The sequence below is a fragment of the Sphingomonas fucosidasi genome, assembly GCF_036663855.1.
Lineage (GTDB): Bacteria > Pseudomonadota > Alphaproteobacteria > Sphingomonadales > Sphingomonadaceae > Sphingomonas > Sphingomonas faeni_B.
Genome location: NZ_JAXOJR010000001.1, coordinates 1 through 57,671 on the forward strand (window position 1 = coordinate 1; position 57,671 = coordinate 57,671).

Here is a 57,671-nt window from a genome sequence, read left to right on the forward strand (position 1 = left end):
GCAGAACTCGAAAAGCAACGGTCGGGTTTAAACCTGACCGTTGCTTCACCCGCGCTCCTGCGCGACAACAACGGTCGGTCTCTGGTCGCAGCTGGATGAAAGGCGGGGGTCACGTCACGGGATGCGTCCCAATTGTTCTGGTGTCTGTGTAATAACCTTCTGATGTCAGCGACGAACGAGGCTTGCCGTTCGACGCGCTGATCGGGATCGCAAGCAAAACCCGTTTGGACCGGTCAGAACGATGCCGGCCGCTGACTTTGGCAAGATTAACAAGTATTCGAAGCTGGGGAGCGCAAACCGGCAACGAATGTCAGTTTGTGGGTCGCCCCGCGCTGGAAGCTGCCTAGCGGAAGCCGACCAAGTCCGGTCCGTTTCTATAAGCACCGTAATCGACGTCATCGAAAGCCATTGGACGACTAGACGGAATGAGCAAGTCGGCTGCAATGTGGGAGGAGAAGTAGCAGCTTACCTGACGGGTTTCTCCTCAAGGACGCCTTCGCATTCTGGCCGGCTTCGTCGAATGCGGAGACGGTCAAACCATCCACGCGTCCGCCGCGGCCAAAGCTGACGAGATTATGGCGGCAAGTTTCCTCGCGCGATTACGGATGGACGGGCCTTGGAAGATAGTCCGCCGCACAGCCATTCCGGCTTCTTGACAATGACCGCGGACGACGAGCTGAAGGTTAGCGTCGGCAGCTGCCGAATGACCCTTACCCTCGCTAGTCACCCCGTCTGTTTTCAGGAGTGGTACGCCGGCCGTACTGATCACCGATGCCGGACTTATGCCGTGACTGCGCTTTTTCCCGTCATTCCTCGGAATTTGTCTCGGGAGCACCGAATGCTTTATCAAGGCCGAGCCGACAGGCGCGGGCGTTGCGTTCGATATGCGCGGCGAAGTAGCGGACATGCGCCATGCGCTGAGGATCGACCGAGAGATCGCCGCTGCCGAGCGCAGTCACTTCGCTGCAGACGCGCTTGAGGTCTCGGGTCAGATCGAGCACCATGAACGCCAGGTTCTCAAGCGTCAGGTATCCCGCAAGTAGGGTCGGCGGATCGTCTTCCTCGCTCAGGTCTTTCGCATCTGCCATGGCTGCGCCGCCCAGCCGGAATTCGGCAAATGGCAGCAGAACGCGCTCTGGCGGCTGGTCTTCTCCCACATCGACTCTCGCAGTCAGCAGATGCAGGCTCGCGCTCGTGCGTGAGACCACGCTGAGCTTTTCCGTGAAGGTGCCGGACACGGTCACCCCACGCACCTCTGGGGGAGACGGAATGGATGGAAGCCGTCGGCCTACGATCGACGGGGCCGTCGCGGTCTTCGGAGCATTCGATCGCCGGGTCACCATCGCGCGCCTCCCGCGACCGCTGTCTGTCTGAAAATGTCGACCGGGAATGCGACCACGTCCTCCCCCTCGTCGAACTCAAGTCTGTGGTCCTCGTCCTGCTCGGACTGTATCGCGGACAGCGGCTCCATGACGAAATGCTCCCACTCGTCCACGACGTGCCCGCGGTGTAGCGCGGAGTGCGGTTCGAACATCGTAGTCGACATGCCCATGGTGAACACGCGTTCCGATATCGCTTCGGACCTGAACTTGGTGTGGAGAAGACCAAGAGCAGAGCTCAATCCACTCCGGGTCTGCGCCAGACTGCTCTCCGCCGACGTCGCTCTTGAAGCGCCCTCGGCCGATATGCGGTAGGCCGCTTCGCGACCGTTCACGGTCTCCTGCTCCACCCAGCCCATGTCGAGCAGAAGCGTCATCAGTCTGGTCATGTTGGCGGCCTTGAGCCCGAGTTTGTCCATCAGCTGCGCGCGCTCGACCCAGCTACCCTTCCTGTGATCCAGCGCATTTAGAATCGGAAGCACGTGCTTACGTCGCAGCAGGTCCTCGGGCAAAGCGAGCTCGGAGACCGCGAGGGACTCGTGGAGGAGATCCGCTAGGACCTCGAGCTTGGAAGCGAGCGATGCGAACCGGTCCGCGTAGAACGCTTCAACTCTGTTCAGCAGTTCGACCCATTCCTTCAGATCGGGATCCCGACGCCGCCGGTCCAAGGCTTTCCAAGTCCATGCGCGAAGCACGTCGCACACCTGTCCCGCGACAGCGTCGCTCTTTGTCTCCAACACCGGAACAAGCAGCTCCCAGGCCTGGGAGGCCGCCATATCGGCTTGTCTTATCGATGCGAATGTCGGTTGCGTTACCATGCGGTTCCCGGCGTTTTCCAGAGATAGACAATTTAGGATCGTTTATTATTCTGTCCAGAGTTAAACTTTCTTGAACGAAATCGGATGCGCCTTGGCGATCTCGTTAACGACCAGCTTTCCCACATCCGCATGGTCGAGCTTGCCGCCCGGTGGCAGCACGTACGCGCTGCCGGACGTCAGGACCTCCTCGGGCACGACCTGCTGCACGACGAAGGTGCTGCCGGCGGACTTGATCGAAAGACGACGGGCCTTCTCGCGATGGGCTTCAATCGTCTTCCTGTCCCCATACGAAGGTACGACCACCAGATCGACGTCGAGTTCGATGTATAGATCGGAAATCTGGGCTTCGCAAAAGTCTCTGCAGATGCCGAATGCGATGAGGACGTCGTCGTTCACGAGCACGGCGACCTGATCGGACGGCGTCAGTTCCTCCACTCCCAAGGTCGTGCTCTCCAACGGCAGCGACTTGTCGTGATAGAACCGGTGCCTGCCCGAACCGGAGAGCACGTGCATCCGGTTGCGGACCTGCCTTCCATCGACCTCGTGCCAGCTTCCGGCAGCAATGATCGCCGGCCTGACCTCCAAGGGAGAGGCCTTCGACTTCGCCAGCAGTGCTCCCGCCAGCTTTGCTCGCCGCTCCTTTGGCATCGTCAGCTCCGGCCACAACGCAAGCACGACCCCAGGCTCGTAGACCGCCGCGATCTGCGCATCGATCGCGCCGTCCTCGTCTAAGCACGGCGCCTCGCTAGCCACGAACTTCTCGAAGCTGCGGTCGGGGATCAGCGTCAGGTCCTGGAAGACCGCGGAGACGACCTTCGCTTCGGCCGTGCGGAACTGCAGCGACAGGTCGCGATGCCAATGCAGTACCACCTCGAAGCCTTCGCTCGTCACCCGCGGCAGCAGACGATGCCGGACCAAACCCCGTCGCCGATAGGTCGTCGTCGAGACCCCGGCGGGATCCTCGGGCGGCTTCGCCAACGGACGAGGGATCACATGCGTCTCGTGTTCTGTGCACAAGAAGTCCGTGTTCACGTCGTCTGGTTTCCCGCGCCTTTCGCGATGCTGGTAGAGGTGCCGATCGAGCGCTCTGACCTGCGCGGCCGCCGCCTCCACCACGTCTCGCTGCAGCCAAGCGAGCGATCCTTCGTCGATAAGCGCTTCGGCCTCTTCCGTAAACTCGCGTAGCAGCCGCTCAGGTATCTCCTTGTACCGGCGCTCGATTGCTGTGGACGCTTCCTTGAAAAGTCGGTCGAGCTCGACCAGCGAAAGGCGGATGGTGTCGAGCGTCGCAGCGGACCTTTCGGCATGCTCTGCGGCAAGCGCCGCCGCTTTCCGTTCCCATTCCTCCCGAGTCATACGACCGTCGTTCTCGCTTCATCTCTGTATTTAGGGCGCTATGATGCGGCCGCTGTAACCGCGAATGCTAGCGGGCTTTTATATCGATGTCCCCGGCAAAGCGTCGTCATGCAGCTCAACATCGTACCATCCGACCCTTCGCGAGAGAGCGAGGCGTTCTGGAGCACGATGTCCCAATGTGCGGTCAATCCACGACTGAAGCCGGCGGTGAGCCGCGTCTCCTATACCTCTGGCCTACTGATCCTTGCAGCCGCCTTCGAACGTCGACTGGTTGCCCAGATCAGTAGAGGAGTCGTAAACTCAGCCGCGCCGATTGCTAGGCGGGCCTGAATGAAACGGACGATTAGCCACATTAACGGATGTCCACTTTAGAGGTGCCCGGGAGGGCCGCGGAGTGTCTGGAATTGGGTCAGGACGACCGACAGGTTCGACGGTAATCCCGTGGGGGATGACTGACCGTTTCTGACGCGCGATGCTAACACGAACCTCGGAAACCTTGCGTTATGGACGTCAGTTATTCGCGGACTAACTGCGAGACACTTATGCGCCTGATTGCGATCGAAGAACACATTCTCCCGCTGAACGTCCGGGAGGCTTGGGCGTCTGCCCCGCCGCCCTACGACCCGGTATCTGCCATCGCGGACGGGGGCGAAACTGGCGATCGCCTAGCCGATCTCGGCGAAGGTCGTTTGGCGCTAATGGACGAGCAGGGCGTGGATATACAGGTGCTCTCCCTCACCACGCCAGGACTTCACAATCTAGAACCCGGGCCGGCCGTAGAGGCGGCCCGCCGCGTCAACGATTTGATTGCGGAGACGTGCGCCCGGCATCCCAGCCGCTTCCAGGGTTTCGCGGCCTTGCCGACCTCTGATCCGGAGACTGCGCCGCGTGAGCTTGAGCGTGCCGTTCGCGATCTCGGTCTGAAAGGTGCACTGCTGTGCGGGCGCACGCGCGACCGACATCTCGACCATCCCGCCCTCAGGCCCATGTTGGCCAAGGCGGCGGAGCTTGGCGTCCCTCTCTTTATTCATCCCCAGACCCCGTCGCCGGCGGTCCGTGAGGTCAGCTACTCCGGGATCAGTGAGCGGGCGGATATCGCTCTCGCCGCCTTCGGCCTAGGTTGGCATTACGAGGCTGGACTAGAATGGGTGCGGCTCGCGGCGGCAGGGATTTTCGACGAGTTTCCCGGCCTTCAGATCATCCTCGGTCACTGGGGCGAGGTGGTACTGTTTTATCTTGAGCGCACCGCGGCCGTCCTGAGCCGCGCCCTTGAGCTCGACCGGACACTCGGCGAGTACGCGCGTCGCAACCTCTACGTGACGGGTAGCGGCATGTGGAGCGAGCCGTACCTGCGTCGTTGCTTGGAGATCGTTGGGCCTGATCGCCTGCTCTTCTCGACCGACTTTCCCTACCAGTATCGTCCAGGCGGCGAACCGCGGCGGTTCATCGACACTGTTGACCTCGACGACGCGTCGCGGCGCGGGCTCGCTGGTGCAAACTGGGAACGACTGACTGGGGCGGCAAGCAACTAGGTCAGACAGCACCCATCCGACGATGCATGACGTCGGCAAGCCAAGCTGAACGAGCGGCGGGTTTAAGGAAGCTGCTAGGACAGGGTGAGCGACCGCATCTGGGTCTACCAGGAAGCCGTGGGGCAAGGCGCGTTCGCCCACTTCTCGCCGTTCGCTGAGCTTCTGCGCTTCCGGATAGCGGTCAGTCATTCCAGGTCCGAATTACCAGCGGCAGCGTCTCGTCGCAGAAAGTTACCAACTTCTGCTCCCCCCAAACCATCGATGTCGAGGGCCTAGCGATCGCCGATCGTTGCGTCGGAAGCGCGCCGTCGCCGCTCTACTCTAGAAGCGGCGAGGTTCGTGCCCGATGGCGTCGCAAGTGCCACGAAAGCCATAATTGCTCATGCCTTGGACCGTGATGCGACCGCTACGCCGATCGATCACAATCTTTGGCTTATTCAAACCGTTCAGGCGATAGCTAGCCCGGATCGTATCCGGGCTTACGGACACGTCGTACAAGTCCCACCATCCCTGATCCCCACGAGAATTGATTGGCGGGATCAGCGATTTGGGCAGTCGTATACGTCCACCACCGGCCCAAGTCTGCACCGTGAGCGAGGCGTCGAAGACCTCTTTTCTGGTTTCGGTGTAGTTGCCAGACTCGTATCGATCACGATCACGGTTCCAATTCCACGTGGTACCGCTGGCGAAACCGGTCTTCGATCCGTCTCCAAAACAAACGAGACCTAGCTCCACGTTTCTTCCATCAACGACCGGGCCAACCGACGGATAGCCGGCTTGTCCGCTACCGGCACCCGTTGGCGCGCGTCCATATGCAGGATCCGGTTCATAGTCAGGGCGCGGCCGTGACGCAGGCTGACGACCGTAGTTGGGGTCAGGACGAAGATTTGCGGGTTTTCGGCAGTCGGGCGCCGTGGTTGGTTGAATGGAATTGTAGCGGCCTTCCATCGTGGCGATGCTGACACACTGGCGCCGGTCGGCGTTCCACCAATAGGTATAGGCGCGATCGTCACCTTGCTCGCCGCGGATGTTAACATAGCCGCGCCGTTGCAGTTCCATCTCGCCCTGACCGGCACGGGCACCAACCATGTCTTCAAGACCGGTAGATTGCGCCTGGGCAACCGCCGGAAGTGCGGATCCTAAGAGAAATATAGCCGTAATCTTCAACAGACCTGCTGGACAACGCATCGCGACTCTCCTGTTCGGGCGGAATCAGCTCTTCATTACCATAGCGAGTTTATAAATTAGGAACGATGGCGTCCATAGCCGTCGACAGCCTTCAGGCTCTGGTCACCACCGGGAATTGGGTAAATCAAGATCGTCCGTCCGGCCAAAGTGGCGCACGGCCGGCGATGGTTTGCAGCACACCCTGCCGCGTCCGTTACATTCTATCTTTACCAACCATTAAGGCCTGACTTTGAAGGAAGCGAGCCGTTGCGATCGAAGTTGGAATCGAACATGATGCAGCATGGATTTCATGAAGTGGCTCAGTTCGCTCGACGAACTCCTCTACGAGGTCATGAGCTGGCTAATCTTCTTCCCGTTGACGCTATGGCGTGCGGTCTTCCAACCCATCGCCGTGATGGAGCAGGTCGAACGAGAAGCGGCACTTCCGGATGATCAGCAATATGCTGCCCTAGTTCGGCCGCCGCTTTTCCTAGCACTGGCGTTGTTGCTAGCGCATACAGTCAGCGCAGCACTTGGGCAGACCGACGAAATCATCGCTAACACCCATGGGCTTGCCGGACTTGTAAACGATAATACGACGGCGCTGGCCTTCCGGGCTGTAATATTTGCGGCATTTCCTCTTTTTCTTGCCGCTCGAATTGTGCGTTGCCGCGGGGCCAAGTTAGACCGCGCCTCCCTGCGACAGCCCTTCTATGTGCAATGTTATCCGGCCGCGGTATTCGCGCTCGGGATAAGCCTCAGCGCCGTCCTGATTGATGATAATAACGATCTGATGCCTAAGATTGGCCACTGGTTGATGGGTCTTAGCACTTTGAACTACTGGCTCGTGGTGACCGGTAGGTTCGCGAAGGTGCTTGGAACTGGCTATCTGCGTGCCACAGGTAACGTGGCTATCGGAATGTTTGAGGGTGCATTATTTCTCGTTGGCGTGGGTTTCCTATTCACGAGATAGTCTTGCACTGTGAGGCGCCTTATCAGGCGACGTGCGAGAGCAGATAGCCCACGCCTGCGTGCAGGCGGCATACGGCTTGCTACCGCAGGCTGCCAACCGAAGGTCGCCAGCCCGCTTTCTTTCCCCTTTCAAGCCGTCGAGGCAATGGATCGTCCGCCAAGCGCTACCGCTCAGCCCGATGAACGAATGGCTGAAGTTGGGCGACGGGGAAGGGCACCTGAATGCCCGGATGTGGGTCTGCCCGGAAGCCGTAGCGCGAGGCGCGTTCAAAGACACAATCTCTGACGTCTAGGGTGACGTTTTGAGCGCCCACTGACTGCGATGGTAAGCGCGAGTTTTCCCGTCTCTCCGTCTTAGACAGGCCATATCCGGAGAGAGGAGCCGGAGAAAGATTTTGCGAAAGGGGGTGCCTGCCTGGGACGGATCTCGGTGCGAGCGCCCTGGCGGCTATACCGCTACAGGTTCGATACCGGCATAGCCCTGATAGCCCTGGCCGTCGTTCAATCGGAACCATCCAACGACACAGTTGCGTCCAACATGAATTCAGACGCTAAACTGGCATCCAGCAATCAAAAGTCTGACACGTTCTTCTTGTTTTCGGCGAGATCCGGCTATAGCTTAAATCTTTCCGGACGGGTGTGCGCCGTAATAACGTCAGCGCACGTACAGGGGTGTCCCGATCTGATCTCGCCGTCCGTCTTCGTAGCTGTTTTGCAAACGCTATTCGCAGCGTTGCTGAGCTTAAGCTCGTTCGGAGATCCTGGCTCGACTCACGGGCGCGGGCAGGGTTTGGCCGTCCGCGAGGCTGCAGCGCGGCCTTTCACGCTCAGTGACCGCGCGATCGCCCTCAACGAAGAAGCCGATCGCCCTGACCCCCGGCAGAGCGGTGGTAACGCATTACCGCCCGCCGAGCTGGCGCGTGCCGCAAATCCAACACCGTCGCGCCTTTCCCCCATTCAGCTCGCTGTACTAGCCTTCGCTGAACGTTCGGTCCGCGCTCACCCCGCTACAGGCCCTCCCACAACCTGAAGATGCCTTGCCGCGCCTGAAGCGCGCGGCCGGATAGTGTGCCTGTGCCGGCGCACTTGTCTCTTCACGACTACGAACGAGGGTCGAAAATGCTCAATTTCTCCCGTCTGAAGGCGGGGGCGGTCCTGTGCGTGTGCCTTATTGGCATCATGCTCGGGATCCCCAGCCTTATTCCAACTGGTCATCTGCCAGCCTGGTATCCGCAATCCCATGTGAATCTCGGGCTTGATCTCAATGGTGGGAGTTATCTACTCCTCGAAGGTGATACCGCTGATTTGGCGAAGACGCGGATCGAGGCGATGCGTGACAGCGTATCGGGCGCAATGCGCAACGGAACGCCGCGTATTGAAATCGGCGACATTTCGACGCGTGGGGGCCAACTCACCTTCGCTGTCAGCAAGCCATCTCAGATTGCCCTCGCTCGCCAGCGTCTGTCGACGATTACCGGCTTTGCGGTTGGAATAACCGGTCAAAGTCAGTGGGACGTCAATGTGCTCGGCACAAACCGCTTCTCGCTCAAGCCGACCGAGGCCGGACTAACCCAGGCCATCGACACGGCCATGAAGGATGCGACCGAAGTCGTTCGTCGCCGCATCGATGAATTAGGGACCAAGGAACCGACGATCGTCCGCCAAGGCGCGACACGAATTGTCGTTCAGGTTCCGGGTTTGGAGGACCCACCGGCGCTAAAGAAGCTTGTCGGGACAACTGCCAAGCTTGAGTTCAAGCTGGTCGACCAAACTGCGAACCCCGCTGATCTCGCTAAGGGCATCGCCCCGGTTGGTAGCCAGGTTCTGCCATATCCCGACAATCCGCAAGGTGTGCCCTTTGTAGCGTTGAAGCGCCCGGTGGTGATCTCAGGCGAGCAGGTTGCGGATGCGAGACAGGAGTTCGATCCACAGACCAATGCCCCCAACATTGCGATCACGTTCGACGCGGAGGGAGGCCGGCGATTTGCGAAGGTGACATCCGAAAACGTCAACAAGCCGTTCGCGATCATCCTCGATAACAAGGTAATCTCGGTTGCCAACATCAACGAGCCGATTCTTGGTGGCCGGGCATCGATCGCGGGCAACTACACGGTTCAGACTGCAAACGACCTCGCGATCGCGCTGCGATCTGGCAAACTTGCAGTGAACTTGAAGATCGTCGCTGAAAGCACTGTTAGTCCCGACCTTGGACATGACTCGGTCCGTGCAGGCGTAATCGCAAGCGTTGTTGCGGCGGTTGCCGTAATCCTGTTTATGCTCGCTACGTACGGTCGGTTTGGTTTGTATGCGAACATTGCCGTAGTCATCAACGTCTTCGTTATCCTGGCGGTAATGGCATTTCTAAGAGCGACGCTGACCTTGCCCGGCATCGCTGGCTTTGTGCTGACGATCGGCACTGCGGTTGATGCAAACGTGCTGATCAACGAACGCATTCGTGAAGAGCGGCGACGCGGGCGTAGCGTAATCCAGTCGGTCGAGCTGGGCTACAAGGAGGCAAGCCGGACCATCTTCGAGGCGAACGTGACGCATGCCATTACCGGCGTGATCATGCTGCTACTCGGCTCGGGTCCGGTGAAGGGCTTCGCGGTCGTGCTGCTGATCGGCATCTGCTCGTCGGTGTTCACTGCCGTCACGTTCACGCGGATGATGGTCGCGCTGTGGCTGCGGAAGAACCGCCCCACCACAATCAATATCTGAGGCGGGAGAATATCATGCGCCTACTGAAACTTGTACCTGACAACACCAACCTGAAGTTCGTCTCGCTCCGTAAATGGGCGTTCGGATTAACGCTCATGCTGTCGCTTATCGCTGTCGGCCTCGTCACCTTTCGGGGCCTTAACATGGGCGTCGATTTCGTCGGGGGCGTCCTGATGGAGCAGAACTTCAAGACTGCACCATCGATCGAGGCCGTCCGTTCCGAAGTCGACAGCCTTGGGGTTGGCGAAGCATCGATCCAGTCGTTCAGTGATCCCAAAACGCTTTCGATCCGTCTGCCGCTACCGAATAGCGGCGAGGAGGAAGCGACAAACCGGCTCGTAAAGAAGGTGTCAGACGATCTGGCGATCAAATTTCCTGGTGCGACATTCTCCAAATATGACACGATTACAGGCAAGGTTTCCGATGAGTTGATTACCCGAGGTGTTCTGGCCGTTGGTCTTGCGATCCTAGGCATCGCGCTGTTCACGGTGGTGCGGTTCGAGTGGCAATTCGGTGTCTCGACCGTCGTCGCGATCGTCCACGATCTATTGATGACGCTCGGCTTCTTCGCGCTCATGCGGAATGATTTCGAGGTCGACCTCAACATCGTCGCGGCGGTGCTGACGATCATCTCGTACTCGATCAACGACAAGATCGTGATCGACGATCGTATCCGAGAAAACATGCGCCGCTATCGGAAGATGGACATGCGCGATATCATCGACCTGTCCGTGAACGAAACTCTACCTCGTACCGTAATGACCTCTGTGACCATACTGCTTGCCCTGTTCGCGATGCTGATTTTGGGCGGCCATGTGCTGCGCGGCTTCACCGCCGCGATGATCTTGGGGATCGTCGTGGGAACGTATTCGTCCATCTACGTGTCGTCATCGCTGCTGATCACGCTGGGGCTGCGGGCCGATCCCGTACCACGCAAGGGTGGCGTGCAGGATGGCGCCGAGCGGGTTGGTCCAAAGGTCGAGCACTAAATCGACTGGTTGCATCAATAATCTAGGCAATGTGAAGCCCGAGAATCCTTCGGACTTGTCCGATAGAGGATTCTCGGGCCGGTGCGGCCCACAAGACGGCTCCGATAGGCGATCTGTGTTCCAGCCGCGCAGATCGCCTTTCCCATATTACCATCCTGATGGGAAAGGCTGGTTGGCCGGAACCGCCCAAACTTAGTCATTCCCGAGCTATCCCCGTGCCCCCGGAAGACGACGTTACGGCTCTTATGATTTTGTAGCGGGCGGATTTGCCGCAATGCACTCAGTTGAGAGCGACTGTAGCTCGGCGGCCGGAGGTTGAGCCTTCAACTCATCGACGGACTTTGTGGCAAGTAATCGATCCGTGACGCACGCGCAGATCGGGGTCACATCAATCTGGGCTGCTGCCGCGTTCTTTGCCGAGGCCCGGCACTGTTCAATTGAGCGGCTGCGAAAGGAACTCCGGAACGCCATGTCGTAGGCGGCTAGGTACTCCTTGCTGGGCCCGCTTTGATCAGCCGATGCCGAGATAAGGATGAGAACGATCATGAACATCCTCCCTTTTATCACGAGATCGAATGTCGGCTATCGCAATCGCGCTGCAAAAAGCAGCCTGTCCGCTTTCCTTCCCCATCACGACATTCGCGAGCGGATAGCCGGGCTCAAAATAGGTCATTCGCAAAGATGAACCAGCGTCCAAAGTTGGTAAGCGGGGGAAGGAGCGTGAGCGTCCGCTTCTGGGTCCGGCCTGCCCAACAGCTTCCGATCAACTCAAGTCATTCCCTGACGCGCGCGCAAATCGCCGCTGCTGCCAGAATCGACCAATCCCGCTTCATAGAGCGACCCGGCTGCTGTGCGCCCTCAAGATGGCCGTTCAGTGTTCAGCGCGATAGCTAGAAATGCCAGTCCGGATCGAGCGGCATGGCGATAGCTCATCCCGCCCGGTTGACGGCTACCCGCGTCGCTATGGCGCGCAGGCAGCTATATGCGGGCGAGACGTCGACGCAGATCGGAAAGGCGCGGATCATTCTTTAAAGCAGGGAACTCCGACAACCGCTCGATCACCTGTCCCGTTCCCCAAGGCCACAATGCCGTGTCCTCCGGAAGAATCGCGAAGAACAGCGCGAGATGCTCCTCGGGGAATTTGCAGATTTGATCGTCCTTGGTCCGGCGAACGTACGGCATCGCATTGATCGGCTCCGCCGTGGTTTCCAGCACGGACAGGACCGCTGCGGTCGTCTCGGGCATGCGATCGCCCGCGCGCAACGCGATCTCTGCGAGCGCGGTCGAAGCCGCGGGGCTCCTGACTGCGAGCTGGCGCGGCCATACCCAGTGCAGGAACTCGACCGTCTGAGTGGCGCTACCCTCATCTTCCTCGGCCCAAGCGGCGATGAGGCGGAGGATCCCCAGTCGATTGGGCTCGCTGGTCGTTATCAGCGTCTCGCGCAGATCGTCCGAGGCCAGCAAGCGATTGCCCTCTGCATCCTTGCGGAACCAGCTCGCAAGAATGAGCGACTGCAGATTGTCGTGCCGACGCGCGGTAGATTGCTGGTCAGCGAACAGCGCCAGCATGACCGGTTTGATGCGTAGCAAGAGTTCATTGGGCGGGAAGTTAGACTGCCGCAAAAAGCCGGCGATCGCCGCATCGCCCGCATCGGTCGCGGTCCCCTGTTCGATAAGAGGGACGAGATGCTTCACCGTCCAATCGGGCTCGTGCAGGTAAAACCAGTTGGTCCGCATCGCCAACTGCGCGGCGGCATGGGCCTGGGGTTCGGGCGGCAGCGCGAGCAGCTTCTGCGCGCGCTGCCGCAACGATTCCGTGAGACCCTCGGTCCCTTCCTCCCAACCCAGTTCGTCGAACAGTTGGTCGGCCAGGCGCCCGGCAGGAGCGTTAATCGCTTCGCTGATCCAGTCATGCCGTCCCTGAACGACGATCGCGGAGTTGGCGGCTGCGGGATGGTTGGCAATGGCGCCAGCGAAAAGCGTCCACGTCGCTAGGTAGAGGTCGCGATCTGCGCTCCAGACCGGCTTGGCATGACCGGTAAACCACTGCACCGCGGCACGCAGGTTCGCGACCAGCACGGGCTCAGGCAGCGCGCCGATACACCGGGCGAGATAGCAGCGGAAGCGAGGGGAGTCATTGCCTCTGGCTTCGGACCAGAGGAAGTCATTCCAAGCCCAGACCCATTCTTCGCCCTTCGCTGCGGCCCGGCGCAGGGCGGCGAGCGCCTTCACCGGCCGCGTCTCGACCAGCCCGCGGAACGGACGCGATTCCATCAGGAAGTCGCGGCCGCGGCCTGAGGCGGCCTGTGCGTCGGGAAGCAGCGCGTCCAGCGATGTTCCGAGCAGCGCCGAATGGCTTTTGTCCGTTCCGACCCAGCCACCACGCGATGGACTTCGGTCGAGCTGCTCGGCGGCGATCTGCGCATCCCAGTCCGGATTCCGATTCTTGAGCCGGGCAATTTCCGCGTCCAGATCGAAGCTGGGGACCAGCTCGCTGCGCTTCATCCAGAACAGCCGCCGCATAATGCCATCGACACGATAGGGCTCGAATTGCTTGGGATCGACGCCCTCCCAGGGTTGGGGTCCGGCAAGGATCATCGCTTCGATGCGCTGCTTTGCCTCTTCCGGGAGCTCCACCCATCGCGCACCGATTGCCGTCAGCAAATCGCGTTCCAGCCGGGACTCCCAGGCGTCTTCATCGAGCGACAGAACGATGGCTGCCGCCGCCTCGGGGCTGGTGAGACCGGGCGTGCTCGCCGCCCACAGACGCAGATTGCGAAACGGGACACCTAACTCGCCCCGCAAGGTCGCGGCCTCCGCCACGGCAAGGTCCGGGCTGATCCGATGGAGACGCTGAACCAGATTCTTCAGATGTGCCATCAACGAAGAGATATCGGGCGAACTCGCCGTAAATTCGTTGGGACCACGTTCGAACGGATTGAGAGGGTCGAGATGGGTCAGCGCAAAGCCGCCGACCGTTTCCTCGAGCCGCGTCGCAAGCACAAGGTTGCGGCGCGTTCCGTCGATATAGTCGAGGAGATGTTCGTCGGGCACTTCAAGATCGGAACTCTGACCCTCATAGCTGACATCGGCATCGACAAGGTGAAGCTCGTCGGTGCGCCCCGAGATCGGCGCGGTCATCGGGCGCCGAACCGTCAGGCGGGGCCGTTCAACGTCGACCAACTGGATCACGCTGAGGCGCGACCAGCCCTGGACTCCAATCAACTGCTCGAGTTCGTAGCGGTCCCTAGCGTCTTCGCCCGGCTCGTCGAGCGCTGCGAAGATGAGGCGCCAGGCCGCACGGATGTCGGGTGCGACGCCGTCCTTATTCAGCGACTGGCGCACCGGAAACCTGATATCCGAATGCAACGCGTTCTGGCCCGACGCCCACCAGATCGCGATCGGATCCGCAGCAACCTTGCCGATCCACCCTGCGAGCCGTGAAAGCCTAACGGGCAGGGGCGCGGCCGTGACGGCGCCTGGACCACGCAGGGAGCGCCGGAGCTGGTTTCGCCCGCCGGGATGCTCGCCCGGCGCAGCCTCGAACGCTGACCAGCTCTCGACCGGAACTGCTGTCTGGCTGTGACGCTGATCTTCCCCTTCGCGGCTCGGCGGGGTCTCGCCATCGAGACCATAGCTGACGAAGGGGTCGAAGCGGTCAGGCTTGGGATCACGCCAGCTTTTGGCGCGGCGCCGGTCGAACCGGACATAGGGGTCGAAAGCGCAGAGCCATTCCGCCGGCGGCGCGGGATCATGTTCCGCAAATATCGTCGCGCCAATTGGAGAGCTCACCAGATGCGCGACCTGACCGCGCTCGTATGGATGGAGATCGCGGGGCCCGCGCAATGCCATCCCGGCGATACGCTTGCGCCAGCTATCCGGTTCGCGAGCGCGTTCGGCCCAGGCTGCAAGGGTCTCCCATAGTGTTCCGAAACCATTGAAGGGTATCGCGGTGACGCCCTTGTGGCGCCATAGACCTGTCGCGTAAGACGCCTCGCCCTCCTGAAAGGCGTAGAGCTGACCAGGCGCAATGCTCGGCTGCAACGCCTCGAGCAGATACTGGATAGGCGGATCGTCCGCCGAATAGCCGACGAAGACGATGCGATAGCGGTTCATCAGCGCGCGCATGAATGTGGTGGCCCAGCCATCTGCCAGATAGGCACGCCCGAAATCAGCCGACGACAGGACGAACTCAGGTCCCTCCTGGACGGTATAGTCGTGCGATACCTTGCCGTGGAGATGGATGATCCCGCGTAGCACACCTGCCCGCGCGGGATCAGGAAGTTCGGGCGGGGCAATCGCAGCAAGGGTCGGGTCGACCTGCTCGAAGACGCGGTCGAAGTTGGTGGTGACGAGGCGCACCAACCCATCTGGCCCACGCGACAGGTCAACGAGCGAGGCATGCGGTCCAAGCCCGGCATTGGGCTTGGGCCGTAATGCAGCCGCGACCGCGCGGCGCACATCGGCAACGGGAAATTCCTGCTCCAGCAGTGCGAAGATGCGATCGGCGGGCGGAATGCCCCCGACACCAGGAATCGGAACGATTTTTTCCGAGAGCTCAAGTAATTGGCGGGCAGGCGAATGCCGCGACGAGCCCAGTGACGTGACGACGCGGTCAGCGAGTTCCCGAAAGCTCGGACCGCCCGCCTCGGCTCGCGAGACGCCTGCCCCGCAAAAGAAGATAACCTGGCCTTCGTCCCTCGCGTCGAGCAAATCGTCGGGAAGATCGGGGCCTTCAGCAATAAATCTCATGACATGACCTTTAGCCTTCCCGAGCGCCGATCGCGAATTGCTTTTGGCCTGGCCCTATCTTCAGTCTTCCGTCGAGATAGGTTCCACCGAGTTCAAGGTTACAGCATTGCTTCGAGCTAAGGCTAGGGGCGTCGGCTATTCTAGCTCTCGACGCTAAATGCGGACAGTCCCCCAACCGGCCCAGTTTCGGTTGTTTTTCGATGGCGGCCGGGCGACCGCTGAAAGTCGGCTTCTGACGAGAGCTGCCGTTCGGCATGTTGGGTGCGAACGGCGGCAAAGTCCCACTTTTGACAATTTCCGCCATCGCTGTTCGAGGCGTCGGGCAAACATGAATGGGTGTCCGAAGTTGGGGGGCGCGAAACGACCGCTGAATGTCGTGTTGTGGGTCGTTTAAACTATGCCCTCGTGTACGCCGAACTCAAGACGGTCTGCGCCGAGGTGAAAGCGACATCAGGATAGCGGCAGTTGTCGAGCGGTAACAGCTTTCCCTGTCCGCTCGCCATGTCGCGCAGATATTGCATGCCCTGCCACGCCGGGAATAACGCCTCCCGCTGCGGCGCAACGACGCGGGAAAGCCCAATAAGTGCACTAAGGGCGGAGACGCCACCCGCCCGCAGTAGTCCGAAACGCTGCCCCGTGACCCCGGTCATGATTGCGGTAAGATCGCGTGGGCTCACGCTGTCCCCAGCGATCCGCAAGAGCCGCGGTGACGCGTCGTCCATCGCCGCTGCGGCGGTGAAGACGGCAACGTCGTCCTTGATGGTAAAATCATACGCCTGTTCCGCGCTGCCCCAATGCAGGATTCGGCGGATCCGCGGCAGCACGATCGGCGCCTGCCCGGCGAGCAGGTCGGCGAAGGCACCGTTGAGGATCGAAGTTGCACGGATCGGCGCGGCATCGATCCGCGCCATGAACGCGCGCCGTAGATCAAGATTGCGGTTGCGCCCCGGCGTCGTTCTAGTGAAATCGAGCGAATAGTCGGACGGGATGAAGCGCGGCACTCCGCTGGCAACCGCTGCGTCAAGCAACCGGGTCTGCAGCCCGAGCACGACCTCCGCCAGCCCGTTGACCGCCGACACCACACACGCCGCTCCGGCACACGCTGCGGCGAGACGCGGGGGGTCGGCGAAATCGACGGCGACGACTGTGACGCCGGGCGGAAGCGTATCGTGCCGCGCTCCCGTCCGGACCAACGCGCGGACCGTCGCGCCGCGCGCGGCCAGCGCGTGCGCGATCCGGCCGCCGAGATCGCCCGTCGCTCCGGCCAGAACGATGGGCGCCGTCGCGTCGGTCAAACCGCGACCTCGGCTTCGTCGGTGCCATCCCAATAATGCACCCGCACCGCGTTGACCTCGATCATCACGAGGCCCGGCGTATCAACGCCTTGCGGAAACCAGCGCTCGAGATCGGGCGTCCAGTGTTCGGCAAACGCCTGCTTGTCGCGCACGATCTTGCCTGCGCCCTCGACTGCGACGAACAGCGGAGGCTTGCCCAGCAGCCCGCTGCTTCCCTGGAACGACAAGGCGACATGCGGGTCGCTCAGGATGTCGGAAACGGTGCGCGCATCGTCATAGCTGAAGTAGTAGCTATCGCCTTGCCATTCGACTTCGCCGTTGTTGCTCATCGGACGGGTCGCGAGCTGGCCGCCTTCGGTCCGCGTCGTCAGCATCGCAAAGTCGATCTTGCCCATCGCCTTGGCGAGATCCTGCAAAGTCATGTCAGTCATCAGGTCTTCCTTTCAGGTCGCGGAACGTGTTGCCCACGCGGACAACGTTAGAAGCCTCGGATGGAGCCGGCGTAGCTCAGTAACGTTGGCCGCGAAGCCTTCGCGCGCGATCCATTCGAACATCAGGCGGAAATCTTCAGGCAGACGGTCGCGGAGGACGCCGGGAATGGTGAACAGCGCAACCGGTCGATGCCCCGTCGTGCGTAGCGTCCGGACCGCCTCGGCCCGACTCACGCTGTCGCCCGCGATCTCGACTGCCTGCCCGATATAGGCGTCGGGCCGCTCGAACGCCTCTGCGGCGAACCAGCCGACGTCGCGCGCTGACGCGAGTTGCATCGCCTGGCCGTCGGCAAGATAGGTTTTCATCATCGACAGCATCGTGGTGCGAAACGCGAAGCTCGTGAAGTTCTCCATGAACGCTGCGGGCCGCAACGAGGTCGCGGGCAGGCCGAGCGTGGCGATATGCGCTTCGATCGCGCGCTTGCTCTCGAAATGTGGGACGCCGCTGTCCCGGTCGACGCCCGCAGCCGAGCATTGAATAAAGTGGCGGACGCCCGCTTCGGCTGCCAGCGTCGCGAGCTGCATGCCCTGCCGCGCCTCGCCTTCAGGGCCTTGTCCCATCGGCGTCTGCACCGATAGCACGCCGTGCGCACCGTCAAGCGCCGTACGCAGGGAGTCTGCATCGTTCAGGTCCCCCTGGACCAGCTTGCCGATGGCGATCCCGCAAGAACCCAACCAGCGCTGGTCGCTCGACTTCGTATCGGACTCGTTGGCCTGCGGCCGGCGGTTCCGCATGCTCAACGTCATCGACGACTACAGCCGGGAATGCCTGGGATGCATCGTCGACACCTCGCTGTCGGGTCGGCGGGTCGTTCGCGAGCTGAGCGCCATCGCCGAGCGTCGCGGGCTACCGTGCATGGTGGTCAGCGACAATCCTGTCCTGAGCGAAGCCGAAGGGGGCACCGAGCTGACCAGTCATGCCGTCCTCGCCTGGTGTCAGGACACCGGGGTCGAGTGGCACTACATCGCCCCGGGGAAGCCGCAGCAGAATGGCTTTGTGGAATCGTTCAATGGTCGCTTGCGCGACGAGTGTCTGAACGAACACCTGTTCCCCTCGCTGGCTGCGGCGAGACGGATCATCGAGGCATGGCGGACGGACTACAACACCGTGCGTCCGCACAGCAGTCTTGGCGGGATGGCTCCCGCCGAGTTTACGAACCGCCCCCGCCAGGGGCATATGGAAACCGAAGCTAAGTTATCAGCGGCCTGAAAACGGGGAGCAGGTCAAAGGCTCCCCAGTTCTGCCGAGCCACTCTGTTCGCAGTAGTTGCTACGAACCACTGCTCACGACTGCAGATAACGATCCGTCCGGATTGCGCCCCTCACGAATAAGTACAGCATCCTGTTGCACTTGTTGGATATCTTGCGGACTGCCTTCTCTAGCCGGCGGAAGCGCAACCTCGGCAATTCCCCCGACGTTAGCCGAACCATGGAGCGCACCTGCTATCTCGCGATCAAATTCGCCTGCTTCGATAGCCGCTCGCATGTTCACCAGGTAATCGGCAAAGCGGTTAGCGGGAATGAAGTTCGTCGTTTGACCACCGATCGTCAGCGTCGCACCATTTCGCGTCGTGGGCGTGAAGGCAACATGCTCGCCGTCACGGACGAACCATGTTCCTGAGTGAACACCGTCGGTCGCCCATGCCTTTTCGGCCAGATGTAAATCCTGCAAAACCTCGTCGCGGTCGGAAATTGGGTCAGCGGATGGCGACGAGACGACATCCTTCAAAGCAGACTTGGCCGCGTTAACAATGTTTTCTAGTGCCATTTCACTTCTCCAATACTGCTCCGGGACGTTATGAACGCAACGGTCTAATTCGCAGATTGGGCGCAGGTTCACTGGATCAAATCGCCAGCGCCTTTTTCGTACAAATTTCAGAAATTGCGTCGTTTCCACAGCGATAGAATGACCGCATTCGTGATGCAAATATCCTTCTAACGAATCGCGACGCTGCAAAAGCAGTTAAAAAGGCTGATTAAACCTCCGGGTTGAAAAGCTAGGATCACACTAGCGTTCTTTTTATGTTCCGCTATGATCCGGGTATGGAACACGCACTCGAGTCGATGCGCGACGGCGCACAGCCCCTCAGTCAGACTCACACTCTGATTGCCGAGATCTTGCCAGAGCTTCGGCCTTGCGAGATGCAGAACATCTTTTTCCAATGCTTCGAAGACGGTCCTGAGACCCTCCTGGCGCCGATTGAAGCAGAGTTCGCGCGGCGTGGGCTGTCGCCGTACGGCAAGTTCTCGACCGATTGCTTCTGATGGCTAGCGTTATTTCGCCGGAGCGGGTTGCGGCCATTATTGAGGACGCGCCTGCATGGGCTTTGATCGGCCTTACCGCCCCGCGCGATGGACTGAGAGCAGACGCACGCTTGGAAGTGGCAAGGCATGTCTACGGCACTCTATATCAGCCTGTAGACGCTGAAACGGCGCAGATGGCTTTGCCCTGGTGATCCTGTGGGCAACACGCGGTTTGGGACGCTGGGGGATTTCACGAAGCACGAAGCTAATGTGGGGTGCGTATGCTCCAAATGCGGGCGTAAGGGCGTCGTGCACCGCCTGGTTCTAGCGAGGTGGTGTTACCTCAAACGCAAGAACATGTCGGTCGAATGCCTCTCCGGATATCTGCGATGTTCGGCTTGCGGCAGTAGGCCAAACAGGATCGCACCGACGCCACTACCGCCGTCCTTTCCCGGTTACGGTCGGGACGAACGCCAATGGAAGCGCTTCGAGCGGAAGCTGAGAGGGTAAGGTGGCCTTCTTGTAGGGGCGGTCGTCATCACCGACTATGCCGCTGATGCCGGGGCGACCGTTCACATGGTCCAGCATCACAGACGAGCGCCGGGGAACACACTACAAGCTAGGCAGGTTCGCAGACAGGCCCCCATCGACGAGCCAACGGCCATCGATCTCGACCGGCGGAAACGCAACCGGTAGCGCAGCGCTGGCACGGATATGTTCGGGTCCGACCTGCATCGCGGCGCTGTCGAACAAGACGTCGTCGCCGGTTTCGAGGTCGACCGCGGTCGCGGTGTAGCGGCATGGGCCGGCGTTAAGGCGATCAAAGTCGACCAGCGTTTCCAGCGTGGTAGCGAGCTGGCTGGTTTCGAAGATCGACGGCTGGTTGTCGGTCCACGGTGTCAAGGCGGAGAGCATGGGGCCGAAGATGCCGGGCCGACCGAGCGTTGCGGCCCAGCCTACCGCACTCGTCCGTCGGCTGGTTTCGAGTACGCTCAGCAGCGGGGGCGTCATGGCACCGGATGGGGCGGGTCGCCAGAACGTTCGCAGTGTCTCGATCCGGCAATCAGGAGCGGACCCGGCGATCAACGCGCCATTGATCGCACCGATCGATGCGCCGATAATCCAGTCAAGTTGGAGGCCGTGCTCGTGCAGCGCTTCGTAGACGCCGGCTTCGAATCCGCCGAGTGCGTTGCCTCCGCTGAGGACGAGCACAACGTCGAAGTCGCGCGCGGCTCCTGCCCGCTCCGCGTCCGGTGTCACCGGCCAGTTTCCTTCGGCCGGCTGCGGGCAACCGCGATCCCGGCACCGACGAGCCCAAGCAACAGAAGGGCGGGGTGGAATTTCTGCGCCTGCAACACGGTGCTCGATTTGCGTGCGTGGACGTCCTGGCTTCCGCGCAATGCATCGACGCGCGGCTCATAGAGGTTGTCGTGGCGGGTCGGGTCGCCAGGATCTTCCGGCTTCTGCTGTGCGACCGTGCCGACCAGTTCCATGATCCTGTCGCTCAACCGCGGTGCGGCGCGCGCGAGGAGTGACGACAGCAGGCCCCCGCCGCCCGCATACAGCGTGCGCCGCGGGGTCCCGCACACGAACAGCACCGCGTCGGCGACGACTGAGGGCGCATAAAGTGGCGGTGGCAGACGTGGTGGATGATCCATGAAGTTGCGCGCATGCTCTGGGAATGGCGTGTCGATCGCGGCGGGCTTGATCAGCGTAACCGAAATGCCGGCCTTCTCCTGCTCGAGCTCCATCCGTAGCGTATCGGTCAGCGCCTGAACCGCGTGCTTCGTTGCGCAATACGGCCCCTGTTCGACGATCGCGCGGTCGCTGAGGATCGAGCCGACGTTGATTATGGCCCCGCCGCGTTGGCGCAGATGCCGCGCGGCGACCAGCGACCCGTGCAGAACGCCGAAATAATTGACGTCGAAAACACGGCGGTGATCGGCGACCGGTACCTGCTCAAGCGTACCGTACGTGCCCGTGCCCGCATTGTTGACCCAGCTGTCGAACCGACCGAACGACTCGACTGCAACAGCGGCAACACGCTCGACCGCCGCCATGTCGCTTACGTCCGCCACGCAGATCGCGATGCGTCTGCCGTCGGCCGACAGGCGATCGCGGAGCGCCTCCAGTGCTGCCTCGTTACGCGCGGTCGCGACGACGGCCGCGCCGCGGCGCACGGCTTCCTCGACTATGGCGAGACCGTTGCCGCTGGTGGCGCCGGTGACGACGATGACCTGATCGCGCAGGGATTTCAATGTGATGGCCATGTCGATCAGCGTCCCAGTGGTGAGGTTGCGTAGTCGGCGAGCAAGGCCGCCACGTCGTCGTAGATCGCGATCGCGCCTGCCGACTGAAGTTGCTCGTCCTTGAACTTGCCCGATCGGACCGCGACCGCGGCGATCCCGCACTTGGCCGCAGCCTCGATGTCATAGGGCGTATCGCCGATGACAATCACCTCGCCGGGATCGATTCCCGGCAGCTTCTTGAGCGCGGTCGCGAAGATGTCGGGTGCGGGCTTGGTCTTCTCGACGTCGTCGCTGCTCGTCGTCGCGGTGATCAGGGCGCGGGCGTCGAGCAGGTCTATGTAATGGTCGAGTTCTGCCTCGGAGGCGGAAGAGGCCAGTACGACCTGCTGCCCGAGACCATGTGCGTGGGCCAGCAGGTCGTGCGCTTGCGCGAACGGCTTGGCTGTATCTAGGTACTTCGCCTTGAAGATCGCGCCGTGTGTGTCGCCGAGCTTTTCCTGCTGATCCTCGTCCGCGTCGGGCATCAGCGCCGGCACGAGCATGTCGGTCCCCTTGCCGATCTGGTCGTGGATCACTTGGCGGTCGAACAACGCGCCGACGGTGGCGAACGCCTCCTCCCAGGCGAGGACGTGCATGTCGTTGGTGTCGACCAGCGTACCGTCGATATCGAAGAGAATGGCTTTGATCTGCATAATGATACCCCGGAACTGATCTCGTGCATACGCGCGTCAGAGCACTCACGTGCCGGCAAAACCGCCATATTCCAGTGATCCGCGCAGGTGCGATGGGGCCCCAACGGATCATCGTTCGGTTCGGCACCGTCGACGTGTGAGATTACGGTGTGATCGTCGACCAATCGACGCATATTTAGCGATCGGGGCATAGCCCGACGCGAGAATCCTAATATCATGATCGCGGATTAGAGGTGACAACTCGATCCAATACGGTGTGTTGTTGCCTTCAAACACGGCGGCTCTCTCTGGAGTTACATTAACAGGCATCAATACAAAATATAAGCGCTCCGGGACCGCGCTTCCGTAGGAACGATGTTGTTCCCCGGATCGCTATGCTCCCACTAACAGCGAAAGTTCGGGCTGAGGAAATCGGGCGGTATGATGGCTGCGAGAAGCTCTAAACTGTCATCAAGGCGGTGCTGCGTCCGTAACTTCCGTTCCCATCCGGTCCGGTCCAATTGAACGGATGGGTTGGGTATTCCGTCACATTCAAAAGGACATACTGATGAGTGACAAGGTTCAGGCCCCCGTACCCGGCAATCCCGCGACCAAGGGCGCCCCGGACGGCGTATCGGACTCGCCGCGCGGCAACGGTGGCACCGAGATCCACGGTCGCAGCGAGGGAGGCGAAAGTGGCGGTGGGGCTTATCCCAATCCCCATGCCGGCAAGACCGAGACGAACACAGGCTTTATGGCGCACGGTGGCCAGACCAACATTGCCTATCACGGCGGTGGGCAGACGGGCGAAGACGGTGGAAATGCCGGTAACGGCGTTGCAGGCTCGGGCGGCGGTGACGGCACCACTATCGCTGCGGACCCGGATGCGGACCGCGTACCCCACGAAATCGCAGCCGAAGGTAGCAGGATCAACGTTGTCGAGACGTCAGGCATCGCCGAAGCCGAGGCTAGTGGGAAGGTCGGTACCGATGCCGATTACGAGGAGGAGGAGAAGCAGCCCGGGGCCGGCTGAGGTTGGCCAATCGCGCACTCCTTGGTCAAGTTTTCAACCAAACGCCGCGCATCCCGCTCGGTGAACCATAAGGACGTTCTCATGTCTGCACCCGAAGATCTTCAGGAAATCTACACCGACGAGCTGAAGGACCTATGGTCCGCAAACGACCAGATGAAGAAGGTTTTGAAGAAGATCACGACCAAGGCGAGCGACGCATTGCTGAAGGAGATGCTGACCAAGTCGCAGGCGGATATCGAGAAGCATACCGACCTGCTCAAGGACCTGATCGCGTCGAACGACGAGAAGGTTTCGAAGGAGCATTGCAAGGGCATGGAGGGCCTCGTCGCCGAAGTAACCAAGCATGTCCTCGAAGAGGGACCTGAGAAGGGTCCGCTGCTCGATGTCATGATCATCGCGCAATATCAGCGGATGACGCATTACGGCATCGCCGGTTTCGGTACGGCCGCTGCCTATGCCAAGGCGCTTGGCCTCAAGGATGATACCAAGGCGCTGACCGCTGCCACCAAGGACATATATGGCGGCGACGAATATATGACGAAGCTTGCCGAGACGACTGTAAACATTGACGCCGAAGACGAATGATCGTGGTTGCCCGCTGGCACAATGTCGGCGGGCAATGATCGCGTCTTACGCCGTCAGCTGATTGAGATCTCACCTTATCGGTGAGTTCCGCTCGCATCGCGAAATGCGTTGATCTCTCATGCTCGTAAGCCTCTTCGAACCACTATGCGTGCCTTCCTGTGACGAAGTCTCGTTCCTTTCTGGATAGACCGTCATGACATCTGCATTGCCCGATCCCTACATCCTCATTCTCACCGGCTTTGGCCTGCTTACCGCGCTGGTTGTCTGGTTACCGCTGGCGCTTCGTAAGCTACCGCTGTCGTTGCCGATCGTTTGTATCGCGCTTGGCGCTGCGCTGTTCTCGTTGCCGCAGGTCACGCTCAGGCCGCTGCCACTTCTTTACCCCGAGATCACTGAACGCTTCACCGAGTTTGTCGTGATCATCGCGCTGATGGGGGCTGGCCTGAAGATCGACCGGGTGTTCAGGTGGCGGGAATGGGCGGTTACCTGGCGGCTGTTGGCGATCACGATGCCGCTGGGCATTCTAGCTATCACGGCGGTGACGGCATGGGGAATGGGACTGCCATGGGCGATCGCATTGCTGCTTGCTGCCAGCCTGGCCCCCACGGATCCTGTCCTGGCAGCCGACATTCAGGTCGGGCCGCCCAAGAGCGAAGACGAAGACGAGGTACGGTTTGGGCTGACGTCCGAAGCCGGCCTCAATGATGGCTTCGCGTTTCCGTTCGTCCATCTTGCCATCATGCTGGCAGCCGCAGCCGGGAGCAGCAAGCCGTGGCTGGGTGAGTGGCTGACGTACCGATGCTTATGGGAGGTTGGCGCCGGCGTCGGCGCCGGCTGGCTGATTGGCCGCGCCTTTGGCTGGCTGACCTTCCACGTACCCGCACAAACCAAGCTAGCGCAGACCGGTGACGGCCTGATCGCGCTGGCTGCGACCTGCATCTCCTACGGCTTTACCGAGATCATCCACTGCTACGGCTTCCTTGCCGTGTTCGTCACGGCACTGACGTTTAGAGGGGCGCATCGAACGCACGACTTTCATCACGACATGCACGACGTCACCGAGCAGATCGAACGGCTCGCAATGATGGTGTTGCTGCTGCTGTTTGGCGGCGCGTTGGTCAGCGGGCTCCTGAATTCGGTATCGTTGACGGACGCGCTGATTGCGCTGGTGATCCTGCTGATCATTCGCCCAATTTCCGGCCTGATCGGCTTGGTCGGCCACCGGGCTGACCGCTCGGAAAAACTGACACTCGCCTTCTTCGGCATCCGCGGCGTCGGATCGATCTATTATCTCGCCTATGGTTTGAACCACATTCACGTCGATGCGGCCGAACGCCTGTGGGGCCTTCTCGGACTGGTCGTGCTGTTTTCGATCGTTCTGCACGGCTTCACCGTGACGCCAATCATGCGTTTGCTCGATCAGCAACACGGGCGAGATCCAGACAAGGATGCGCGCCCCGCCGTGGGAGCTTGAGGCAACTCTGAATCAGAGATCGTATCAAAATTGGTGTGTAGCGCGAGAACGGCGATCGCATGCCAGATGCAAGAGACGCGTAAAAGGACGAGGCATGACCGAGACGAACAAGAGGGATGCGAGAGGGCACGACGCTGGCAGTCCCTGGGCTATCCCTGCAAAAGGCTGGAAGGACATTGCTCTGCGAGCATGGAAGGAAGCAGGCCAGGATAACATCAGCCTGGTAGCCTCCGGCGTGGCTTTCTGCGGCGTCCTCGCCATGGTGCCTATGCTGGGTGCCGTGGTGCTGAGCTATGGGCTCGTCACTACGCCCGCTACGGTGATGAAGAACGTCCAGTCGCTGACCTCAGTCATGCCGACGGATGCGGCCAAGCTCATCGGCGAGCAACTGGCCAACGTTGTGACGACATCGGACGGTAAGAAGGGGTTCGGCCTTCTGCTTGCGCTCGGCATCGCGTTGTACGGCGCGATGAAAGGCGCAACCGCGCTCATTACCTCGTTGAATATCGCGTATGACGAAGAGGAAACGCGGAGCTTTGTTCGCCTGAACCTCATCGCGTTAGCCATCACCGCCGGGGCAGTTCTCATCGCCATCGTTGCTATTATCGCGATCGCGGCAATGGGCAGTCTGGACACGCTGTTCCCCGCGGCCCCTGCCATCGTTCTCACAGCGGGCAAAATCGTTTCCTACGTGATCATGGCCGGCATGGGAGCGGCAGCAGCGGCAACGCTCTACCGCTATGCGCCCAATCGCGATGAGGCGAAGTGGACGTGGTTGACGCCTGGATCGGTCCTGACGACCGTGTTGTGGCTGCTCGTTACCCTTGGCTTCGGGTTCTACGTGGCAAACTTTGGCAGCTACGACGCGACCTACGGCTCGTTGGGAGCCGCGATCGTATTGCTGACCTGGCTCTACTTGTCCGCCTACATTCTACTGCTCGGCGCCGAGTTCAATTGCGAGCTGGAGCGACAGACCACACAAGACACGACCAAGGGGCCTATTAAATCGCTCGGCGATCGCGGAGCGTACGCAGCCGACACGGTAGCTTCCGGACCAGAGATAGCGCCGCAGCCAGGACCACGACCGCAGCCCTCAAATGGTGACCAGGCTGTATCCCGAGCCGCACCGTCTACGCCTTCACCTTTGCGTGAGTACGCTGCCGGTCGCATGGTCGTGCGTGCAGCACGCGTAACCGGCCTGGGTAAAGTCGGCATGGTACCTTCCGTCATCGTTACTGGCGGGCTTGTTCTCCTCCGACGCCGTGACAAGGCACTTATGGGGGCAGGACTGCTTGTTATCGGGGGAGGGCTTAGTTGGCTATCCGGCCGACCCATTGGCTCAGGTACGCCCGAACTTCCTGACTAATATTGCGCAGACAGCGCCTGCCTGCTGATCCAAGGTCCTAACTCGATCGAAGGTGACCGGACCTATAGGTCCCAGCGTCAGTTGGTACCCGTCACAACAAGGAAGCCGACATGAATCTCAATGACCTGCTGCCTGATGGTGGCATTGATGCACTCGCCGCCCAGCTAGGCATACCGCGTGACCAAGCCCAGCGCGGCGCAGAAGCGCTGCTGCCGTCGGTTCTGGGCGGCATGGGAAATAACGCGACGCAGTTAGACGCCCATGTGAACACGCTGGGCGGCGCAGACCTTGCTTCGAACGTGTTGGGCAACGAGCCGACGCAGATCAATCGCGGTAATCAGATCCTCGGCGGTATCTTCGGGTCGAAGGACGGCAGTCGTGAGGTCGCCGACAACGCGGCGCAAAGCAGCGGCCTAGCGCCTGAGCTTCTGAAGCAGATGCTGCCGATCCTGGTCATGCTGGTAGCAGGCCATCTGACAGGGCGCTCAGCCGGGCAGCAAGGTGGCCTTGGCGGGATCCTGGGATCTGTACTCGGCAGCCTGGGTGGCGCTGGAGTCGCGGGCGCCGCGCCCGGCGGCGGTCTTGGCGGCGGACTGGGGGGCATTCTTGGTTCGGTCTTCGGCGAGCGGCGATAGAGCCGTCCGGACATAAGACCGTCCTGCTCGATCAAACCTGCGGATTTGAGGTCCAGGAAAATCTCGTCGCCATGGGTCTACGGCATGACAATACCATCGACGGCATGACTAGGGAGCGCATGTGATGCGGAGACGAGGAAACAAGCGAGCCGGTCCTGTGGCTATTGTCATCTTCGTGATGATCGGGGCGCTCGTCGTCACGATATGTTGGCTCGCGGCGCAAGGCTTTCAGAAGGAGCCGAATGGACCACCGCGTGGTAGTCAAACGCTGCCCGCGCAAGCAGCGCAGCGGACCGTGACTGCGACGCCTCCGAACGCTAGTCCAGCTCGCTAAATTGAGGACGGTTAAGCCAGCAATCTAAGGCCGGAGGGGACCGCATAGGATGCGGTCCCCTCTGAATCGGGCGCGTTAGTTGCGCAGGCTATCTGGAACGATACCGCCGTTATCGGCAAGCTTCTGCATCACAGCCTTATGAAGGGCGATGTTCTGCTCGGCCGAGCCGTCGGCTGCTGCATGGACGTTCAGTTCGCTAGCGAGTTCCTTGCGAGCCGTCAGACTGGAATCCAGGTCCAGCAGCTTCAGAAGATCGACGATCGAGCTCTGGTAGTTGCCCCCGCCATCCTTCATTGATGCCATCTCGCTGAGGACCGCACCGACATCGACGGACTGCTGAGCCGCTGCGGGGGCGGGCTGGGCGGTAGCGGTCGGCGCGGCCCGTGGCGCAGCTTGAGGCGCAGCGGCAGGAGCTTGAGCCGGTGCCGTGGCTGGTGCGGCTTTGTGGTGGAAAACCTTGTTCATGATCGTGCTGAAGATGCTCATAGCCGTGTCCCGATAAGGCCGGCAGCTGTGCCGGCAGACAGGTAGAACGAACTTGCCTCACGATTGGTCCGGGGTTCGTTGCTGGTGCGGAACGGTCCTCGCGAAGCACGCGTTGAGCAGACAGCGGTAATATGCGAGCAGATGGAGAGTATGATGAACTTTAAAGCCCTGACACTGGTATCGGCAGCGGCCCTGTCATTGGCCGCATGCGGAAAGAAGGCCGACGATACGACCGCCGTCGATAACAGCACCTACGCCAATACGTCCGTCACGGACGTGAACGCAGCTGGTTCCAATGATGCGATGGCAGTACCCGCCTCAGGTGGACAGGCCTTCGTCAACATGGCGGCTGCAAGCGATGCGTTCGAGATCGAGACCTCGAAGCTCGCTATAACCAACGGCGCATCTGCTGCGGTAAAGAAGTTCGCTGGCCAGATGATCACCGCCCATGAGGGTTCGACTGCGAAGCTGAAGGCGCTGACGGCAACGCTGTCGCCAGCGTTGACGCCCAACCCGGCGCTGAGTGCTGAGCAGCAGCAGAAGCTTGCCGATCTGAAGACCAAGCAGGGCACTGATTTTGACACCGCTTACGCAGCGGCCCAGGTCGCCGGGCATCAGCAGACGCTCGATACGCTCAAGGGATATGCTGCCACCGGCGACGTGCCGCAGTTGAAGACTTTCGCGTCGGGATTGGCACCTACCGTTGCAGCGCATCTGAACATGGCGAAATCGCTCAAGTCGTGAAATCTGGCCTTAGGCAATAATCTTCTGATCCGAGAGGCGCACCGTTGCGTGCACCTCTCGGTTTGCGATCGGACAGTTTCAGTCGAACCAGAACACCACGTGATCTCGAGCTTGGTGGGTTTCAGTTTCCGAAGTGTCGGTTGAAGGCTTTGTATGAACCTTTCTCAGACCAAGGCCCACCGTAACGCTGCTGCCCAAGAATGTTCGGAAGCCGAGCGGTCCACCCTTCCGCTTGTACGACAGCGTCATCTGCGATCGGCAAAGGCGTGGGATGCGATGGCCAGTCAGGGCGAACTGACTGAGCGTCTGGCGCAGGCGAATGCCGAGAACCGGGTCAAACAACCCTATCAGCAACGGTCGTCGGCTGAGAGTACGTAGGCGAAGTTTGTCGTCTCGTCACTGGCGCGGCTCCCGCACGCGCAACGTCAAAAGATATAAGGAACAACCTCACAATCTGCGGCATGATCAGTAGTAACGAGTCGCCCTAGCGTCGCGTTAGAGAATATTATGATATCTGAAATAATGGAGAGAAAATGACAGCAGTCTGATACACCATACTTGACTAATTGCTGTCAAAACTGACCAAATGCTATGCTGACGGTCTGCCGTGCAAATACAGGCGTGCATTAGTTCAGGCGCTCTATAGGTTATACTTAAAGTGGCTGAGCCCGAATGACGTCTGCGAGCGCGGCATGTGGGATCCGGTTGCCCACGGTCGGCGAGCAGGCGAGTAGGCCGTTGGGGCAGTAGCGGTCGTCGTCCCAGCCGGGATGGTCGAGGATCGGGTAGAGACATGTCCCCTCGACCGGCACGCCGAGCGATTGCGCGATCTTCACCTCGCGCAGGATCATGCGGAGCCACGCCGGGCGGGCGCTGCCCTCGATCCCGGTCTCGGCGATGAAGATCGGGCGGCCGTAGCGGGCGTAGGCGTCGGCGAGGATCGCGTGGAGGGGGCGGCTGAGTGGGTGGTCGTAGGCTAGTGGGGGACCGCCGTGGATCCATTGGTTGTTGTGGTAGAAATTGACGCCGACGATATCGAGCAATGCCGGGCGGCCGCCGATCTGCGGCCACGCCGTTCCGGCTATCATGTCCCAGGCCTGGTATTGCGCGAGGCGGTGGCCTTCGGCGGCGGGGGCGTCGTTGGGGCGGGCGGGGTCGGTGATGACGTTAATGACCGGGTCGGCATGGACGAACCTTGCGGCGGGATCGATCGCCAGGATCGCTTCCATCGCGGCGATCGAGGCACGGGCGAGTTGGACTTTGAGTTCATAGCCGCGGTTGTGGGCGAACGGGTTGAGATAGGCTGCATCGCCACCGCCCCAGGCGAAGAATGAGATTTCGTTGACCGGGGCATAGAAGCGGGTTTCGCCGGGCCCCGCGGGACCGATATGACGCGCGGCGGCGGCGGCGAAGGCGGCGAAGCGGGTGACGAACGTGGGTGCCCAAATGTCGATGTCGTCGGGCAAGCCATAATGGAGCAGGTCCCAGATGACTTCGGTGCCAATCGTCTCGGCGGCTTCTAGCTGGCGATCAAGGCTGGACCAGTCGTAGCGGCCGGGTTCACGTTCGATCAAATGCCAGCGCAGGCCATCGCGGACCGTCAGGATGCCGAGTTTGGCGAGTTCCCTGTAATCGTGCGTGGCGAGGGTGTCGTGATGGCTGGCGGCGATGACGTCGACGCGCTTCCGGTCATGCGCGCGGCGGTGGGTGGAGGATTCGAAGCCGCCTTGCAGTACGCTTCGGAAGAGTCCGGTTGGGCGGGGCAGGGGCGGCCGGTTCGACAGGACTTCGGCGAACAGGGCTTCCCAGCGGGGGACGACGGCGGCGATGGCGTAGTGAGTGTCGACCTTGGCGCGGAGGGCGGTACCGAGACGGGTCCGGAGTGTCGGGTCTTCGAGCAGTTTGGTGATCGCGGCGGCGACTGCTGGTGGATCTTCATGCGGGACGAACAGGCCGCTGACCCCGTCGACGATCTGTTGTTCGGAGCCGTTGTCTCGCGTTGCTATGACGGGGAGGCGTGCGGCGCCGGCTTCGGCAATGACGTGCGGCATGCCTTCGCCGCGCGAGAGCCAGACGAAGATGTCGAGTGCGGCAAGCAGGTCGGGTACGTCGTCGCGGTCGCCGAGGAAGGTGAGGGCGGTGTCGAGGCCGAGCGCGTGCGCGCGATTGCGGAGTGCTGCGGCGTATTCGGGGATGAAGGCGTCCGGTCCGCCGATGACGACGAGGCGCGCGCGTGGGTGGCTGGCGTGGATAAGTGCGGCGGCTTCAATGAAGTCCTCGACGCGTTTCTTCGGGTCGAGACGGCCTAGCCAACCGATCAGCGGTACGTCTTCGGTGATGCCGAGTGTCGTACGCACGGGCACGCGGCGCGCGGGATCGAAGGCGCGCGTGTCGACCATCGATGGGATCTCGATCGCGCGGTGTTCGCGGCCGGGCATGCGGCCGGCGGCGGCGTCGCGGATCGAGGCGCAGACGCCGACATAGCGCGCGGTGAAATGCTTGGGGCCGGCGAGCGCTTCGGAGACGAGGCCGCCATGCTCGATCAGCGGCGGCCGGAGGTGCATGCGTTCGAGCGCGGGATAGATGTCCGCGACGTTCTGGCACGAGACGACGACGTCGTACGCGGGCAGCTTGCTCGCGAGGTAGGCGACGGTCTCGTCGAAACCGAGCGCGTAGGGCGTGCGGTCGACGGGGACGCCGATCGCTTCCAATTGCGCGTGAGTCTGCTCGGGCATGCCGTCTTTTCGGAAGCAGGCGACGACCTCGATCCGGTAGCGCGTCGGGTCGAGCGCTTGGGCGAGCAGCCGCACCTCGGTTTCCTCGCCGCCGACGACGAGCCAGGCGAAGACGAACAGGATGCGGATCGGTCGGGCGTCAGCGGTAAGTGCGGTGCTCAATCGCCGACCTTGAAGACGATCTGGAGGAATTCGGGCCGCTCGCCGACCAGCTTTGCGATGAACTTGGGGGCGTCGTCATAGGGCACGACGTGCGTGATCAGCTGCGCCCGGATCTCCGGGCCGCGGGCGAGCAGCAGCTTCACCGTCTCGTTGGCGAGGCGGCGGCGGTCCCATTGGAAGCCGAGCCCACGGGGGACGCGGTTGATCTGCGCGCAACGGAGGTTGAGTCCGTTGTGGTGGAATTCCTCGCCGAGCCGGAGCCGGTCCGCGCCGCCCTGGTAGAAGGCGAGGTCGATCACCGTGCCCTGCGGCCTCAGCGCGCGCATCGCGGCGTGGAGGCTCGCGGCGTCGGCGCGGGTCTGGAACACGACGTCCGCGCCGCGATCGTCGTCGCCGTGGAGCCAGCGAGCCTTGGCGTACGCCCACGCCTGGTCCTCGGTCATCGCGGTGATGCCGAGACATTCGGCACGCAGGCGGCGGAAGGGGGAGGGGTCGGCGATCACGACTTCGCTCGCGCCGGCGGCTTGCGCGAACAGGGCCGTCAGCATGCCGACGATGCCCGCGCCGATCACCAGTGCGGGGCGGCCGCGGATGCCGTCACCGAGGTTGACGACGTTGGGTCCCAGCAGCTCCGCGTCCGCGTGGAGAATGCCGTTGGCGGCGATCGGACCCATCTGGCCGATATAGATGCCGAGGATCGGATCGAGCTCAAGCGGGAGTTTGGTCAGCAGGTCGTTGAACGGGTCCGCGGTGTGGCCGGTCTTGTGGCCGAAGACGGTTCCGACGACGTCGCCGTTGGTGAAATCGTCGACCCGGCTGTCGCTGACGCGCGCGCATTCCATGTAGCCGAGGAACGGCACGGGATAGTGTGCGCTCGGTTCGCCGGGGACGAACACGCCGCGCCCTGCGTCCCACCGCGAGTGGAGATACGGGTTGCTGTTCTTGACGAAGGTGAGTTCGGTTCCGGCGGAGAAGCCGGTATAGAGCAGGTCGAGGCGGACCTGGCCGTCACCCGGAGGCGCTTCGTCATAGCCGAAGAAATAGGCCTGGCCGGGACGTTCGACGCCGAGCGAACGGACGTGGCGCCACTCAGACATGGACAACCTCCCGATCGCGGACGTCGACCGCGCGGCCTTCGATGGCGGAACGTTCGATCGCCAGCGCGAGGCGGAGCGTTTCGAGGGCGGCGGGGTAGGGGCAACGGATACGGTTCTCAGCCCCGCGGACCGCGTCGATAAAGTCGCGATCCTCCAGCACGACCGGATCGCTGCCGGTGCCGCGCACCGGCCGTCCACGGCCGATATCGATCATGACATCGCGGTCGGTGAGTTCAATGGCAAGTCCTTCGCCGAACAGGTGCAGGCCGACGCGGTGGTTCCAGTTCAGGAGGCAGGTCGAGGCGAAATTGGCGATCGCACCGCTCGCGAAGGTGAGCATCGCGGTGCTGGTAGTGGCGACGTCGAGGCCGGGGAAGGCCGCGCGGTCGATATGGCCCGACTGGCCGTAGACGCGGACTACATCGCCGACGAGATAGCGCGCGAGATCGACGAGATGCGTCGTCTGTTCGAGCATCTGGCCGCCCGATGCGTCCTTCTTCCACCACCAGCGCGGCGGCGGGGTGGAATCGAGCCAATAGCCGGACAGGAGGCGGGCGGGGGTTGCCGAGAGGAGCGCCTTCACCTCGTCCACGGTGTCGAGATAGCGCCAGTGATAGCCAACCGCAGTGACAAGGCCGAGCCGATCAACCGACGCCGCGACGTCCTCCGCGGTGCCGAGATCAAGCGCGACGGGCTTTTCGACGAAGAACGGCAGCTTGTGGTCGATCGCGAGGCGTTCGGGTTCGCCGTGCGCAAATGGCGGCACGCAGATGTAGAGCGCGTCGAGTTCCACCGCGGCCAGCATCGCGGAGGCATCGTCGAACGCGCGCGCGCCGAAGCGGGCGGCGGCCTCGGTCGCGCGGGCCATGTCGACGTCGGCGACCGCGACGATCGCGACGTCGTCGAACTGCTCCAGCACGCCGAAGTGGCGGTTGGCGATGCCGCCTGCGCCGATGAACCCGATCCGTGTCCGCTCCACGCCGTCTCCCTTTGTGTGTTTGGTCTGGTCTTGCACGGCGTCGTAGACCGCGCGCGTGTCGGCGATCATGCGATCGGCCGAGAAGAGGTCTTGCTGACGTTCGATTGACGCGCTGGCCATCGCCTTGAGGCTCTCGCGGTCGGCTAACAAAGTGATGACCGCATCGGCGAAACTCGCCGGGTCCGCGGCGGTCAGGCGACCGGAGACGCCGTCGTCGATCGCTTCGGCATTGCCGGGTGCGACGGTGGCGACGACGGGGAGCCCGGCGGCCATTGCTTCGAGCGCGACCAGCGGCAGGCCCTCGAACGCGGACGGCAGGACGAGCAGGTCGGCGAGCGTCATCAGGTCGGCGACGTCGCTACGAGTCCCGAGCATGCGGACCGTGCCGGCGAGGCCCTTGGCAGCGATCGCGCGCGCGGTCCGGGTGAGGAGGGGACCCTCGCCGGCGAGCAGCACGATCACGTCCGGGTGCGCGGCGCGGATTGCGGGCAGCGCGTCGAGCAGGAGCGCGTGACCCTTTTGTTCGGCAAGGCGCGCCACCATCAGCAATACCGGCACGTCACCGACGCCCCATTCGCCGCGTAGCGCCGCTCGCGACCGTGACGGCCGGTGCGGGCCGACGCCGTTGTGGATCGTCTCGACCAGCGCAGGATCGACGCCGGCCGCGCGGTAGCTGTCGCCGACGGCATCGGAAACGCAGATCAGCCGTGCGAGCGCCGCTGCTGTATCGCGGTGCTCGTCGCACTGCGCCGCATCGGTCAGCAGATAAGGAAGATGCTCGGTGCGGACAACGGGCACGCCCGCAGCCTGCGCGGCACGGACCGCGGCATGGCCTTCCCAGCCGATCCCGGCATGGACATGGACGATATCCGGTGCCGACCGCTTCATCCAGCGCGTCAACGCGTCGTCGTCGTCGTCGTCGAGCATCTTGACCCCAAAGCCCTTGGCGGCGGCGCGTTCGAGCAATCCGGTAGCAGGACGTCCCGCAAAGACGATTTCGTCGCCGGCAAGGCCTTCCGCGAGCATCATCATGTGCGCACCGACGCCCGACGGGGCCAGGCTGTCAGTCAGCAGGCAGATACGGGTCATTCTGCTGCCGATAAAATAGGGGCCTGCGACGTGGCTGGTTCCATAGTAATCTTCGCGGCCATCCGGCGATAGGTGGCGAGCGCTTGTCCCACGACCTGGTCCATATTGTAATAGCGATAGGTCGCGAGCCGGCCGACGAAGGTCACGCCTTCCTCCGCATCGGCGAGCGCTTCGTAGCGTTTGAACAGCGCCTGGTTTTCGGGACGGGGGATCGGGTAATACGGGTCACCCTCCGCGCTCGGGAATTCGTAGCTGATGCTCGTCTTTGTGTGGAGCTGGCCGGTCAGATGCTTGTACTCCGTAATGCGCGTTTGCGGCACGGTTTCGTCGGGATAGTTGACGACCGCGACCGGCTGGTACTGCGCAACGTCGTGCGTCTCGTGTCGGAACTGGAGGCTGCGATAGGGCAGCTTGCCGAAGCGGAAGTCGAAATATTCGTCGATCGGGCCGGTGAAGACGATGTGGTCGACGTCGACGCGATCGATAACGTCGCGGTATTCGACGCCGAGATCCAGCGTGATGCCGGGATGATCGAGCATCGTCTCGAACATCCGGGTGTAGCCATTGGCGGGCATCGCCTGGAACTTATCGGCGAAATAGCGGTCATCGGTCGAGGTGCGGGTCGGCACGCGCGCGGTGACGGCGCGGTCGAGCTCGGACGGGTCGAGGCCCCATTGCTTCCGTGTGTAGCCGCGGAAGAACGTCTCGTAGAGCTCGCGGCCGACTGCGGCGACGACGACGTCTTCGGAGGTGCGGATGTCCTCGACCGATTCCGCGCGGCTGGCGAGGAAGGCGGCGGCTTCCGCGTCGTTCTCGAGCGACAGGCCGTAGAGTTCGTTCAATGTGGTGCGGTTGATCGGCATCGGCACAAGCTTGTCGACGACGCTGGCGAGGACGCGATGTTCGTACGGGCGCCACTCGGTGAAGCGCGAGAGGTAGTCGAATACGTCGGCGGAATTTGTGTGGAAGATGTGCGGGCCGTAGCGGTGGACCAGCACGCCCGCCGCGTCGTGTTCGTCATACGCGTTGCCGCCGATGTGCGAGCGGCGGTCGACGACGAGGACGCGCTGGCCGCTGTCGCTGGCCAGACGTTCGGCGAGTACCGCGCCAGCGAACCCTGCGCCGACGATCAGCGTGTCGTAGCGTTCGCGTTCCGGTGCGGGGCGGAAGGTTCGTTTCGCCTGGAGGACGCGGTTGATCTCGGTGGCCATGGCGGTTTGCGTGCGGTCCCAGGATTGCGTGGCGAGCTGGCGGTCGGCTTCGTCGCGCCAGGCGCCTTCGCGGGGGAGGGCGAGCGCGGCCTCGCAGGCGGTGACGAACGCGGTTGCGTCGGACGCGATCGTTACCGCCGCTGCGTCGCCGTAGTGGCGGATCACGTCGACGATCGGGGTCGAGACGACAGGCAAGCCGCCGGCGAGATATTCGGGCGTCTTGGTCGGGCTGATGAAGCGTGTCGCAGCGTTGATCGCGAACGGCATCAGCGCGACGTTCCAGCCGGAAAGGTACGCCGGGAGTTCATTGTAGCCGCGTCCGCCGAGCCAGTGGATGTTGGCGCGGCGTGGGAGGTGTTCGGGGTCGATCTTCACGACCGGGCCGATCATGATGAACGACCAGTCTGGGCGCTGCGCGGCGACCGCGTCGAGCAGTGCGAGATCGATGCGTTCGTCGATGACGCCGAAGAAACCGAGCTTTGGGCCGGGGATATGGCGCTGGTCCTCGGGTTCGACATTAGCGGTGAGGGCTTGAGCGAAATGCGCGACGTCGACCGCCGAGGGGAAGGCATGGACGTCGCGGTGGCGACCGCGCTTGGTTTCGTACAGGCTGTAGCCACCGGTGAAGACGAGGTCGGCGCGCCCAAGCAAGCGGGCTTCGCGGTCGAGCAGGGCGGGGTCGGCGAAGCGGAACGCGGACAGTTCGTCCATGCAGTCGTACACGACCGCAGCGGCATCGAGATGCTCGGCGAACGTTAGCATCATTGGGGTATAGAACCAGAGAACGGGTTTGGCGCGAATGCTCGTCGCGACAAGCATGTCGAGGAGTTGCCGCAAGCCCGCCTCGGCCTGTTCCGCGTTCCACCAGTGCGGCAGGCGCGGGCGGAGCGCGATCACGTTGTCGGCGGGAAACGGGTGATGTTCGAGGAATGGCAGCGGATGGTCACAGGGGATGTGTTCTTCCCAGACGAACACGCTCTGGGATTGCGCGAACCGCTTCATCAGATGCTGTGGACGTTGCGTGACGAAATCCCAGCGGAGATGCGAGAAGCAGATCAGCGGCGGCGGCGGGCTCGTATCGTCGGTCGTGGAGAGGGTTGGAGTAGGTCCGATACCGTGCACGCTCTTCCAATCCGCGAATCCGCGGTCATCCGCGTTGTTGATCGAACCTAAGCCCACGCTTCAGACCTGACTATGCAAATGTAATTGCTTTGCATCATGTATTTGCTGGATAATAACAGCCAAACGCACAACGCTATGCGTCCATGTCCAGCACGCCAATACGGCGTCGCGGGGCCGGAAATCGGCGTAGGTTTCGCGCATTGTAAGGATCGCATCTGCAAACCCGGTCGTCGAAGCGGTCATCCCAGTCTCGGGCAGGATGAACTGCAATCCGCAGCGTAATCCCGCGTTGGCGAGCACCGGCAGGCCGGCGAGCATGTATTCCGTGAGGATCGCAGGCGCGCCGTCGTCGATCCCGCAGACGACGCCGAACCTAGCGCGGTTCATTAGGCGGTTCACTTCATCTATTGGAACGCCCGGTGGACCGACGAACTCTATCGATAGGGCCTGGTCGCGCGCGCGTTCCCGCAGTGCGTCGGCATCTTCGCCATAACCGAAAACGCAGATCGCACGGACGTCGCGAGGCAGTTGCGCAAGCGAGTCGAACAATATGTCGTGCCGCTTATAGGGTTGCGCGGCGGCCACGTAGATCAGGTCGACATCCTTGGGCGTGCCGAGCGGGCGGAACTGGTCGATCGCGGCGAACTCAGGCCCGACCGGCAGGATCGCGGTGCGCATGCCGGGGTGGCGCGCCTCGACTTCGTCCGACTGCCACTGCGCGCCGGTAATGACGAGATCGAAATGCTCGCTGACGTCCGGTGGTACGCGTAGCGAGGGCGCGTCGATCGAATTGTAGAGGATGATGCTGTTAGCACACAGCGCCAGCAAGTCGGGCGCGACGCCCAAGCCCAGCACGACAAGGATATGCGGCGCGCCGAACGTTTCGACGAACGCATTCATCTGCGACGAGGTGAACCGCGGATGCTCGTCGTCGATCCGAAATGCGCGACGCACGAGAACCGCATTGTCCTTGCGGAACGGCGGCTCATCGTCGCTGCGCCAATGATGCCAGATTTCGGCCTGATCGACGATGCCGGCGGCGACGAGCGCGAGCGGTAGCCGCTCCAAATATCCGCCCGTCACGTCCACGGGGGCAAGATCGCCGATCCAGGGATAGCTCGCCGGATCGGTCGCATGGGCTGGGAGCGGGGCGGGTGAAGGGCGGTCGTGTCCGGGATGCTGGCCATCGACGAAGTCGCTGATGACGATGACCGACCGCCGAGCCGTCAATGGTGCCGCCATCTATGACCCTCCCCCTTTACCAACACTCTTCCAACCCTCGCTTGCGTGACACAACTATGAGATGATTCCTGGTCCCATGAGGCCAGGCATCGTCACGCAATTTGGTTGACGCTCCGCTATTTAGTCCTTCGCGCTGCCCGGCTCGGCCATCTTGCGATGCTGTTCGGCGAGCACCGAACCCGGGATGACGTTGGCGAGCACGCCCTGGACCTTCGTCATAAAGCCCGAGAATACCGACGCCTTCCCGCTCATTAGCGCGTCCCAGCCGTCCTTGGCGACATCGGCCGGATCGCGCTTGTTCGGATCCGTGCCGACCGACGTGTCGTTCATGTCGGCCCGGTCGAAGAATTCGGTATCGACTGGCCCCGGCATTAGCGTGGTCAGCGTGACGCCGTCCGCGTCCTTGATTTCGTTGCGCAGGGCCTCGGTGAAGCTGTCGATGAACGCCTTCGAGCCGTTGTAGACCGCCTGGAACGCACCGGGAATGTAGCCGGCGACCGACCCGGTCACGAGCACCTTGCCGTCATTGCGCGCAACCATCGCCGGCATCACTTTCTGAAGAAGGTACAGCGTGCCGGTGATGTTGGTGTCGATCACGTTGCGCCAGTCAGTGACATTCTGGTCGAGAAAGCCATGGCCGAGACCATGGCCGGCATTGGCGCACAATATGTCGACCTTCCGTCCGTTGGTCGCAGCGAGCAGCGCATCGACGCCCTCGATCGTCGACAGATCGGCCTCGATCGCGGCGACGTTGGTGCCGAACTGCTTGAAGTCGGCGGCGGCGGACTGAATCAGCGCTTCGTTGGCGACGACGAGGATGTCGTAGCCGTCCTTGGCGGCAAGCGTGGCAAGTTCGAAGCCGATGCCCGTCGAGGCGCCGGTGATGATTGCGAATTTATCGGCCATGTCGTCAAATCCTCTCAGTTGAAGCCGGGCTTGAGCACGACCTTGGTCACTTCGTTCTGGTTGTTCTTGAACATGTCGTAGCCCTTCGGCGCGTCCTCCAGGTCCATGCGGTGCGAGATCAGGAAGGTGGTGTCGATCTTGCCCTCCATGATCGCGTTAAGCAGCGCGGGCATGTAATGCTGGACGTGCGTCTGGCCGGTCTTGAGCGTCAGCCCCTTCTCCATCAGCGCACCAAGTGGGAACTTGTCGATGAAGCCGCCATAGACCGCCGGCATCGACACGCGCCCGCCCTTGCGACAGGCGATAATCGCCTGTCGGATCGAATGCGCACGATCCGTGCCGAGGAAGGTCGACGCCTTGATCTGGTCGAGCACGTTGTCGACGAAGAAGCCGTGTGCCTCGAGGCCGACGCTATCGATCACCGCATCGGGACCGATCCCGCCGGTCATCACCATCAACGCCTCGTAGACCGCGCTTTCCTCGTAATTGATCGTTTCGGCGCCGAATTTCTTCGCCAGCTCGAGACGGTGCGGGAAATGGTCGATCGCGATGACGCGCTCGGCACCCATCAGGAACGCCGACTGCACCGCGAACAGCCCGACCGGACCGCAGCCCCAGACCGCGACCGTGTCGCCGGGCTCGATCTGCGCATTCTCCGCCGCCATCCAGCCGGTCGGCAGGATGTCCGACAGGAACAGCACTTTCTCGTCCTCGACACCGTCGGGAATGACGATCGGCCCCACATCGCTGAACGGTACGCGGACATATTCCGCCTGGCCGCCAGCATAGCCGCCGGTCATGTGGCTGTAGCCGAACAGCCCCGACATCGGCTGTCCGTACAGCTCCTGCGCGATATCCTGATTGTCGGCGGGGAGGCCGTTGTCGCACGCCGAATACTGATGCTTGCCGCAGTGATAGCAGCTGCCGCACGCGATTGTGAACGGGACGACGACCTTCTGGCCCTTCTTCAGCATCGACTTGGCACCGACCTCGACGACTTCGCCCATGAATTCATGGCCGAGGATGTCGCCCGCCTGCATCGTTGGGATGTAGCCGTCGTACAAATGCAGGTCGGAGCCGCAGATCGCGGTCGCGGTGACCTTGATGATGCAGTCGCGGGGATTTACGATCTCAGGGTCGTCGACGGTGTCGACGCGGACGTCGTGCTTACCGTGCCATGCCAGAGCGCGCATCAGGCGAGTTCCTCTTCATGCTGTTTGCGGTTCATCGCCGCGGTCGCGATCTCGCCGGTTTCCATCAACTGCTTGAACCGACGCAGGTCGCGCCGTGCCTGGATCGCGGGCTCGCGCTGGAACATCTTGGCGATTAGCTTGCCGACGATGCCCGCGGGAGGATCATAGGCGATCGTCGCGGTGACGACCGTGCCGCGCGCGCCAGCATCGCGAAACTCGACCCGGCCGCTATGCGCGACATCAGCGCCGGGCTCGGACGTCCAGGCGATCAGCCGGTCCTTCACCTCTTCGGTAACGACCGCGTCCCATTCGACCGTCTTGCCGGCGGGAGCCCGCACGACCCAGTGGGATCGCGTGTCGCTCAGTATGTCGATCCGTTCGACGTTCTCCATGAACGTCGGCAAATTGGCGAAATCGCGGAAATACGCGAAGACTTCCCTGACCGGACGGTTGATCGTCACGGCGCGAGCGACGATCGAGCCGTCGCTGCCTTCACCAAGGGAACCGATCGCCGCGGAAGCATCACCCTTCTTCCAGGTCGATGGCGGTGCATCGTCCCGGTGTTCGGAGGTTTTGTCGGTCATGTCGGTTCTCCTGTCCTGGATCGAAATCGTTGCCCGGGATGTCCGCGGGTATCCTGTCGGCGCGTCCTGCACCGACCGGATACCCCAGCGGATTACATGGCCTTCAGCATCATGATGTGATGCTCGACGACGGGGACGATCGCCGCGGCAGTCGTCTTGAGCGCAGGCGCGGTGCCGTCCATCGCATAGGCCTTCTGCACGGCGAGAGCCTGGCCGTGCGACGCCTTCTGCTGCGCCACATAGGCTGCGTCGCGTGCCGGCCCAGTCTCGGCACGCAGCTCCGTGATCAGTTCCTGCTGCAACGGCATCAGCTTCGGCGGTGCGACACGAACGCGCGATTGCATCGCGGCAGCCTTGACGTCCGCCGTGCTCTGGGCGTGCTGCGTGATCATCATCTGGGCGAAGTCGCGCAGCTGCGGGTTCTGCGTCGTCTCGAGAACGACCTGGCTCGACGTGATCTCGTACAGATCGCTTGCCCCCGCGGTCGTCACATACTCGGTCGGCGTCATGACCTGTGCCGAGGCCGGCGCCGCGAGCAGGACCGCACCGAATGCGGCCGACATCATCATTATCTTCATCGGAATGATCCTTGATCTGAGATTAATTTCGGATGCCGAAAGCGACCTTGAGCCGGCCGATTGCATACATGTTTGCGTCGTATGCACCGCGCACGACCGCCCCCATGCCGAACATCTCGTGCGTGACGCCCGGGAAGGTACGCTGCTCGACCTTGTCGCCCGCCGACTTCATCGCGGCGGCCAGAGTCTCGCCGTCCGAGCGCAAAGGATCGATCTGAGCGTTGACAATCGTCGTTGGCGGCAGGCCGCGCAGGTTCGCGCCGACCAGGTTCAGGCGCGGGTCCTGTATGTCCGCTATCGACGTCGTGTAGTAATGGCCGAACCACTTCAGCATCGCCGTATTGAGCGGCTTCGCATTTGCCGAATCCTTGCGCGACGGCAGGTCCATGCTGCTGTTCGCAATTGGATAGACCGACAGGATGTGCAGCGGCTTGGCCAGGTTGTTGTCGCGCGCATAGATCGCGGTCGCGACCGCGAGATTGCCGCCGGCGCTCTCGCCCGCAAGAGCCAGCTTGGCGGTGTCGCCGCCCCAGCTTGCCGCGTTCTGCAGGACCCAGCGATAGGCCGCGAACGCATCGTCATGCTGTGCCGGGAACTTGAACTCGGGCGCATGGCGATATTCGACCGACACGACGATGGCGTTCAACTGCTTCGACAGAAGCCGCGGCGCCGCGTCATAGATGTTGACGTCGGCGATGACCCAGCCCCCGCCGTGATAATACACGATTACCGGCATCGGTGCGCCGGTTGCGCCGGCAGGCTTGTAGATGCGCGCGAACTGCATCGGATCTCTGCCATAGGGCAGGTCCTGCGTCGTTACGGCGGGATCGGGCGCAGTCGACAGGCCCTTCAGACGCATTGCTGTGTGTGCGGCATCGGCAGCGCTTGGCTGTATCCGTGCCTTGACCGGCGTCAGCGTCTCGATCGGCTTCGCACCGAGGCGGGGCAGCTGGTCGAGGACCACCTGCATATCAGCTGCGGCAGCCGGCGGTTGCACGGCAACGCGCGATGGTACTGGCGGTGGCGGTGCGTTCGTCGACGTAGTGGATTGCGCAATCGCGGCACCGGAGGTTCCTATTAGCACCGCCGCTACAAAAAGCTTCATCGTCATGAAATTTTCACCCTGTTTCTGCCCGGGGCTTCAACATCGGCATCAACCGTTCGTTCCGCTCACGCACCATCCAAACAGGGATACTTAATCCAAATCAAACAACAAGTTAGTGAGAACCCTCAAATCTTGGAAAACCAGACCGTTTTCACAGTTCAAGATTGGCGACACATCTGATTGCTAAAGTTCAGCTAACCCCGAAGAAATAACCACCGACCAGTTTATACGCCCGACCTGCTTGAATGGACACGAACGATAAACCAACGACCGCAATCAGCCCGGTGTCGTCAACAGCGTGTCCGACCAAGTCAGGCGCATAGGCTCAGGCGGGAATCTGATCGATGCTGGCGGTGTTCTGCTCGGCCACACCGTTATCGCGGTGGCGCAAAGCAGACAGCGCGCGATAGACCTGCAGCCGGGCGCGCATCACCGATCCCAGCGGACGATGCGCGGCCAGACTGCGTGCCGGGCGGAAGGTCATCACGTCGTCGAAATACTGGACGCGGGAGGCGCTATAGGCTTCCTGTCGCGGGATGCGGATCGTTCCGACCGTCAGGTAACGGCTGTCCTCCTCGGGCCAGTCGACCGAGGTGTCCTCGATCGGCTGCGTCTCGGCGTCGGCCCAGAGCTGTACGCGCAGTTCGAAGACCGCGTCGTGTTCGCCGGAATAGCGGACGGCGGCATGACGGAAGCCGTCTTCATCCTGATCCGGGTCCAGTTCCCAGTCCTTTAGGGCGGCCTGTTCGGGCGAGGCGGGGAAGGCGCCGAGCTTGGCGACGGGTTTTGTCAGACCAACGTGGCAGGCGGGGCGGGGGGATGATACCGGCCCGGGATGAGCCGAAAATCGAGGGCACTGCCGCCTAGCCCGTTCCGTCGTTTCAACTCGTCGCCGGAGGTGATCCGGCTCGTGGTTATGATGTACGTCTGCTTTCCGCTTTCGCTGCGCAATGTCGAGGACCTTCTGTTCGAGCGCGGTATCGACGTCTGTCACGAGACGGTGCGCATGTGGTGGAACAGGTTCGGCCCGATGTTCGCCGGCGATATCCGCCGGCAGCGGGTAAGCGCGATGCGGGGCTTCCGCCACTGGCGCTGGCACCTGGACGAGATGTACGTGAAGCTGAACGGCGAGATGGTGTACCTGTGGCGGGCTGTCGATCACGAAGGCGAGATTCTCGAAAGCTACATTACCAAAACCAGGGACAAGGATGCAGCGCTTACCTTCATGAAAAAGGCGCTAAAGCGTCATGGCAGGCCCGAGACGATCACCACTGACGGACTGCGCTCGTACGGTGCCGCGATGAAAGAACTGGGCAATACCGATAAGCAGGAGACTGGACGCTGGGCCAACAACCGGGTCGAGAACAGCCACCTGTCGTTCCGGCGAAGGGAGCGCGCGATGTTGCGTTTCAGGCGAATGAAGACCCTGCAAAAGTTCGCTTCGGTCCATGCCAACGTTCACAACCACTTCAATCTCGAACGCCACCTCGTCGACCGCCAGACCTACAAGGAACGACGCTCCGCCGCCCTGGCGGAGTGGCAGATCCTCGCGAGCTAGGCCGCTGCGCTCAAAGCCCGAGATGCATCCTGTGGAGAGCGGTTCGCGTTAGACTGACAGCACCTTTCGGCTGGATGGCGCCGTTCGCCGCGCTCGACATGATCGCATCGAGTGACTGGACGCGTGCGCGTCTTGGATGGGAGCCGACGGGGCCTGATCTCCTCACGGACCTCGCCGCGATGGACTTTTCGGCGCTCGCTGACGCTTGATCAACCACCGTCGCTCGCTGCCCAGTGGGCCGAGCGGCGTTGGATGCCGTTTCTGGTTTGATAGGATTGCACATGCCGATCCTAGTGATGACGCCTGTGAGCTACCGAAATGAACGGATGTCCGTTCTTGGGTCGTGTGCGAATGGCCGTGAATGTCGCGTTCTGGGTCCTACCCGCCGAGAGCCTTCTAGCGGTGGACGCCCCTTCACGACTAGGGCCGATATTTTGTGAGGCGGCAGCGGCATTAGATTACGCCATCGGCGATCTGGTGATGTTCGACGTGCTTAAACTCTCTCGTTCCGTCGATGGCGGATATGGCGGGGGGATAAGGAGGCGATGTCGTTGATCCCTGCTAGCGCCAGGGTGCGCTCAAACTCCTGGGTTAGCAACGTCAGCAAGCGATCGACGCCCTGTTCACCGCCAGCGGCCAAGCCATAAAGATACGGGCGCCCGATCGAGCAGGCAGTCGCCCCCAGGGCAAGCGCCTTGACCACGTCCGAGCCCCGCCTGATACCACCGTCGCAGATCACGTCCGGTGCGTCGCCAATGGCGTTTCGCACCGCCTGGATCTGATCGATTGGGGCGGGTGCACCGTCCAACTGACGCCCGCCGTGGTTGGAGATCATGACGCCGGTTGCCCCCGAGGTAATCGAGCGACGTGCGTCCTCGGGAGTCATTACACCCTTGATCGCGAGCGGCCCGTTCCATTCGCGGGCAAGCCATTCGACCTCGCGCCAGCCAACCGAGCGATCGAACTGGCCGCCGATATAGTCGAACAAACTCATCGGCCCCGATGACAGCGCATCGACCTTGTGGCTGACGTTCGCGAGGTCGAACTTCGATCCGGTGAGCGCTGGAATCGACCACGAGGGGTGGAGTGCGAAGCTGAGCAACGACCGGAGTGTCAGCTTTGGCGGCAGCGAAAGGCCGCTGACCCGGTCGCGTTCCCGATTGCCGGCGACCGGCGTGTCGACCGTCAGGGTAAGTCCTTGGAAGCCCGCATCGCGACAGCGTGCCACGAACTCGGCGGTCAGCCCGCGATCCTTGAAGATGTAGATTTGAAAAACCTTCGGCCCGGCGAAGGCTTGCGCGAGATCCTCCAGTCGCGTCGTGCCCATCGTCGAGAGGCTGTAGAGAAGGCCGTGCCGTGCCGCCGCGCGCGCCACAGCAAGCTCGGCATGCCCATGAAACATGCGCGTCAGGCCAGTGGGCGAAAGCATGAGCGGCCATTGCGAAGGCTGCCCAAAGATCTTGGTTTTCGTTCGGATCTCCGACACGTCATTGAGGACGTCAGGAACCAGCTCGTAGTCCGCGAAGGCCGTGGCGTTCCGGCGCAGCGATATCTCATCGTCCGCGCCGCCATCGATATAGTCGAAGATCGGCCTCGGCAGTCGACGGCGAGCCATCAGGCGCAGGTCGGCTACGTTGTTTGCACGGTCTAATCGCGTCATGTCTAACCCTGAACGGAGTAAGCCTGAAGTCGCCAGCGCCGAGCGGAACGTGTCCACGCAGCCGGATGGCTATGTCGGGCAATGCGGTCTTGCCGGAATTGATCTTCATCGGTGTTTCCCGCGCCGCCTAACGGATCGATCTTGGCGCTCACCACCGAATGCGGCCAAGCCGAAGAACACTGGGTTCAAACGGGGGGAAGGGCAGAAAAATCGACCTGTCGCCGCGGTGCGGCCGCTATAGTACGGCGCCGATCGACTGGTCGAAATGTGCATCCATCAGCGCGTTTGCCGCGATAGCGTCGCGGTCGCCGATAGCGAGCGCGATGTCCACGTGGCGCCTTAGTACAATCGATCGCGCCTCTTCCGTGTGGCGGGTTTCCCAAGCTGCCGGTATCGCAACGGTCATCATCGGCTCGAACGATCGGACGACCTGGAGAAACAACGCGTTGCCGCTGGCGCGGGCGATCGCCTGATGAAAGACGATGTCATGGCGGGTTATGTCAGCGATATTGGTTGCGGTGGCCATCGCTTGCGCGGCAGTTCGTATGATGGCAGCGTCGGCATCGCTGCGGCCGCGAGCGGCGAGTTCGGCAGTGCGTAGCTCGAGCGTGCGGCGGACGTCCCAAACCTCGGCTACCGACACCTGCGCTGTCGCGACCGCATGGTCGATCGAGGTTCCCATCACCGATCCGTCGATCGCCCCCACCCGCGCGCGTCGCCCGTTGGCTACGTCGATCAGACGAAGGGCAGCCAATGCGCCGAACGCCTCGCGCATCACTGCGCGGCTGACACCAAGCTCGGTCGCAAACTGGCCCTCGCCAGGCAGCGTGTCACCGACCTTCATATCTTGTTCGCGCATGTAATTACGTACGCGGCGTACCGCGCGATCGACCAGCGAGCCGCCTTCCTCCAGACGATCCATCGTCTTCATGCCGCTAGCTGCGACGCGCGGAGACGTGTGGGCGGCACGCCGAAGCGGCGCGCGAATGCTCGGGTGAAGCTTGCATTATTCCGATACCCGCAGCGATAGCCGATCGCAGATACAGGAAGGTCGGTCGCCAGCAGCAGGCCGCGCGCGCCGGACAAACGCTTGTCAGCGATCGCGTCAGCTACGCTTGAGCCAAACATCTGGCGAAAGCCACGGGTGAGCTTTGCGCGATTCAGGCCACAGGCGCGCGCGACCGTATCGAGCGTCAGTTTCTCCTGCCAACGATCGTCGATCAGCTGCCGCGCCGCCGCGAGACGGCGCGTGTCGCGTTCCGACAGGTCGCCGACACCATCAGCCGATATCAACGCGCCCTCGTGGAGGCAGGAAAAGCTCGCGCAGAGCAGTTCAATGCTCTTGGCGAGGCGCAGCGTATTCCGAGCCGGCTCGGGCAACGGACAATCGCGTAGGGAAAGGACCAGCGTGCGCAACTCAGTCGGCAGATGCCATATAGCGCAAGGACCGGGAAGCGCGCCGAAGATACGCTCGCACGCAGTCGCAGCGACCGCGAGTACGACGACCGCATCAAGATCCGACCCGGTAGCGTGGCTCATCGTAGCGGCCGTCCCGTCAACGCCCAGACAGAAGCGAAGGACGACTGCGTCGTCGCTCCATGCATCGTCCTCGATAGGACCCCGTCCTATGAACGCCAGCATTTCCGGTGAAACGTCGATCCGCCGTTTCGGGGTGATTGTCATGATCCTCTCCTCCGTTGAGGTTGCGAGCACAATGCACCTTTCCGAAACGTCGTCAATTGCTATCTGATAGGTCCGCAATTGCAGACAGTGGCGCGGTACGAATTGCGATCAGGAAGGCAACGACCGACAACAGACTCGTCGCGACTCCGACGATGGCAAGCGCGTTGCCGAGATGTGCCTCGCCGCCAAGCAAGCTGCTAGTCCACGTCACGAGTGACGGGGCGATGCCGAAACCGATCAGGCCAGCGATCGCTATGAAGGCACCGATGCACAACCCGCGCAGTTCGTTGGGGATGAGGACGGTCAACGCGACCGATGTAATCAGCCCCGTCACCGCACCACACAGCGTTAGCGTACCGAGCGCTATCGCAAACCAAGTGACTGTCGGGCCGACCGGAAACAGCGCGGCGGGGACACCAAGCGCGGCGGCAGCCAGCGCGCCGATCAGCAACCCGCCTCGGACCTCGCTCTTCTGCCCGATATCAGCAGCAAACCCACCTAGCACTGTGCCAGCGAGCCCGCTGACCAGGATCAAGGCTCCCATCCATCCGGCAAAATCGCCCGGTTGGAGGCCAAAATGACGCGAGAGCACCGGTGCAGCCCAGACGAGCGCAGCGTTGTCAGCCATCACAACCGCAACCTGACCGATGAAAAGCGGGATCAGGAACCTTCGGCGGGACCAGAGTTCGCCGACCAGCACCGCGAACGGTGCCCGAATGCTCTCGGCGACTTCGCGACGTGCGGGTTCACGGAGCAGCAGCAGTGGCACGATCATCACAAGGCTGAGAATGGCAAGTACAGCATGCGTGCCACGCCAAGGGGATAACCCGGAGAACAGTGGCATCATACCGCTGGCAAAACGCCCGAACAGCCAGCCGCCGAGCGCAAATGCGCCGGCAATGCCTGCGGTCTTGCCGAGGTTGACGATCAGCATTGCGCGGCCACGTTGGGCAGGGGCACACAGATCGGCCGTCAGCGACAACGCCGCGGTCAGTGCGCCTGTCGTGCCGGTCGCGGTCAAAACGCGAGCGGCAAACAGCATCACGGTGCCTGTCGCCACTGCGGTCAGCGCTGTGCCAAGCGTCCAGACCAGCGCCAGCCCGATCATCAGCCGGACACGATTGACGCGATCGACCAGGATACCGACGGGGATCGAGCACACGACCAGCGCCAGCGCAGCACTTGCTCCCTGGATCAGCCCCAGCATCGTGTCGGTCAGCCGCAACTCGGCTTTGACGCTTTCTTGCACCGTCGCGAACGACCCCATCATGGCAAAGCCGATCGTCATCGCGAGGGTCAGCGCGAGCAGCGACGGCAGGGCACGGCCGAAACCTATCGCTGGGGGGGCAGTGATTGGCGTCGCCATCAGCGTAGCCCCCGGCGTAGCGCGTCGATCCGCATCGCCTGCGCGCGGTCGGCGACGCCGGGACCTGGTAGCAGGTCAAAGCCATGGAACGCACCGGGGTGGACGTGAAGCTCGGTCGGGACGCCGGCGGCGATCAAGCGACGCGCGTAGTCGATATCCTCATCGACGAAGAGATCGAGCGCGCCGGTCATGATGAACGTCGGCGGTAGTCCAGCGAGGTCGGTCGCGCGCGCGGCTGCGGCGTAGGGGGAGACGCCGTCGCCCCCTGGCTCCTGGCCGAGTAGCGCGGTCCAGCCGAACCGGTTGTTGTGCGGTGTCCAGATGAACTTGCCGGCATGCGCATGCGGTTCGCCCACGCAGGTGCGATCGTCGATCATGGGATACGTCAGATGCTGGAAGGCGAGAGCGGGTCCACCCCGGTCGCGCGACATGAGCGCAAGTGCCGCGGCGAGGCCGCCGCCCGCGCTCTCGCCCATCACGCCGATCCGCGCAACGTCGATACCGAGGTCGTCGGCGTTCGTGACGGTCCAGGTTAAGCCTGCATAACAATCCTCGATCGCACCGGGGAAGACTGTCTCGGGTGCGAGCCGGTAGTCGACCGACACGATGACACAGTTCAGTGCGGTGGCGAGCGGACGGTGGATGGACTCCAGCTCCTTGGCGCCGCCACCGACATAGCCGCCGCCATGGATATGATAGATGCAGCCGAGCGGACCGCTAGCGTCACGGGGGCGGTAGATATGCAGCGAGACGTCAGGCGCGCCAACGGGCCCGGCAATCCGGTGCCGCTCCAGATCGACACCGCCATTCGGGGCAGGCGGGAGGGGCAATTCGCGCCCGCGGAGGGCCGCCAGGGTCTCCGACGTGAGCGTTACGGTCGGCCACGCATCGAGTAGCGGACGAAGCTCGGGATCGACTAGGGGCAGGCTGGTCATCGAATACTCCCTTGGAGACGTGCGCCACTGCTCACAGGGTAAAGATCTTGCCCGGGTTCATGAGGTTCAGCGGGTCGAGTGCGCGTTTGATCGTCCGCATCAGGTCGACAGCATCGCCCAGCTCAGCGACGAGCCAGTCCTGCTTGCCGATGCCAATGCCGTGCTCGCCGGTGCAGGTGCCGTCCATCGCGATCGCACGTTCGACGAGGCGACGGTTGATCGCTTCCACTTCCTCGAACTCGTGCGGGGCGGTGGGGTCGATCGAGAAGATCACGTGAAAATTGCCGTCGCCGACATGACCCAGGATCGCGGCGGGAACAGTGCCTGCATCGATGTCGGCACGCGTCGCCAGGATGCACTCGGGCAGGCGGCTGATCGGCACGCACACGTCGGTGGTCCAGCCGACCGCGCCCGCCCGCACGTTGACCGCGGCGTAATAGGCCTCGTGTCGTGCCTTCCAAAGCCTGGCGCGTTCCTCGGGCTGGTTCGACCATTTGAATGCCCCGCCGCCGTTCGCGTCAGCGAGTGCGGCTACGGTTTCGACCTGTTCGGCCACGCCCGCGGGCGAGCCGTGGAATTCGAAGAACAACGTCGTCACTTCGGGGTAATCGAGTTTTGACCAGCGATTGACCGCCGCCATCTGCTTGTCGTCGAGGATTTCGACGCGAGCGAGCGGTACGCCGCACTGGATCGACTGGACGACGGTATCGACCGCGCCTTGCAAGGACTCGAACCCGCAGACCGCAGACATGATCTGTTCGGGTATCGGATGGAGACGCAGGCTGATCTCAGTGATGATGCCTAGCGTGCCCTCCGCACCGACGAACAAGCGGGTGAGGTCATAGCCCGCAGCCGACTTGCGCGCCCGCGTCGCGGTGCGGATGACGTTGCCGTCCGCCGTCACGACGGTCAGTGCGAGCACTGCTTCGCGCATTGTGCCGTAGCGGACCGCGTTTGTGCCGCTTGCGCGGGTTGAGGCCATCCCGCCGATCGTCGCGTTGGCACCGGGATCGATCGGAAAGAACAGCCCGGTGTCACGCAGGTGCGCATTCAGTTCCTCGCGCCGTACTCCCGCCTGGACGACGCAATCGAAATCCTCCGCATTAATCGCGAGGATCGCGTCCATCCGCGAAAGGTTCACGCTGACCCCGCCGAGAACCGCAAGCGCATTGCCCTCGATCGACGTACCCGCGCCGAACGGTACGACCGGCACGCCCGCCGCGGTACACAGCCGTACGCAGTCAGCGACTTCCTCCGTCGACGCGGCAAAGACGACCGCGTCAGGCAAGGCCTCGGCAAAATGGGCCTCACTCGTGCCGTGTTGGCGACGGATGCCCTCGCCCATTGCCAGGGCGTCGCCAAAACGCTGACGAAGTGCCGCGACGAACGCCTCATCGAGCAGCGGGCGGGGGGGCGTGGGCATGTGCTTCATCAGAATCGTACCGTGCCACGGATGCCGATACGCCGACGTGGCGATTGGATCGCGAGGTTCGACACAAGAGGCGCCGGCAACCCGGCGCGCCGCAGCAGCGAAGCATCGAGATAGGTCTCGATGTACTTCTCGTTGAACAGGTTAGTCGCGAAGGCTGCGACTTCGAGCGGTCCGGCCTGCCACGACACCGATCCGTTCACGAGGTGATAGGCCTCCAGCACCGGCACCGAGGCAGCGTCGAGCGAGCCGCCAGTGCGCTCACCCTTCGCAACGACGTTCGCGTCAAAAACGATCGCCTGGTCGCGGTGGAATGGCACCCGCAGATTGGTGCCGATCGAATAGTTCGCGTCGGGAACGAACAGGATGCGATCGCCCGGATAAGCATAGCCGGTCACCGCGGTGAACTGGCTGGAATCGGTCACGCGGGCATGGAGCAGCGTCGCATTGGCATAGACGCGCCAGGCGTCGCTGACATCGAACGACAATTCGGCCTCCGCACCGTAGCTTTCGACGTTGCCCGAGTTGAGGTTGATCGCGACGAAGCCGACGGGCTGGCCGGTGGCGGGATTGAGGATGGTCGAAGGGGCGAGGGCATTGGCCCCGATGAAGTTCTTGTAGTCGTTGTAGAATGCCGCGACGTTGGCCGTCAGTCGACCGTTAAACGCGCTTGCCTTCGAACCGACTTCGTAAGTCCAGACGCTGTCACCGCGATAGGTCAGGTTGGGCGCGCCGGGACCGTTCTGACCACCGCCCCGAACGCCGCGTGCGACTGAGGCATAGGTCATGAACTGGGGATTCCAGCGCTTCGATAGCGTCGCACGAGGTTGCCACTCGTTCGCCTTGTAGGCGGCGGCAAGTCCAGCGGTCGATGCATCGAGCTTCTGGTGGTCGTAGCGGATCCCGACCGTCAGATCGAGGCCATCGCCGAGCTTCAGGAAGCCGGTGGCGAAACCCGCGATATTCTCATTCTCTGATGTCGCGGTGCCGGGTACGGTCAGGTTGGCTGGCACCACGGTCGTCGTTGTCGTGGCATCTGTCGTCGAGCGCGCATAAAAGGCACCGACCAGCGTCGAGAAATTCTCGCTCCACTTCGTATCGAAGCGGACCTCGCCGGTACGGGTCTTTAGCGTGCGGCTGACGGTCGAACGGAAAAAGTCGATCGGGCTATAGTCGGCATCACCCGCGCCCTTCGTATCACTCTGATTGTATGCGCCGATCGCGGTGATCGTCGTATTGATGCTGTCGACGTCGAACTCGCCCTTCACATTGGCGGCGTAGTACTCGATCGTGCCCAGGCTGCGCTGGTTGCTGCTGCCGTCGAGCGAATAGTCGCGAGGGCCACGCACGTTGAAATAGGGCGTGGAGCCGCCAAACACACGGTCGTATCCGCCGTTCACTGTGAAGCGCGCCCAGTTGGTGGGTACGAAGCGGATCGTGCCGTTTATGCTCTTCGTCTCGAGTGGGTTCTGATCGCCGCCTGCGAGCAGGTTGCGCTGGAAGCCGTCTTCCTTGTGATAGGCCGCTCCGATGCGGAACTGGAGGACGTCCTTGACGATCGGCCCTGATATGCTGCCCGACGCGGAGGCGTAATTGTCGCCGGTGGCCAGCGCGCCGTCGACACGACCCTGCCAGTCGTTCGACGGCTGGCGGGTGACGACGTTGATCGCGCCGCCCAGCGTGTTGTTGCCAAACAGCGTCCCCTGTGGCCCGCGCAGCACTTCGACGCGGGCGACATCGACCAGCGGCGAATTGAGATATGTCGTGTTCGGCTGGTAGATGCCGTCGATGAAGATACCGACACCTGGCTGCACCGTGTCGATCAGCGTGGTCCCGACGCCGCGGATCGATACGAACGCGCGACCGACCGAATCCGAATTGATGTTGAGACCCGGCGTATAGGCGGCCACGTCGCGGACGACGACGAGCTGCTGCTGCTTGATCGCGTCACCTGAAATTGCGGTGACGGCGATCGGCACATCTTGCAACCGCTCTTCACGACGGCGTGCGGTAACGACGATATCGGAGGCTGCGGGGTCTTTGCCGGCACGCGTATCGACCTGCGGGTCGGCGGGGGTACCCTGATCGCTAGTCTGCGCGCCCTGCGGGTCGACAGTCTGCGCCGCGGCGAGCGCGGGCCATGCGAGGGTAAGCGCGGAAGATAGGGCGAGCAGCGAGCGACGACGCATAAAAACCTCTCCGGATATCGGTAGATCGAGTCGTCTACCTGTCAGAGAGGTGTGCCGTTTTTCAGAGGTGTCCGAAAGGTGTCATGGCTATGCCGATCGGCTCCGGCACTTCGCCTACCAGCAGGAGTAGCCGCCATCGACCGCCACGATGCTGCCGGTCATCAGGCTTGCTGCATCGCTCGCAAGGAACTGTACGACCGAGGCGACTTCGTACGCCTCCCCAAGTCGCCCCTGCGGCGTGCCGTCGATCCATCGACGGTACATCTCGCTGGTCTTGTCTGCAAAGGCGTTGAGCGGGGTCGCTATATAGGTCGGCGCGACCGCATTGACGCGAACGCCGCGGTCGGCCCATTCAGCGGCCAGGCTTTTTGTCAGTTGGTGCACCGCCGCCTTCGACGCGTTGTAATAGCTCTGCGGCTGCGGCCGGTTGACGACGAAGCCCGACATCGACCCGATGTTGACAATCGATCCGCTACCCCGCGCCAGCATGTTGCGTCCGAAGGCGCGTGCGCACCAGAACGTGCCGTTGAGATTGACGTCGAGGACGTTCAGCCAATGCTCGTCGGCGACATCCTCCGCCGCGGTTTCACTGCGGGCGATGCCAGCGTTGTTGACGAGGATGTCCGTGCCGCGCCCCGCGTCAGCCGCGGCAGTGACCGCTGCTGAGTCTGTCACATCAAGTATGGCGCCGGTGACGCGGTGACCTCTGTCGTGCAGGGTTTCAAGACCGCGCGCGAGCAGATCCGGATCGCGATCGGCGATTGTCACCACGGCGCCGAACTCGGCGAGCGCGTCCGCGCAGGCCCAGCCGATGCCTTGTGCGCCGCCGGTGACGAAGGCTTTGCGACCGTCGAGGCGCAGACGATTGGCGTACATGGTCTTGTCCTTCAGGGTAGGAACGGCGCGGCGGGCATGACGGGCTCGAACGTCGCCTCCCCGGCGACGATGCGATAGACCTGACGCGTATCACGATCGAACGGCGCCCAGGGGAGGGACCCGTCGCGGGCGAAATCGACCCACAGCCGGTGCATGCGGGTCGCGACATCCTGCGGCGGCGCTTCACCGAGCAATCCATCGGGACCGGTCGCGCACGCGAGTGCATCGAAAACGAACGGCACGTCGATCGCATGCGCCGCGCCAAGCTCGCCGCCGAACGCGGGCGAGCGCCATTCGAGTTCGTAGACATGCGTGCGGCCGCGATGTTCCTCGGCGAACCGCCTGGCGGGCCAGCGAAAGACAAGGTCCGTCATCGCATCGGACAGCGCACGCCCGCCGGGACGCTTGCCAGCCCCATAGGCGTTCAGCACCGACCACGCTCGAGGCTGCGACTTTCGCAGCACGAACCACGCCAGCAACCGCCCGATCTTGTCGCGGACCCCAGACGAGACCAGGTACAGGTTCATTTCCTCGGCGTTCGTACCGATCAGCACATCGACGTCCGCACCCGCGCCACCGCGGAGCGCATCCAGCGGCGGCACCGGCAGCATGTCGTCGCCATGGACGGGTACGAAGCGGCTGATCCCGAACACCGGCTCGCGGCCGTCCGCCCCGCGCAGGTCGATCCGCGTGGTCGGTAACGACACCTTTTCCACAGCGTTGAGCATCGGCTCGGCCGCAACGCTGGCGAACCCATCACGGGTCGGCGAAACGCCGAGCAGTTTGGCAAGCTTAGTCACCAGCCGCTGCATGACGCTCACGTCACGCGTCATGCCGCCATGTCCGCTTTGGATGATCGCGCGGGAAAACAGGCCCTTGGCGGCAGGGGACGTGACGAGGTCGGCGATCGCCATTGCGCCCGCCGATTCACCGAATATAGTGACGTTGCCAGTATCGCCTCCGAAGCGGTCGATCTCCGCGCGGACCCATTCGAGCGCGGCGACGACGTCGCGCAGGCCGAGATTGGTCGGGACACCCGGGATCGGCAGAAAGCCGTCGATCCCCATGCGATAGTTGATAGCAACGCAAACTACGCCGTCGCGCGCGAAGGTCGTCCCATCCTGCACCGGCGCGTCCTTGCTGCCGATCACGAAGCCGCCACCATGGACGAACACCATGACCGGCAGCCCGGTGCGGTCGTCGTCGGGGCGCCAGACATTGAGCGTCAAATAGTCGTCGCCCGGTATCCAGCCGCTACCGATCAGCGCCTCGACATTGAGGCCCGGCACGGGCCTGATCCGCTGCGGCGCGTTCGGCCCAGCGTCAGTGACAGCGCGCACGCCCGTCCACGACGGTGGCGGCGAAGGCGGCGCAAACCGCGAGGCGCCAACGGGCGGCGCTGCATAGGGAATGCCTATAAAGCGCTGGACGCCCCCAGTCGTACGCCCTTGGACCGCACCGGCGGTGACGTGGACGATCGGATCGAGATGTTCACTGATTGACATCGTGTCGATGTACACCGTCCGCGTCTCGCCAGAACATCCGGTTACTATGCGGCATCGCTCGCAGGGTGTGCCCATGCGGTGCGCATGCAGCCGGAGCATTGCCCGCCGCGCGCCGACCTGCGCCGATGGCGGTCTTACGGCAGGGGAGAGACGTGATGCGTGGACGCAGGCGGAAAGTCGGGCTTTGGTTACTGGGGGGACTGCTGGCGATCACCGGCATCGGCCTGATGATTGTCGTTGCCCAAGGTCGACGGACCCCGAGCGGCCGGCCGGACTATATCGCGCTGGGCAGCTCGTTCGCAGCGGGAGCGGGACTAGGCGCCCTCGAACCCGGTAGCCCAACGCTGTGCGCGCGTAGCGTCGAAGGCTACCCGCAGCAACTCGCCCGGCTGCGTGCAGTTGCGCTCGTCGATATGAGTTGCGGCGGTGCCGTGACCCGCCATCTGCTAAACGGCGGTCAGTATTTCCAGGGGCGGCAGGTCCGGACGATCACGCGCGCCACGCGGCTCGTGACGCTGACAATCGGCGGCAACGATGTCGGCTATGTTGCCGACCTGTCGATGCTGGCGGCACGGCATACAAACACGGTGTTCGGCCGCTTCGTCCGATGGTTCTGGGACGGGCCACGGCGACCCGACGCGCGTGGCTATGATCAACTGCGTATTGATCTGATCGCGACACTCCAAGCGATCCATGCCGCGGCTCCACAGGCTATCGTGGTGATAGCGACCTACCCAACCATCCTGCCGCCCTCAGGCACGTGCCCAGTGTTAGGTCTGACTGCTGCCGAAGCCGGCACGATGCGTCAGGTTAGCGATACGCTCGCAGCCGTCACGCGATCGGCGGCCGAGGCAGGCGGCGCAATCCTGGTCGACATGCACACGCTCGGGACGACCCATAACGCCTGCTCATCGGAACCATGGGTCCGTGGCTGGATGAACGGCAATATTGCGCCCTTCCATCCGACCCGTATCGGTGCAGCCGCGACGGCTCACGCAATTGCGTCACAGATTAAGACGTAATGCGGTCCTAGTATTGGTCTTTGCGCAGGCGCAGCCTACCGAACCAGAGATGATCCGCATATTCTCGCTTCCGAGCATTAAGCGTCTCACAATGGTGCGCTGCCGGCTTTAGACAGACCAGCCTTGAACAGGATGCCGTTACGCATGTGTCCGGT

At 62.5% G+C, this 57,671-nt stretch carries 48 protein-coding genes and 1 pseudogene; 15 read left to right on the forward strand and 34 right to left on the reverse strand.

Annotated elements, in window-relative coordinates; translation table 11 throughout:
• Nucleotides 1-806: 806 nt before the first annotated feature.
• From U1737_RS00005 to U1737_RS00015, 3 genes are all read right to left on the reverse strand, one after another.
• Complete coding sequence (locus U1737_RS00005; RefSeq protein ID WP_332795123.1) at nt 807-1,244, reverse strand: hypothetical protein; 438 nt, start codon at nt 1,242-1,244, stop codon at nt 807-809.
• Nucleotides 1,245-1,336: 92 nt separating this feature from the next.
• Nucleotides 1,337-2,155: a hypothetical protein gene (locus U1737_RS00010; RefSeq protein WP_332795124.1), complete on the reverse strand. Its 819-nt coding sequence runs from the start codon at nt 2,153-2,155 to the stop codon at nt 1,337-1,339.
• Nucleotides 2,156-2,257: 102 nt separating this feature from the next.
• Nucleotides 2,258-3,553 carry a hypothetical protein gene (locus U1737_RS00015; protein WP_332795125.1) on the reverse strand — a complete coding sequence of 432 codons (1,296 nt, stop codon included), beginning with the start codon at nt 3,551-3,553 and terminating at the stop codon, nt 2,258-2,260.
• 542 nt (nt 3,554-4,095) lie between these two features.
• On the opposite strand from U1737_RS00015, the gene U1737_RS00020 reads away from it, so the two are divergent.
• Nucleotides 4,096-5,085 carry an amidohydrolase family protein gene (locus U1737_RS00020; protein WP_332795126.1) on the forward strand — a complete coding sequence of 330 codons (990 nt, stop codon included), beginning with the start codon at nt 4,096-4,098 and terminating at the stop codon, nt 5,083-5,085.
• 321 nt (nt 5,086-5,406) lie between these two features.
• Here the strand turns inward: U1737_RS00020 and U1737_RS00025 are convergent, their stop codons facing one another.
• Nucleotides 5,407-6,252, reverse strand: coding sequence for a hypothetical protein (locus U1737_RS00025; protein WP_332795127.1), 846 nt, complete (start codon nt 6,250-6,252; stop codon nt 5,407-5,409).
• 301 nt (nt 6,253-6,553) lie between these two features.
• On the opposite strand from U1737_RS00025, the gene U1737_RS00030 reads away from it, so the two are divergent.
• From U1737_RS00030 to secF, 3 genes are all read left to right on the forward strand, one after another.
• Nucleotides 6,554-7,225 (forward strand): hypothetical protein, encoded by a 672-nt coding sequence (locus U1737_RS00030; protein ID WP_332795128.1) that lies wholly within the window; start codon nt 6,554-6,556, stop codon nt 7,223-7,225.
• A gap of 1,118 nt (nt 7,226-8,343) precedes the next feature.
• On the forward strand, nt 8,344-9,942 hold the full coding sequence (gene secD, locus U1737_RS00035) for a protein translocase subunit SecD (RefSeq protein WP_332795129.1): 1,599 nt from the start codon (nt 8,344-8,346) through the stop codon (nt 9,940-9,942).
• A gap of 14 nt (nt 9,943-9,956) precedes the next feature.
• Complete coding sequence (gene secF, locus U1737_RS00040) at nt 9,957-10,931, forward strand: protein translocase subunit SecF (RefSeq protein ID WP_332795613.1); 975 nt, start codon at nt 9,957-9,959, stop codon at nt 10,929-10,931.
• A 243-nt stretch (nt 10,932-11,174) separates the two neighbouring features.
• On the opposite strand, the gene U1737_RS00045 is transcribed toward secF, so the two are convergent.
• From U1737_RS00045 to U1737_RS00065, 5 genes are all read right to left on the reverse strand, one after another.
• Nucleotides 11,175-11,477 carry a hypothetical protein gene (locus tag U1737_RS00045; protein WP_332795130.1) on the reverse strand — a complete coding sequence of 101 codons (303 nt, stop codon included), beginning with the start codon at nt 11,475-11,477 and terminating at the stop codon, nt 11,175-11,177.
• A gap of 432 nt (nt 11,478-11,909) precedes the next feature.
• The gene (locus U1737_RS00050; RefSeq protein ID WP_332795131.1) at nt 11,910-15,683 is read right to left on the reverse strand and encodes an SIR2 family protein; all 3,774 of its coding nucleotides are present in this window, start codon (nt 15,681-15,683) and stop codon (nt 11,910-11,912) included.
• Nucleotides 15,684-16,078: 395 nt separating this feature from the next.
• Entirely contained in the window at nt 16,079-16,978 is a 900-nt protein-coding gene (locus U1737_RS00055; protein WP_332795132.1) for an NmrA family NAD(P)-binding protein, read from the reverse strand.
• The gene (locus U1737_RS00060; RefSeq protein WP_332795133.1) at nt 16,975-17,409 is read right to left on the reverse strand and encodes a pyridoxamine 5'-phosphate oxidase family protein; all 435 of its coding nucleotides are present in this window, start codon (nt 17,407-17,409) and stop codon (nt 16,975-16,977) included. The genes U1737_RS00055 and U1737_RS00060 overlap by 4 nt, the downstream gene beginning before the upstream one ends.
• A gap of 12 nt (nt 17,410-17,421) precedes the next feature.
• Nucleotides 17,422-18,144, reverse strand: a complete 723-nt coding sequence (locus U1737_RS00065) for an NmrA family NAD(P)-binding protein (protein ID WP_443027058.1) — start codon at nt 18,142-18,144, stop codon at nt 17,422-17,424.
• Here U1737_RS00065 and U1737_RS00070 point away from each other — a divergent pair.
• Nucleotides 18,071-18,679, forward strand: a pseudogene (locus U1737_RS00070) (integrase core domain-containing protein); the annotation flags it as partial. The gene U1737_RS00065 and the pseudogene U1737_RS00070 overlap by 74 nt on opposite strands.
• A 60-nt stretch (nt 18,680-18,739) precedes the next feature.
• Here the strand turns inward: U1737_RS00070 and U1737_RS00075 are convergent.
• Complete coding sequence (locus U1737_RS00075) at nt 18,740-19,237, reverse strand: hypothetical protein (protein WP_332795135.1); 498 nt, start codon at nt 19,235-19,237, stop codon at nt 18,740-18,742.
• Nucleotides 19,238-19,512: 275 nt separating this feature from the next.
• On the opposite strand from U1737_RS00075, the gene U1737_RS00080 reads away from it, so the two are divergent.
• Nucleotides 19,513-19,734: a hypothetical protein gene (locus U1737_RS00080; protein WP_332795136.1), complete on the forward strand. Its 222-nt coding sequence runs from the start codon at nt 19,513-19,515 to the stop codon at nt 19,732-19,734.
• The gene (locus U1737_RS20645; RefSeq protein ID WP_443027059.1) at nt 19,734-19,925 is read left to right on the forward strand and encodes a DUF6771 family protein; all 192 of its coding nucleotides are present in this window, start codon (nt 19,734-19,736) and stop codon (nt 19,923-19,925) included. Before U1737_RS00080 ends, U1737_RS20645 begins: the two co-directional genes overlap by 1 nt.
• A gap of 400 nt (nt 19,926-20,325) precedes the next feature.
• Here U1737_RS20645 and U1737_RS00085 read toward each other — a convergent pair whose 3' ends face one another.
• From U1737_RS00085 to U1737_RS00095, 3 genes are read right to left on the reverse strand one after another with little or no spacing between them, the layout of a single operon-like run.
• Complete coding sequence (locus U1737_RS00085; RefSeq protein WP_332795137.1) at nt 20,326-20,973, reverse strand: patatin-like phospholipase family protein; 648 nt, start codon at nt 20,971-20,973, stop codon at nt 20,326-20,328.
• A complete protein-coding gene (locus U1737_RS00090) occupies nt 20,970-21,983 on the reverse strand; it encodes an SDR family oxidoreductase (protein WP_332795138.1) in 1,014 nt (337 codons plus the stop codon). Before U1737_RS00090 ends, U1737_RS00085 begins: the two co-directional genes overlap by 4 nt.
• A gap of 5 nt (nt 21,984-21,988) precedes the next feature.
• Nucleotides 21,989-22,654 (reverse strand): HAD family hydrolase, encoded by a 666-nt coding sequence (locus U1737_RS00095; RefSeq protein ID WP_332795139.1) that lies wholly within the window; start codon nt 22,652-22,654, stop codon nt 21,989-21,991.
• Nucleotides 22,655-23,201: 547 nt separating this feature from the next.
• On the opposite strand from U1737_RS00095, the gene U1737_RS00100 reads away from it, so the two are divergent.
• The 5 genes from U1737_RS00100 (at nt 23,202) to U1737_RS00120 (ending at nt 27,726) form a co-directional block, all read left to right on the forward strand.
• On the forward strand, nt 23,202-23,666 hold the full coding sequence (locus tag U1737_RS00100) for a hypothetical protein (RefSeq protein ID WP_332795140.1): 465 nt from the start codon (nt 23,202-23,204) through the stop codon (nt 23,664-23,666).
• Nucleotides 23,667-23,747: 81 nt separating this feature from the next.
• Nucleotides 23,748-24,251: a ferritin-like domain-containing protein gene (locus tag U1737_RS00105; RefSeq protein ID WP_332795141.1), complete on the forward strand. Its 504-nt coding sequence runs from the start codon at nt 23,748-23,750 to the stop codon at nt 24,249-24,251.
• Between the two features lie 193 nt (nt 24,252-24,444).
• Nucleotides 24,445-25,725 carry a cation:proton antiporter gene (locus U1737_RS00110; RefSeq protein ID WP_332795142.1) on the forward strand — a complete coding sequence of 427 codons (1,281 nt, stop codon included), beginning with the start codon at nt 24,445-24,447 and terminating at the stop codon, nt 25,723-25,725.
• A gap of 94 nt (nt 25,726-25,819) precedes the next feature.
• Nucleotides 25,820-27,091, forward strand: coding sequence for a YihY/virulence factor BrkB family protein (locus U1737_RS00115; RefSeq protein ID WP_332795143.1), 1,272 nt, complete (start codon nt 25,820-25,822; stop codon nt 27,089-27,091).
• Between the two features lie 110 nt (nt 27,092-27,201).
• A complete protein-coding gene (locus U1737_RS00120) occupies nt 27,202-27,726 on the forward strand; it encodes a DUF937 domain-containing protein (protein WP_332795144.1) in 525 nt (174 codons plus the stop codon).
• A gap of 409 nt (nt 27,727-28,135) precedes the next feature.
• Here the strand turns inward: U1737_RS00120 and U1737_RS00125 are convergent, their stop codons facing one another.
• Complete coding sequence (locus U1737_RS00125; RefSeq protein WP_332795145.1) at nt 28,136-28,546, reverse strand: DUF3597 family protein; 411 nt, start codon at nt 28,544-28,546, stop codon at nt 28,136-28,138.
• Nucleotides 28,547-28,699: 153 nt separating this feature from the next.
• On the opposite strand from U1737_RS00125, the gene U1737_RS00130 reads away from it, so the two are divergent.
• The gene (locus tag U1737_RS00130; protein WP_332795146.1) at nt 28,700-29,290 is read left to right on the forward strand and encodes a DUF4142 domain-containing protein; all 591 of its coding nucleotides are present in this window, start codon (nt 28,700-28,702) and stop codon (nt 29,288-29,290) included.
• A 653-nt stretch (nt 29,291-29,943) separates the two neighbouring features.
• Here U1737_RS00130 and U1737_RS00135 read toward each other — a convergent pair.
• The 11 genes from U1737_RS00135 to U1737_RS00185 form a co-directional block, all read right to left on the reverse strand.
• Nucleotides 29,944-32,187, reverse strand: coding sequence for a glycosyltransferase family 4 protein (locus U1737_RS00135; RefSeq protein ID WP_332795147.1), 2,244 nt, complete (start codon nt 32,185-32,187; stop codon nt 29,944-29,946).
• Nucleotides 32,184-33,284: a zinc-dependent alcohol dehydrogenase gene (locus tag U1737_RS00140; RefSeq protein WP_332795148.1), complete on the reverse strand. Its 1,101-nt coding sequence runs from the start codon at nt 33,282-33,284 to the stop codon at nt 32,184-32,186. Before U1737_RS00140 ends, U1737_RS00135 begins: the two co-directional genes overlap by 4 nt.
• The gene (locus U1737_RS00145; protein ID WP_332795149.1) at nt 33,277-35,352 is read right to left on the reverse strand and encodes a glycosyltransferase; all 2,076 of its coding nucleotides are present in this window, start codon (nt 35,350-35,352) and stop codon (nt 33,277-33,279) included. Before U1737_RS00145 ends, U1737_RS00140 begins: the two co-directional genes overlap by 8 nt.
• Complete coding sequence (gene glf, locus U1737_RS00150) at nt 35,349-37,565, reverse strand: UDP-galactopyranose mutase (RefSeq protein WP_443027070.1); 2,217 nt, start codon at nt 37,563-37,565, stop codon at nt 35,349-35,351. The genes U1737_RS00145 and glf overlap by 4 nt, the downstream gene beginning before the upstream one ends.
• A 180-nt stretch (nt 37,566-37,745) precedes the next feature.
• Nucleotides 37,746-38,927 carry a glycosyltransferase gene (locus U1737_RS00155; RefSeq protein WP_332795151.1) on the reverse strand — a complete coding sequence of 394 codons (1,182 nt, stop codon included), beginning with the start codon at nt 38,925-38,927 and terminating at the stop codon, nt 37,746-37,748.
• 120 nt (nt 38,928-39,047) lie between these two features.
• The gene (locus U1737_RS00160; RefSeq protein ID WP_332795152.1) at nt 39,048-39,833 is read right to left on the reverse strand and encodes an SDR family NAD(P)-dependent oxidoreductase; all 786 of its coding nucleotides are present in this window, start codon (nt 39,831-39,833) and stop codon (nt 39,048-39,050) included.
• A gap of 14 nt (nt 39,834-39,847) precedes the next feature.
• Entirely contained in the window at nt 39,848-41,026 is a 1,179-nt protein-coding gene (locus U1737_RS00165) for a zinc-dependent alcohol dehydrogenase (protein ID WP_332795153.1), read from the reverse strand.
• Nucleotides 41,026-41,610 carry an SRPBCC family protein gene (locus tag U1737_RS00170; RefSeq protein ID WP_332795154.1) on the reverse strand — a complete coding sequence of 195 codons (585 nt, stop codon included), beginning with the start codon at nt 41,608-41,610 and terminating at the stop codon, nt 41,026-41,028. Before U1737_RS00170 ends, U1737_RS00165 begins: the two co-directional genes overlap by 1 nt.
• A gap of 92 nt (nt 41,611-41,702) precedes the next feature.
• Entirely contained in the window at nt 41,703-42,188 is a 486-nt protein-coding gene (locus tag U1737_RS00175) for a DUF4142 domain-containing protein (RefSeq protein WP_332795155.1), read from the reverse strand.
• Between the two features lie 22 nt (nt 42,189-42,210).
• On the reverse strand, nt 42,211-43,158 hold the full coding sequence (locus U1737_RS00180; RefSeq protein WP_332795156.1) for an alpha/beta hydrolase: 948 nt from the start codon (nt 43,156-43,158) through the stop codon (nt 42,211-42,213).
• Nucleotides 43,159-43,618: 460 nt separating this feature from the next.
• Nucleotides 43,619-44,287, reverse strand: a complete 669-nt coding sequence (locus U1737_RS00185; protein ID WP_332795157.1) for a catalase family protein — start codon at nt 44,285-44,287, stop codon at nt 43,619-43,621.
• On the opposite strand from U1737_RS00185, the gene U1737_RS00190 reads away from it, so the two are divergent.
• The gene (locus U1737_RS00190; protein ID WP_443027060.1) at nt 44,204-44,851 is read left to right on the forward strand and encodes an IS6 family transposase; all 648 of its coding nucleotides are present in this window, start codon (nt 44,204-44,206) and stop codon (nt 44,849-44,851) included. The two genes, U1737_RS00185 and U1737_RS00190, sit on opposite strands and share 84 nt — an antisense overlap.
• 493 nt (nt 44,852-45,344) lie before the next feature.
• Here U1737_RS00190 and U1737_RS00195 read toward each other — a convergent pair whose 3' ends face one another.
• From U1737_RS00195 to U1737_RS00235, 9 genes are all read right to left on the reverse strand, one after another.
• On the reverse strand, nt 45,345-46,511 hold the full coding sequence (locus tag U1737_RS00195; protein WP_332795159.1) for an alpha-hydroxy acid oxidase: 1,167 nt from the start codon (nt 46,509-46,511) through the stop codon (nt 45,345-45,347).
• 235 nt (nt 46,512-46,746) lie between these two features.
• Nucleotides 46,747-47,442, reverse strand: coding sequence for a FadR/GntR family transcriptional regulator (locus U1737_RS00200; protein ID WP_332795160.1), 696 nt, complete (start codon nt 47,440-47,442; stop codon nt 46,747-46,749).
• Nucleotides 47,439-48,224, reverse strand: coding sequence for a helix-turn-helix domain-containing protein (locus tag U1737_RS00205; RefSeq protein WP_332795161.1), 786 nt, complete (start codon nt 48,222-48,224; stop codon nt 47,439-47,441). Before U1737_RS00205 ends, U1737_RS00200 begins: the two co-directional genes overlap by 4 nt.
• 22 nt (nt 48,225-48,246) lie before the next feature.
• Nucleotides 48,247-49,560 (reverse strand): MFS transporter, encoded by a 1,314-nt coding sequence (locus tag U1737_RS00210; RefSeq protein WP_332795162.1) that lies wholly within the window; start codon nt 49,558-49,560, stop codon nt 48,247-48,249.
• Entirely contained in the window at nt 49,560-50,495 is a 936-nt protein-coding gene (locus tag U1737_RS00215) for an alpha/beta hydrolase (RefSeq protein ID WP_332795163.1), read from the reverse strand. The genes U1737_RS00210 and U1737_RS00215 overlap by 1 nt, the downstream gene beginning before the upstream one ends.
• 31 nt (nt 50,496-50,526) lie before the next feature.
• The gene (locus U1737_RS00220) at nt 50,527-51,918 is read right to left on the reverse strand and encodes an FAD-binding oxidoreductase (protein WP_332795614.1); all 1,392 of its coding nucleotides are present in this window, start codon (nt 51,916-51,918) and stop codon (nt 50,527-50,529) included.
• A gap of 8 nt (nt 51,919-51,926) precedes the next feature.
• Entirely contained in the window at nt 51,927-54,113 is a 2,187-nt protein-coding gene (locus U1737_RS00225) for a TonB-dependent receptor (protein ID WP_332795164.1), read from the reverse strand.
• Between the two features lie 114 nt (nt 54,114-54,227).
• Complete coding sequence (locus U1737_RS00230; RefSeq protein ID WP_332795165.1) at nt 54,228-54,989, reverse strand: SDR family NAD(P)-dependent oxidoreductase; 762 nt, start codon at nt 54,987-54,989, stop codon at nt 54,228-54,230.
• 11 nt (nt 54,990-55,000) lie between these two features.
• Entirely contained in the window at nt 55,001-56,494 is a 1,494-nt protein-coding gene (locus U1737_RS00235; protein WP_332795166.1) for a carboxylesterase/lipase family protein, read from the reverse strand.
• A gap of 155 nt (nt 56,495-56,649) precedes the next feature.
• Between U1737_RS00235 and U1737_RS00240 the strand changes: the two genes are divergently transcribed.
• On the forward strand, nt 56,650-57,516 hold the full coding sequence (locus U1737_RS00240; RefSeq protein WP_332795167.1) for an SGNH/GDSL hydrolase family protein: 867 nt from the start codon (nt 56,650-56,652) through the stop codon (nt 57,514-57,516).
• Nucleotides 57,517-57,671: the final 155 nt, after the last annotated feature.

Excerpts from the sequence above, each read along its gene's own strand:
- U1737_RS00010 (WP_332795124.1), bottom strand. The coding sequence starts at position 2,155 with ATGGCGGCCTCCCAGGCCTGGGAGCTGCTTGTTCCGGTGTTGGAGACA.
- U1737_RS00015 (WP_332795125.1), bottom strand. The coding sequence starts at position 3,553 with ATGACTCGGGAGGAATGGGAACGGAAAGCGGCGGCGCTTGCCGCAGAG.
- U1737_RS00020 (WP_332795126.1), top strand. The coding sequence starts at position 4,096 with ATGCGCCTGATTGCGATCGAAGAACACATTCTCCCGCTGAACGTCCGG.
- U1737_RS00030 (WP_332795128.1), top strand. The coding sequence starts at position 6,554 with ATGGATTTCATGAAGTGGCTCAGTTCGCTCGACGAACTCCTCTACGAG.
- secD (WP_332795129.1), top strand. The coding sequence starts at position 8,344 with ATGCTCAATTTCTCCCGTCTGAAGGCGGGGGCGGTCCTGTGCGTGTGC.
- secF (WP_332795613.1), top strand. The coding sequence starts at position 9,957 with ATGCGCCTACTGAAACTTGTACCTGACAACACCAACCTGAAGTTCGTC.
- U1737_RS00045 (WP_332795130.1), bottom strand. The coding sequence starts at position 11,477 with ATGATCGTTCTCATCCTTATCTCGGCATCGGCTGATCAAAGCGGGCCC.
- U1737_RS00050 (WP_332795131.1), bottom strand. The coding sequence starts at position 15,683 with ATGAGATTTATTGCTGAAGGCCCCGATCTTCCCGACGATTTGCTCGAC.
- U1737_RS00060 (WP_332795133.1), bottom strand. The coding sequence starts at position 17,409 with ATGACTGACATGACTTTGCAGGATCTCGCCAAGGCGATGGGCAAGATC.
- U1737_RS00075 (WP_332795135.1), bottom strand. The coding sequence starts at position 19,237 with ATGGCACTAGAAAACATTGTTAACGCGGCCAAGTCTGCTTTGAAGGAT.
- U1737_RS00080 (WP_332795136.1), top strand. The coding sequence starts at position 19,513 with ATGGAACACGCACTCGAGTCGATGCGCGACGGCGCACAGCCCCTCAGT.
- U1737_RS20645 (WP_443027059.1), top strand. The coding sequence starts at position 19,734 with ATGGCTAGCGTTATTTCGCCGGAGCGGGTTGCGGCCATTATTGAGGAC.
- U1737_RS00090 (WP_332795138.1), bottom strand. The coding sequence starts at position 21,983 with ATGGCCATCACATTGAAATCCCTGCGCGATCAGGTCATCGTCGTCACC.
- U1737_RS00095 (WP_332795139.1), bottom strand. The coding sequence starts at position 22,654 with ATGCAGATCAAAGCCATTCTCTTCGATATCGACGGTACGCTGGTCGAC.
- U1737_RS00100 (WP_332795140.1), top strand. The coding sequence starts at position 23,202 with ATGAGTGACAAGGTTCAGGCCCCCGTACCCGGCAATCCCGCGACCAAG.
- U1737_RS00105 (WP_332795141.1), top strand. The coding sequence starts at position 23,748 with ATGTCTGCACCCGAAGATCTTCAGGAAATCTACACCGACGAGCTGAAG.
- U1737_RS00110 (WP_332795142.1), top strand. The coding sequence starts at position 24,445 with ATGACATCTGCATTGCCCGATCCCTACATCCTCATTCTCACCGGCTTT.
- U1737_RS00115 (WP_332795143.1), top strand. The coding sequence starts at position 25,820 with ATGACCGAGACGAACAAGAGGGATGCGAGAGGGCACGACGCTGGCAGT.
- U1737_RS00120 (WP_332795144.1), top strand. The coding sequence starts at position 27,202 with ATGAATCTCAATGACCTGCTGCCTGATGGTGGCATTGATGCACTCGCC.
- U1737_RS00125 (WP_332795145.1), bottom strand. The coding sequence starts at position 28,546 with ATGAGCATCTTCAGCACGATCATGAACAAGGTTTTCCACCACAAAGCC.
- U1737_RS00130 (WP_332795146.1), top strand. The coding sequence starts at position 28,700 with ATGAACTTTAAAGCCCTGACACTGGTATCGGCAGCGGCCCTGTCATTG.
- U1737_RS00140 (WP_332795148.1), bottom strand. The coding sequence starts at position 33,284 with ATGTCTGAGTGGCGCCACGTCCGTTCGCTCGGCGTCGAACGTCCCGGC.
- U1737_RS00145 (WP_332795149.1), bottom strand. The coding sequence starts at position 35,352 with ATGACCCGTATCTGCCTGCTGACTGACAGCCTGGCCCCGTCGGGCGTC.
- glf (WP_443027070.1), bottom strand. The coding sequence starts at position 37,565 with ATGAAGCGGTTCGCGCAATCCCAGAGCGTGTTCGTCTGGGAAGAACAC.
- U1737_RS00155 (WP_332795151.1), bottom strand. The coding sequence starts at position 38,927 with ATGGCGGCACCATTGACGGCTCGGCGGTCGGTCATCGTCATCAGCGAC.
- U1737_RS00160 (WP_332795152.1), bottom strand. The coding sequence starts at position 39,833 with ATGGCCGATAAATTCGCAATCATCACCGGCGCCTCGACGGGCATCGGC.
- U1737_RS00165 (WP_332795153.1), bottom strand. The coding sequence starts at position 41,026 with ATGCGCGCTCTGGCATGGCACGGTAAGCACGACGTCCGCGTCGACACC.
- U1737_RS00170 (WP_332795154.1), bottom strand. The coding sequence starts at position 41,610 with ATGACCGACAAAACCTCCGAACACCGGGACGATGCACCGCCATCGACC.
- U1737_RS00175 (WP_332795155.1), bottom strand. The coding sequence starts at position 42,188 with ATGAAGATAATGATGATGTCGGCCGCATTCGGTGCGGTCCTGCTCGCG.
- U1737_RS00180 (WP_332795156.1), bottom strand. The coding sequence starts at position 43,158 with ATGCAGGTGGTCCTCGACCAGCTGCCCCGCCTCGGTGCGAAGCCGATC.
- U1737_RS00195 (WP_332795159.1), bottom strand. The coding sequence starts at position 46,511 with ATGACGCGATTAGACCGTGCAAACAACGTAGCCGACCTGCGCCTGATG.
- U1737_RS00200 (WP_332795160.1), bottom strand. The coding sequence starts at position 47,442 with ATGAAGACGATGGATCGTCTGGAGGAAGGCGGCTCGCTGGTCGATCGC.
- U1737_RS00210 (WP_332795162.1), bottom strand. The coding sequence starts at position 49,560 with ATGGCGACGCCAATCACTGCCCCCCCAGCGATAGGTTTCGGCCGTGCC.
- U1737_RS00215 (WP_332795163.1), bottom strand. The coding sequence starts at position 50,495 with ATGACCAGCCTGCCCCTAGTCGATCCCGAGCTTCGTCCGCTACTCGAT.
- U1737_RS00220 (WP_332795614.1), bottom strand. The coding sequence starts at position 51,918 with ATGCCCACGCCCCCCCGCCCGCTGCTCGATGAGGCGTTCGTCGCGGCA.
- U1737_RS00225 (WP_332795164.1), bottom strand. The coding sequence starts at position 54,113 with ATGCGTCGTCGCTCGCTGCTCGCCCTATCTTCCGCGCTTACCCTCGCA.
- U1737_RS00230 (WP_332795165.1), bottom strand. The coding sequence starts at position 54,989 with ATGTACGCCAATCGTCTGCGCCTCGACGGTCGCAAAGCCTTCGTCACC.
- U1737_RS00235 (WP_332795166.1), bottom strand. The coding sequence starts at position 56,494 with ATGTCAATCAGTGAACATCTCGATCCGATCGTCCACGTCACCGCCGGT.
- U1737_RS00240 (WP_332795167.1), top strand. The coding sequence starts at position 56,650 with ATGCGTGGACGCAGGCGGAAAGTCGGGCTTTGGTTACTGGGGGGACTG.